The organism is Deltaproteobacteria bacterium, assembly GCA_009692615.1.
Classification (GTDB): domain Bacteria; phylum Desulfobacterota; class Binatia; order UBA9968; family UBA9968; genus DP-20.
Genome location: SHYW01000026.1, coordinates 1 through 53585 on the forward strand (window position 1 = coordinate 1; position 53585 = coordinate 53585).

Sequence of the window (53585 nt, forward strand, 5' to 3'; positions counted from 1 at the left end):
TGGGAGCCAGGACGGGACGGCCCATGCTACATCACGGTCTCCACGGACCGAGGGGCGTACGGCCTGTCCCATCCTGTTTCGTATTAACGAATGTGCATACAGACACTTCAATATGAATATACAAGGGGCGTATGGCATACGCCCTTCTCCGGATTCTCCCGATCCAACGCCCACTGAGCGGGATTGTTCACGATATATTCTCGAACCCGTTGCAGTTCCTCGTCATTACGAAGGACATGATCGTAATAGTTGCGTTGCCAGACCGCGGCTCTTGGCGTCCCACGCATTTCGTTTATCCACTTCGTCGTCGCGGACTTAAATCCGCGCACGACGGCGCCGAGAGTCTGCGACGGTGAGTGGAATTTTTCGGAGGGCGTATGCAATACGCCCCTACGGGAGCTTTCTATTGCTTCCAATGCATGAAAGTGATTTGGCATCACTACGTATTCATCCAACGCTACTTGCGACCGAATAGTGGGCGTCCGGATCCATTCCGAAACAACAATTCTTCCCGTATCGTTCAGAACCATGGCACCGTCAACCACATCGCCAAATATGCATGCTCGGTTGTTAACAGAGAGTGTTATGAAATAGGCCCCGGCATCGCCATAGTCGTAGTGCGGCAAACGAATCGAGCGGCGCTGTCGATTTGAAATGCCATCCACCATCGTCACTGACTCCTCGACCTTGACTCCGCTCTCTCTCCCGTAGGGGCGTATTGCATACGCCCATCCGACTAACCCTTCATCCCAAACAGCCGCATTGCATTACCGCCAAGAATCTTTTCCTTGTCCGCATCCGATATCCCCTTCATCGCCTTGATCGGCGCGATGGTATTCGGCCAGGTGGAGATCGCGTCGCCGTGGTCGAAGTCGCTGCCGATGATGATGTTGTGGTTGGGCCAGACCTCGACGATCTGCGGTAGGTAATCTTCCCAGGCGATGGCGGCGATGTAAAGTTGGTCGAAATAGTCGCTCGGTGCGCGTTTGAGTTTGTCGCGTTTGCGGAAAAAATCATTCACCGAAGTCGTGCCTGGCGATGTGGTCAATGTATGGTGATTGAGCGTCGTCATCAGCCAGGGCACCCAGCCGATGCCGCCTTCGAAAAATGAAATGCGCAGATCGGGAAAGCGGTCGAGCATGCCGCTCATGATCAAGCGCGCGGCGCTAACCATGTAGGTCAAGGGAAATCCGAGAGCGGTGGCGAGCATCTTGAAGCCGTCGTAGCGGTCGCTGCCGACCAGCCAGGGATGGCAATCCTGCGCTTCGAACACGCGGGTGCCGGGATGGACCAGGATCGGCACATCTAATTTGCAAACCTCTTCGTAAAACGGCCAGAGCACTTCGGCGTCGAGATCGCAGTTGGCGTGGCCGCCCATGAGCTTCACGCCTTTGAAGCCAAGCTCATTCACCGCACGGCGCAGTTCGCGGATCGCTTCGTCCACATCAGGCAAGTAAACCCAAGCGATGCCGAGAAAGCGCTCCCGCCCGGCGATGTCTTCGGCCACCGTGTCGTTGTAAGCGCGCGCCATGGCGACGCCGAGGTCGCGTTCGACCTCGTAGATCAACGGCCGGTTGTCGGCAATCACGACTTGGTAGTCGAAACCCTCCTTCACCATGACATCGTGGTGCATGTCGAGATTCCAGCGCGTTTCGCTGAAGCTATGAATTTTCTTGCCGTCGCGAAAGTAGGTCGCGGCGTCGCCGGGAAAATCGACACCGAAGCGCGTCACCGCGCCGCTGCCTTTTTGGAATTCGATATGGCCGCGCCCAGGATGATCGACCTTATCGATAAAACGCACCGGCCAATAATGTGTGTCGCCGTCAATGTACATGGTTACACCTCGTCAATAGTTTCATTCGGGATATCACCGCGGAGACGCAGAGAACGCCGAGTTAAGAGTTCTGGATGAGCAACTATTCCGAACTCTCCCAACTCTGCGTCTCTGCGGTGAAAATCCGATTCTTATTCAGCCGCGATTCTATGGCGCGCGCGGCGCGAGATCAACAACGTTTGACGCTCTTTCGTCGAACCGCTACATTGACGGCACTTTCGAATCCACCGGAGAACAACAACCTAGTGGCCGACTCTTCAGATCATACCGATCAAGCCAACACCATCATCCGCCCCTGGTCATCCCTGCTGATCCGCGACTACCGCTTGATCTTCACGGCGATCCTGTGCGGCAACACCTCGAACCACATGCGCAACGTGGCGACGCTTTACCACGTCTACCAGTTGTCGGGTTCCTCGGTGCAGTTGGGCTTCACCGGCTTTTTTCAAGCCGCGCCGTTTATTTTCTTCGGCCTGTTCGGCGGCGTCCTCGCCGACACGCTCAATCGCAAAAAGCTCATCGCCATCACCCATAGTTTAAACATGCTTCCTGGCCTGGCGCTGGCGCTGCTCACCATGAGCGGCGCGATTCAGGTCTGGCATATCAATGTTCTGATGGTTTTCGCCGGCGCCCTGCAAGTGCTCGGCGGGCCGGCGCGCCAGGCGATCATTCCGAGCTTGATCCCACAGTCACATCTTCTCAACGCCGTGACCTTGGCGACTTTGATGATGCAGGGATCCCAGCTCACCGCGCCGGTGATCGCCGGCTTTATGATCGACTTTTACGGCGTCGGCGCGTCCTACTTGATCGACGCGCTTTTGCCGCTGCCGTCGGTCATCGCCGCGCTGATGATTCACGGTTCGGGGATTCCTCAGGGAGAACGGCGGCAGATCGGCTGGCATAGTCTCATCGAAGGCGTCGAATTTCTTTGGCACACGCGAATTATTTTATCGCTCTTCGTGCTTGATTTCTTCGCCGTGCTGTTCGGTTTCTACCGGCCGATCCTGCCGATCTTCGCCGATGAAATCTATCACGTCGGCGCGCGCGGCTTGGGCATGCTTTACGCGTCTCCAGCCATCGGCGCGCTGATCGGCTCGGGCATCCTGCTCGGCTTCGGCGACGTTAAACGCAAAGGCGCCCTCGCCGTCGTCGTTACGATGCTCTTCGCCGTGAGCTTGGGTCTGTTGGGATTGTCGAAATGTTTTTGGATGGGACTGATCGCCGTCGGCCTACTCGGCATCAGCGATGCCATCAGCGTCGCCATGCGCCGCACCGTCGTGCAGTTGCTCGCCCCCGACGACATGCGCGGCCGCGCGACCAGCTTTCTCACCGTCTTCGCGCAGACAACCAATGCCACCGGCGCGGTCATCGCCGGCGCCGGCGCCGCGCTCATCGGCGCGCCCAACGCCGCGCTGGTCGGCTGCGTCCTCTGCGTCCTGACCGTCTTCGGCACCTGCTGGGCGATCCCGCAATTGTGGAGTTATCGCTCCGAATAGTTTCGCGACGAGAATACAGAATTCACCGCAGAGGCACAGAGTTCGCAGAGATTATTTTTACTTTCCCCCCTCGGCGTCCTCTGCACCTCCGCGGTGAACTATCCGAATCCCTTATTTCCCGACGATCTCTTCGTAGGTCGGCGTCGGCATGCCCGGCTTCCAGGTTGGATCGCACAGCTCCAACATGTTGCCGCTCGGGTCGAGGAAATAGAGCTCGCGTCCAGTAAAGTGGCCCTTCTCGCGATAGACCACCGCCTCGGCGATCTTCACACCTTTTTCGTGCAGCAGTTTAGCGCCGCGATCCCACATGTCCGGACTGACCATGAAGGCGTGATGCAGACGATTGTCTTGCTGCGGCGTGCGCGTCAAAGATTCTTTGCGCTCGCAGAGAAGAATGTCGTGGCTGCCGGCTTTGAAGCAGGACATCTTCGATCCACCCAGCCGCCCCTTCGATTCCAAACCGAGAATCTCGCCGTAAAACTTTTCCGACTCGTCCAAATTGTTCACCGGTATCGACCAGTGCACCACACCCTGAACTTTTAACTCAGCCATCTGCGCCTCCAATTGATTTAAAATTGCCAACGATCAAATTACACGCCGTAGAAACGATCCAAGTTTGCGTTCCATCCGATTCCCCCTTTGAAAAAAGGGGACACAGGGGGATTTTCTTTCCGTCGCATCACTTCTCCAACTGTACCACGGTCTCCACTTCCTCGGTCTGAGGAAACATATCGAAAGGCTGCACATGAGTAACGCGATAGCCGTGCAACGAAAGCTTGTCGAGATCTCGCGCTAGACTCTTCGGTTCGCAGGAAACGTAGATCAGCCGGTGCGCGCCGACTTGCAGCAATTCGCTTAGCGCCGCCGCCTGCACGCCTTTGCGCGGCGGGTTGAGCACGATCAAATCGACCTTCGGCAACGATTGACGCCACTGCGCCAGCGTCGTCGCCACGTCGCCGGCGGTAAAGCGGCAGTTACCGCGGCCGTTGCGCCGGGCGTTTTGTTTCGCCGTGGTGATCGATAGCTCGCTGTCGTCCACCGCCCAAACTTGCCGCGCCGAAGTCGCGAGATAAAGCGAGATCGGTCCGACGCCGCAATAAAGATCGAGCACGGTTTCGCCGCCCTGCAAATCCGCCAGCCCGCGCACATGCTCGTAAAGTTTGCGTGCCATGAACGGATTGGCCTGGGAGAACACGCCGGCGGGAAAAACCAGTTTCAAATCGCCGATCCGCTCCATCAAGGTGTCGCGCCCGCCGAGGCTCCGATAACTATCGCCCCAGATAACGTTGCCGCGCGCCTCATTGATATTTTGAATCACACCGGTGACGAAGGGAAAGCGGTGATGCAGGGCGTCGGCCAACAAGCCGCCTTGCGGCAAAGCGCGATGGCGCGTCACCAATGTCACAGACATCTCCTTGCGCGCAAAGCTGTAACGAAAGTCGAGATAGCGCAGCTCGCCGCTATCGTCGCGCTCGTCGTAGGGCAGGATGCCAAGTTCGAGGATTTTTTTCTTTAAATAAAATAACACTTGATTGACCGGCCGCGGATGCACCGGACAAGCGGAAATGTCGATCACGCTGTGGCTCTGCGGCACGTACAGTCCCGCGGCGATCTCGCCACGGTTGCGCCGGACGACCAATTTTACCCGCGCGCGATAACCCAAGCGCTCGGGCGACGGCGCCACGGCGGGCACTTCCAGCGAGTTTAATGAAGCATATTCGGCAAAGGCACGCTGAACGATCGTGCGCTTGCGCAGCAGCTGCTCGGGATACGGCACCTTGATAAACGGACAGCCGACGCAGTTGGGAAAGTGTGGGCAGTGCGCTTCGTATTCACCGCGTGGCGCGCGATCTTGCCCCGGCGCTGACTTGTTGCGACGCTGCATGGCGGTTTTCGCTCTGGTTACCATTGATGAATCCTACCGTTCACTTAGTCCCGACACAATCGGCCTTGTTTGTCAGCCAAAAGTGCGGCAACCGTTTGCTCTGGAACGGGATAATTTATACAGATATTGAATCCTAAAGACAGACGCCCGGTAATTTGAACGGCCTTTTACGTGGAGGAAGCATGAGCGAGCAAGTTAGATTCATCGATACGACAGTACGCGACGGCAACCAGAGCCTGTGGGCGTTGAACATGAAGATCGGTTCCATGCTGCCAGCGTTGTCGCACATGGATGACGCCGGATTCGAGTCCATGGAATTTTTTCTTAGCGTGATTTTCAAAAAATACGTCCGCGAGCACAAAGAGAATCCTTGGTACTGGCTGAAGGAAGGCACCAAGCGGATCAAGAAAACCCGCCTGCGCTACCATGGCGGCATGCACAGCGCGTTTGAGAAAACGCCGCACTGCATACTCAAACTGTTGGTCGAGCGGCTGGTTTCCTACGGACTCACTTTGACGCGCACGTCGAACTGCTGGAACGACTACGACGCCTTTGGCGAAGAGATCGCCGATCTCAAGAAACATGGCATGGACACGGTGGCAAATCTGATCTACTCGGTGTCGCCGCGCCACACCGACGAATACTTTGCGCGCAAAGCCAAAGAAGCGGCGGCGACCAAGCCGTGGAGAATTTGCTTCAAAGATGTCGGCGGCCTGCTCACGCCCGACCGCGCGCGCTCACTGATTCCCGTCGTGCTCAAAGCCGCCGGCGACATCCCGGTGGAGTTTCACGCCCATTGCAACAGCGGCCAGGCGCCATTGAATTATCTTGAAGGCGTCAAGCTCGGCATGCGCATTCTGCACACCGCAATTCCGCCGCTGGCCAACGGCTCGTCGCAGCCGTCGATTTTCAACATCGCCAACAATTTGAGAGCCCTCGGCTACGATCCGCAAGTCGATCTCAAGCCATTGGAACCGGTGGTGCGACATTTCACCGAAGTGGCTAAGCGCGACGGCCTGCCGATCGGCAAACCGGTGGAATATGACGAATCGATGTACCAACACCAAGTTCCTGGCGGCATGATTTCCAATATGCGCCATCAGTTGAAGATCGTCGGCAAGGAACATCTGATGGCGGCGGCGTTGGAAGAAGCCGGCAAGGTGCGCAAGGACTTCGGCTACCCGATCATGGTCACACCGCTCTCCCAGTTCGTCGGCACCCAAGCGGCGATCAATGTGATCGTCGGCGAACGCTACAAAGAAGTGCCCGATCAAAACATTCAGTATGCGCTTGGCTTCTGGGGCAAAGAAGCCATCGAAGTCATGGACCCCAACGTGAGAGACAAAATTCTCAGCCGGCCGCGCGCCAAAGAATGGACCCACTGGGAACAGGTCGAGCCGACACTAAACGAAGTGCGACAGAAATACGGCGCCCAGTTATCCGACGAAGATCTGATCCTGCACTACTTCGCCGGCGAAGAATACGTCAAAGCGCTCCCCGATCACGGCAAGCCGCGCGAATACATCGACGCGACCCAGCCTTTAGTAAAAATCATCGAGCAGCTGTCGAAGCGCAAAGATTCGAATCAGGTCTATATCAAGCAGCCGGGATTTACGGTGCGGATGGAGAAACGGTCAACGGTTTAAGGGAGAGAAGTTCGTAGGATGTGCTGAGCTTAGCGAAGCGCATCGATCGAAATGACGGTGCGCTTCCTTCGTCAGCACACCCTACGCTTGGTTGACCGTTTCGGGTTACGAGTTTTGTGTTTCGAGTTAACCCGTAACTCGGAATCCGAAACTCGAAACCGCGTTTGCGCGGCAGCTACGGATCGTCCCCTTCAGACGCCGCTCCCGGCGCCAAATGGCTGACATCGCCCCAAGTGAGCAGCATCCAGTTGCCGTCTTCATGGGCGAAGACGTTTATGCCGGCATTGACGAACTCGAAGCGGCGCGGCGCCTCGAGAGAAATTTCCAGCGTGTGGCGAAAGAAACCACTCACAACACCGCCGTGGGTGACGACGACAATCTGCTCGCCCTGATGTTTCGCGGCCAATTCGTTCAGACAGCCGATGTTGCGCTCCACCTGCTGCACCATGCTTTCACCGCCGGGAATCACGTAACCCGGACCTTGGCTGCGCATGAGCCGGCGCTCTTCTGAATACTTCGCCGCGATCTCCTCACCGCTTAGCCCTTGGAAAATCCCCAGATGACGCTCGCGCAAACGCGCGTCGGTGTGGATGTTGTGCCCGGTCACATTGGCGATCTCCTGCGCCGTCTGCATCGCCCGCCCGAGATCGCTGCTATAAAGCGCGGTGAATTTCTCCCGCGCCAATCGCTGCCCCAACGCCTTCGCCTGCGCCAAACCTCTGTCGGTTAGACGGCTGTCGAGGTAACCCTGGCGAATGCCGCGAACATTCCACTCGGTCTGACCATGGCGGACGATGATGATATGCGTGCGGTTCATGAAAATGTTCCTAATCGGTTTTTCGTTAGTCTCATGCTATAAGGATCGTTGTCAAATGATTGGCACGAGATTCCAGTCAGATAACAATCACCGGATGAATTCATAACATAACCACAATCAAGCTGAGGCTTTCATGATCGATGCCGGATATATGGCGAAGAGAAGCTGTGCGAAGCCAGATCTTTTCAATATCGCCGGAGTCGATGACATCTATTCTGTCAGTGGCTGTATATCTGAAGATTTCGCGGACTATATCGATTTCTGGGCACACAATGGATATTGGCTCTTCGATTCGCCGAAGATAATCCTAGACTTGGCTAAGGATCACTCCATCGACCTCCACGGAACACCGTTATTCTTTTATCAAGTCTACGAGTACGAATGGAGCGAACAAGACCACGCATGGCGCAAGGTCAGCCCTGAGCCTTCATTCCCCACGAACGTGACTCAGCCGACAGATGTTCAACTTGAAGGATTCGACGTGGCAACATTTTCGTGCGGCAACAGCGCCGAGTGTTCGCCCCTTTCCTGCAACGGCCTAGGCGCTGAGATCGCCGTGAATTCACATTGCTTGATTCCTTCCTTCGACGATGCGAAACGATTTCTTGAGGAAGGGAAATTTGACAACAGTGAACCCGGCCCCTTCCGTATATTTGCCGTGTATTGCGTCGATTGGCGATAATTCGTCGGGTGCGCTGGCGCACCGTCCCCGATTCGGTGCGCAAGCGCACCCTACTGGGTTGGCAAGCGTTGATTAAATGAACCACAGCAAAATAGTTGGCGCAATTGTTGTCGTCGTCCTGCTTGTCGCGGCTTCCTACTATTATTTTCGCGGCAAAGGGTATGTGATCGAGCTGACAGAGAGCGAGATCCAACAGAAATTATCCGACCGCTTTCCAGTCAACAAATGCGTCCTGATCATGTGCCTCTCTCTCAGCGATCCAGTGGTAAAGTTGGAAGACGGCACGGACCGAATCCGCTTCGCCGCCCAGGCAGCGCTCAATATTAAACTCAACGACAAACAACTTCATGGCCTCGGCGAGTTTGCCGGTCGGATTCGCTATGCCCGGCAGCAGGGTGAGTTTTATCTGGACGATGCGGAAGTAATCTTATTGCGCATCGATGGCATTCCGGAACCGTATTCACAAAAAGCCCATGAGTTGGCCAAGGCCGCGGTCAACGAATATTTAAAAATCCGGCCCATTTATCGCTTGAAACCGACGGAAGCCAAACACGTTCTCGCTCGCTTGGTGTTGAAGGACGTGCGCGTCGCCAAGCGAGTTCTGATCGTGACACTTGGATTGGCAAGCTAGCCTGCCAACTTGTCGTCAGCTCTCCGCTCTGCTATCCAAAGTTCATAGGGTGCGCAAGCGCACCGTACTATTCCTTGAGATTAGGATTTTTCAATGGCCATCGTGAAACGCAACAACGTCGACATCTACTACGAAACTCACGGCCAAGGCACGCCGTTCCTCTTTTTCTGCGAAACCGCCTGCGCCGGCGACATCTGGGACCATTTTCAGGTGCCGGAGTTTTCCCGCGACCACTTGGTCATCACCCATGATTATCGCGGCACGGGGAAGTCGAGCCGGCCCACCGAGCAATATTCCTGCGATGATTTTGTCGACGATGCGGTGGCGATTCTCGATGAGCTCAAAGCCGGGCCTGCCATCGTCCTCGGCCATTCGCTAGGCGGGCGGCTGGCGCTTTTGATGGCGCTCAAGTACCCGGAGCGAGTCAAAAAGATCGTCGCCGCTTCGGTCGGCGCTGGTGCAGCAAACACGCAAGGCATTCCAATCAAGATGTGCAAAGAAATGGTCCACTGGGGCTATGAGAAATATGTCCGCGAGCATACCCTGGAAGTGGGCTGGCCAGCGGAATACATCCAAGCGCACCCCGACCACGTCGAGCGCTTCCTTAAAGTTCGCATGAACAACCTACCGACGCTCGACGACTACCTGAGCCATGTCATCGCGCGCCAGGCCTGCGACGTGAGCCAGCGGCTGGGGGAAATCAAACATCCCACGCTGGTTCTGGTCGGCGACAAAGATCACGGCTCCGCCACCGGCTCGTCCCACCGCGTCGCCTCGGAAGCGATGGCCAAAGCGCTGCCCAACAGCCAGTACGCCGTCATCGCCAATGAAGCGCACAACTATTTCATGACCAACCCGGATGAGGCCCATCGGATCATCCGCAAGTTTTTAGCTTCGTAGGGTGCGCTTGCGCACCGAGGTCGGAATGGCGCGCGAGCGCACCCAACTCGGAGATTGATCGAAATGCGTAAAAGTCTCGCGGCCATTTTATTCGCATCGTTTACGTTCATCGGCGCATCACAGCCCAGCGATGCTGCGGACGCGCAATTGGAAAAACTCCGCGTCGCCATGGCGTCGATCAGCACCAGCCAGGTCAATCTCTGGGTTCCTCTAGACACCGGGCTGTTCAAAAAATACGGCCTCGATGTCGATCTGGTTTTTATCAGCGGCGCGCCGGTGGTCAACGCCGCACTGCTTTCCGGCGAAGTCGCGTTGGCGCAGGGAGGACCGGCGCCGGCGATACAAACCAATCTCAAGGGCGCCGGCACCTATATCATCCTCGGCAACACCAACCGCTTTCCCTATCAATTGGTCGCCGCCGCCAACATCCGGCAGATCTCCGACTTGAAAGGCAAACGCTTCGGCATCGCCCGCATCGGCGCCGCCGATCAGACGGCGACGTTATTAGTTCTGCCCAGATTCGGCATTGCGCCGGAAAAAGATCTGAGCCTGATCGCCGTCGGCGCCGTGCCGAGCCGCTTCGCGGCATTGGTCAGCGGCGCGGTTTCAGCGACGTTGCTGATTCCACCGGAAACCACCAAGGCCAAAGAACTCGGCTTTCACGTCCTGACCAATTTTATGGACATCGACGTCGACTACCAGCAGAACGCTATCTACACGACCAAAAGTTTCATCGACCGGCGCACCGACACCCTGCGCCGTTTCGTCATGGCTTACTCCGAAGGCATTCACTTCATTCATACCAACGCCAAAGCCACGCAGCAGATCATGAAAAAATATTTGAAGGGTGACGACAAATCGATCGAAGAAGCTTACAACGAAGTCGTCGTCAAAGCCGCGCCGAAAATTCCCTATCCGACCAAAGCCGGCTTGCAGACGCTGCTCAATTTCATGATGAAAACCACACCGGAGCTGGCCAATGCCAAGCCCGACGACTTCATCGACACGCGGATTATCAAAGAGCTCGAAGAGCGCGGCTTCTACGCTCGATTGTATCGCTAGAAGAGATTACGTAAGGTGCGTTTAGCGAACCTTAAATAGCCGAGTATTGCGATTTGAGTTCTAAAAAACGGCTTGAAACATTGGACACCAACGGAGTAACGATGAAGCAATTCCAGCTCGGTCTCGCGTTATTGGCGGCGCTTGTTTTCACCAACACTGCCGCAAGCCAAAGCGAAAAAATTCGCATCGCGATCTCTTCTATCAGTACCAGCCAAGTCAACGTCTGGGTGCCGATCGATACCGGCTTCTTCAAGAAACAAGGCTTGGATGTGGAACTCGTCTACATCAGCGGCGCGCCGGTCGGCGCCGCCGCTCTGATGTCTGGGGAAGTCGCGATCAGCCAAGGCGGTGTCGTCGGCTCGATCACCAGCAATCTGCGCGGTTCGGGAACTTACATCATCCTCGGCGGCGCCGACCGCTTCCCCTACCAACTGATCGTCGCGCCGAGCATCAAGCAGCTATCCGACTTGAAAGGTAAACGTTTCGCGGTGTCGCGCATCGGCTCCGCCGATCACACCGCGACGATGTTCGTGCTGCCCAAGCTCGGCATCCAACCGGACAAAGAGTTGAATATCGTCCAAGTGGGTTCGGTGCCGGCGCGCTTCGCCGCCTTGGTGAACGGCGCGGTCCAAGGCGCCCTATTAATCCCGCCGGAAACGGTCAAAGCCAAAGAGCTAGGCTACCGCGTGCTCAGTAACTTTGCCGATATCGAGATCAACTATCAGCAGAACGGCGTCTACACCACGCGCAACTTCATCAACAAGCGCCCCGACATGCTGCGCCGCTTCGCCGTCGCCTACTCGGAAGGCAATCATTTCATTCACAGCAATTCCGAAGGCACGCAGAAGATCATGCGCAAATATTTGCAAGGCGAGGAAAAAGCCATCCGCGAGGCCTACACCGAGGTCGTGCTCAAAGGGACGCCGAAGATTCCCTATCCGAGCAAAGCGGGGATTCAGACGCTGCTCGATTTTCTTGCCAAGACCTCACCCGAAGCAGCCAACGCGAAACCCGACGACTTCATCGACACGCGCTTTGTCAAAGAATTGGAAGACAGCGGCTTTTATGCGAGATTGTATCGTTAGAATTAGCTCATCGGAGGAGACCCATGTTCGGTAAGATTCGCCACATCGCCATGTACACCCATAATCACGCCGCGGTCGATAATTTTTACCAAAAAGTTTTCGGCATGCGGCGCATGACCAGCAACACACTGGATGAAACCGGCAAGCAGAATGCCAATCGCGGCCACATAAGCGACGGCGTCATCGGTTTGGCGATCCTGTCGCGCTACGCCGGCATGCAGTCAGGCATGGACCACTACGGCTTCGAAGTCGAAGACATCAATGAATACCTCCGGCGCATGGAACAGCACTTTCCAAAAACCATGATCGCCAAAGGCTTGGACTACGTTCCCTTCGCGGGCTTACGTAGCTACGATCCCGCCGGCACGCAGTTCGACATCGCCCAGACCCATGTCGCCAACGTGCGCGAAGGTTACAATCAAGCCGGTTGGGAACAGCCGCGCTGGATCAGTCATATCTCGATCCGCGCCAACGATCCCGGCCAGGTGGCGGAGTTCTACGAAAAAATCTTTGAACTCAAGGAAGCTGAGACTTACAAGGACGACGGCTCCATCTGCATGACCGACGGCAAAGTCAAACTCCTTCTGCGCCCGCGCGATCAGAGTCTTTACCGCGGTTTACGTGAAGGACTCGATCACTTCGGTTTCAAAGTCGACAACCTCGAACAAACCAAGAAAGATTTAGATGGCTTGATGGAGAGCGAACCCTACACTGCCAACGGCCGTTTTGTCGGCGGCAATGGCAAAAAAAACGAAGAAGACTTTCACCGTTGCTGTTTGGGCCAGCACTTCATCGCCGATCCGGACGGAGTGATGATCGATTTGGCTGAATCACACCCTAAGGAGTGAAAAATAAGGAGTAGGATGACTAAGACTCGGACTCTTCGCTCCTTACCCCTAACTACTGACTCGTAACTTCCCAGCTAAGGAGCTTTATGCGCGATCTCGGACTGACAAATAAAGTGGTTCTCATCACCGGTGGCGGCGGCGTGCTCGGTTCGGCGTTTGCCCGCGGTTTCGCCGATTCCGGCGCCAAGGTAGCGATCGGCGACTTCGTGCGCGACAAAGCGGAGAAAGTCGCCGCCGATCTAAAAGCGCACGGCGCAGATGCCATCGGTGTCGGCGCCGACGTTACCAAGGAAGATCTGGTGACGAAAATGGTCGCCGATGTCGTCGACCGTTTCGGCACCATCGATATTTTAGTGAATGCCGCCGCCGTGCAAATTTATCCTGGCAAAGAAATCACCGAAATCCTGTCCAACGAGTGGGATTCCGTTCTCGGTATCGGTCTTAAAGGCATCTACATGTGTTCCAAGCAAGTCGTGCCGGTGATGAAAAAAAACGGCCGCGGCAAGATCGTCAACATCGCTTCCATCGCCGGCCATCGCGGCTTGCCGGGAGGCTCAGCCTACAGCGCCGCCAAAGGCGGCGTCGTCAATCTCACTCGACAGATGGGCGTCGAGCTCGGCAAGTATCATATCAATGTGAACTCCATCAGCCCCGGCTTCACGCCCAACCGCTTGACCAGCGTCAATCAGTACGCCGGCAAACCGGACGATAGCAGCCAGACTCTGCCGGCTGGCGTCAATCTCACGGTGCCGCCGTTGGGTAGAAACGGCGACATCGAAGACTACGTCGGACCGGTGCTCTTTCTCGCCTCTACCTGGGCCGACTACATCACCGGCGCGGATATTCCCGTCGAGGGCGGCAGGATGGCAGCGCGATAACGATGGATGCCCATCGTCAAAGATGCGATAGCCGACCTAATCGATATTAATCGTGAGTTAGTTGAGCGTTCGCGGCGCGACTTCCAAATCGCTATCCACCGGGCCGGCGCCGAGACGCAGCAGATCGACGAGCACGGTTTCGCGATCTTTCATCGTTGCCGCTTCAAGCAACGCCTGCTTTTCCGCCGGATGAAATGGCAAAGAGACGCCGAGCAGATTGATCAATTCGAGATCGGAGAATTTATCCGCCTGCTCCGGCCGCACCTGCATGCCGTGGGCTTTACCGTAGAGTTCTAATGCCGCCATCACCGCGACGCGCTGACACTGCCAACCGTCGCTCAACCTGCCGTCGGGAAATTCTTGATAACTCGCTTTGACCCGCCGGTAACCGCGCTGCAAAGTAAACTCTTCGGCGAAACGAAAACGATTGACGCCCTTGAGCTGCACGAAGAAGCGGCCGTCGGCAAGCTTTTCCGACTTCTCGATGTAGCCGGCGCAGCCGACTTTGTACAAGTCGGGAACCGCGTCGGCGACCTCGGGCTGCGGCCCGCGATTGTCGTTATGCGGTGTGAAGGGTTGAATCATGCCAAAAACCTTGTCGCCATCGAGAGCGTCCTCGATCAGATTGCGATAGCGCGGCTCGAAAATATGCAACGGCAGCACCGTCCCCGGCAGCAGCATCACCCCAGTCAATGGAAACACCGGCAAGATTTCCGGCAGCTCGATTTGGGGAATTCTCATCGCCACGCGCGTAACCTCAGCATGATTCGTTTATAAGGCAAGCCAGCCAAACGGTCAAGGCAAGCGCGCCGCTCAGGCCCTTGCTTTTGACCAGGGCGTTATTCTACTTTAGCGCCTGCTCAAGCGGATCGGCGCGGCGCGAAAGGAAAGTCATCCATGGCGGAATTTGTTCCAGTCCAACTCGACAAGGCGAAGGAATTTCTCAAGGCCCATCACTATGGCGTGTTATCGACGCGGCGCAAGAACGGCGATTTGCAGATGTCGCCGGTGACCTGCGGCCTCGATGAAAACAGCCGGGCCATCATCAGTAGCCGCGAGACCGCTTACAAGGTCAATAATCTACGGCGCGACCCGCGCGCCGCCTTGTGCGCCTTCACTCCCAACTTTCACGGCGGCGGCTGGGTGCAGATCAACGGCAGCGCGAAGATTATTTCCCTGCCCGAAGCCCTCGACACCTTGGTCTATCTCCAGCGCCAAACCTACGGCGAGCACAAGAGCTGGCCGGAATTTCACGAAAGAATGGCGCGTGAAAAACGAGTTGTTATTAGCATCGCCATCGAAAGCTTCGGTCCAACCGTACGAGGATGAATCTATGCTTCAGCCAAGCAAAATATTGCCGGCGCTCTGTTTCTGTCTGCTCAGCGCATTGAACGTTATCGGCAACCCGCCCGCGGATGCCATCGCAGGGGACCGAGAAAAATCTCTAATCGGCCAGCTTTTGGTCGCCACCTCGGAGATGAAAGATCCGCGCTTCGCCGAGAGCGTCATTTATCTGGTCAAACATGACAGCACAGGCGCCATGGGGTTGGCGGTCAACAAACCTCTGGCCAAGACCGAACTCAACGACCTGCTCAAAGGCTTCGGTGTGGAAGCCAAAAATATCAAACGCGAAGTCACGATCCATTACGGCGGGCCGGTATCACGGCGCCAAGGCTTTCTGATCCACAGTGACGATTTTTATCTCGCCGCGACCAACAGAATCACCAATGGCATCGCCATGAGCGCCGATAGCCAGATGCTCGAAGCATTGGCGCGCGGCTACGCGCCGCGCCAGTCATTATTCTTGCTCGGATATGCCGGCTGGGCGGCGGGCCAGCTGGAAGCCGAACTAAAAACCAATTCGTGGTATATCATCCCCAGCGACAAGGCTTTGATCTTCAGCGAAGATGCCGAGAGGAAATGGCGCCAAGCGATGGACAAGCGGCAGATCCCGCTGTGAGCGATACGGCAGTCGTACCTTCGACAACATAGGAAGGCATATGAAAATCGTCAGACTCTACAGCGGCAGCGATCAGAAATCCCACTTCGAAGAATTTGAAATGCAGTTCGGCGGTAACCAGCCCATGCTCAGCACCGATGCCCGGGCCGCCACCAGCGCGGTGTTTCGTAGCGCACCGGTGGGTTTATTCCTCGATCGCCATCCGGCGCCGCGCCGCCAATTTCTCGTCACCCTGTCGGGCTCCTGGGAGATCGAAGCGAGCAACGGCGTCAAACGCGTTTTCAAGACTGGCGACGTCATGCTCGCCGACGACACCAGCGGCGAGGGCCACACTTCTCGCGTCCTCGGCAACGAACCTCATGTCTTCATGACCGTGCCGTTGGCGGATTAACAACTCGGCCAAGCCGTTCCAATCGTTCAAGCGTTTCAAACTATCGGTGTGAAGAATTCGGAGCATAAATGTTACGTATCGCCGTGCCGGATCTAGTTTCCAATTCTTATTTTCCCATCATCGCCGCCGTCGAAATGGGCTTTTTCAAAGAAGCAGGCTTCGACGCTTCGGTGGAGTTGCTATTCCCGATTCCGAAAACCTTCGAAGCCTTGCGCGACGGCGAACTGGACTTTGTCGTCGGCTCGGCCCACGCAACACTCTTAGCATTCCCACAGTGGCAAGGCGCGAAGCTGCTCGCCGCTTGCGGCCAGCACACCTATTGGTTTCTGGTCATTCGCAGCGATCTAAATCCTCAGCGCGGTGACTTAAGTGTAGTCAAAGGCTTGCGCATCGGCGCCGCACCCGGCGTGAACCTGAGCCTCCAACGCATGTTGGTCGAAGCCGGCATCGATCCGGAAAAAAACGGCGTGCAAATCATGCCGATCCCCGGCGCCGCCGGGCCCAATGTTTCATTTGGTCTGTCAGCCGCCAAAGCCCTCGAAGAAGGCAAGCTCGACGGCTTCTGGGCCAACGGCATGGGCTGCGAAGTGGCGCTACGCCGCGGCGTTGGGACAATGGTGCTCGACGTGCGCCGGGGCGATGGTCCCGCCGCCGCGCGCCACTATACGTTCTCCGCATTAGTGGCAACCGAAAAGAAGATCAAAGACGACCCAGCCGCTGCGCGCGCGGCGATCCGTGCCCTGATGAAGGCCCACAAAGCGCTCAAGTCCGATGCCAACCTGGCCACCGCGGTGGGCAAGAAAAGATTTCCGCCTTCCGAAGCCGAATTGATCGCCGAACTCGTACGGCGAGATTTGCCCTACTACGACGCCAACATTTCTCCCGAGAAGGTCGCCAGCATGAACCGCTTCGCCCAAGATATCGGCCTGCTAAGCGCGCCGGTAGCATACCACCAAGTAGTCGCCACAGAGTTCAGCCATTTATGGACCGAAGCGGTTTAAATTACTGAAATAACGCAGTTCTCAACGGGCGCGCTGAAATCACTAACGGCCTCACGGCTCAGGTCTGCGAGCTAAATAACGCGCTGAGGCTTTGAATTGGCGCCGTCAAACGTCCAATATGAGTCCGGAGATCGCACCGGCGCCACCGACCGTAGCTCAATTTTATTGAGAAACGTTAACAAAAGCGGGAACCTTTTAGTGAAACCGAAGTCTAAACCACCTGAACCCATGCTGTCAGAAGCGAGCACGGACGCAGAGTGCGTCGAGAGATTGCAGCGCGGCGAGACGGACGCCTTCGAACCGCTGATTCGTCGGCATCAGAAAACGATCTTCAATTTGGTTTACCGAATGCTGGGCGATTACGATGAAGCCGCGGAGGTCTCCCAGGAGGCGTTCCTGTCGGCTTATAAGGCCATCAATACATTTCGTGGCGATGCCAATTTTTCCACCTGGCTCTATAGGATCGCACTTAATCACGCCACCACCCGACGCAAAACTCTCAATCTACGCCAACAACGCTACGTCGCAATTGAAAACAGCGATGCCGCCACCGATCCGCAACTCGGCCCGGCTGAAACTCTGGAAAAAAAGGAAGTGCGCGAGCGCGTGCAGCAAGCCATGAACAGCTTAGATCCGGACGATGCCACGGTGATTTTACTGCGCGACCTGCATGACACGCCCTATGAAGAAGTCGCGCGGGTCTTGGAAATCCCCATCGGCACGGTAAAGTCGCGCTTACACCGGGCCCGTCAGGCTCTCAAGGTCGAGCTCGCCTCCTACTTCAAAGCGAGAAGGAAAGCGGTATGAACTGCGAAGAAGTAAATAATCATCTGGTCGACTATCTCGACAAGAGCCTCGACACCGCGACCACCACGCGGGTAGCGACCCATCTGATCGCTTGCGCCAACTGCGGCGTGGAAGCCGGTGAACTGACCGATTGCATCGAACAAGTCGCGAGTCTTCCCAGACTCGACCCTCCTCTCGGATTCGCCCAGCGCGTTATGGCCCATGTGCGCGAGCTTGAAGAAAAACCGACGCATTGGCAGCGGCTGTTTTTACCATGGGGTAAGATACCGATGTCGGCAACCGCGTTGGTGATGGTCGGCGTCGTCGGCATCGTTATGTACCAGAAAGACGATCGGCTAAAGCAATCCGATCCAAGCAAGATGACACTTTCGGCTGTCACCGGGCCATTGGCAACCGAGAAGAAGACAGAAAATACCGCTAAGCCAGCATTCCCTAGCCAATCCGATCAAAAAGAAAAACTCACAGAACAAGCTCCCGCCCAGGCCAGACTAAAAGAAGCGGCAGCCGCTCCAGCAACATTACCGCCGAACCATCAAATCGCCTCGGCCAGATCCGAAGTTGAAGCGCGCCCGGATGAATTAAAATTCGCCAAACGGGCGCCGATCCAAGTGCAAGAAGTGATTAGTCCGCGCGAGCCAAGCCGATTTTTCCGCGATGGAGCTGGATTCGCTTCGCCCGTCCCCTTCGGCGGACTGCGCCAAGCCGCGCCAAGCTCGGCGCCGATGGCGGCACTGGAAAGATCGCCATCGCCGATCGGCGAGCGTAGCGTTGACATCAAGTTCCTCGTCCGCCGCCACCCGCCGCAGCGACGCGACCAGGTCGAAGGCGCGAGCAACGACTCGCTAAAAAAATCAGCGGAAGCGGATGCGGCCCCGAGCTTAGCCGGCAGACTCGGCGCGACAGCGGCGCCGAAGATCGAGTCCATTGGCGAGATCCGATTTTACAACGTCGCGCCCGAGCACTATGAATTTTTCAAAAAAGAACTCGCCAACGAATCGATCATCGAATCGGAATCAAAAGCCAACGCCAAAGAAAAAGAAATTATGCCCGCCGGCCGCGAGCTGTTGATCGAAGTTACCATTCTGCCGGCCGCTTCTCAGGAACCTTCCACGCCTTCGCGTTAACCTAGCGCGCGCCCCGCGCGAACTTTTTTTCAGCGCCGCCGTCTAACTCGGTCAATGAACCCAGCAAGGGTTCGTGACTTAACCGGAGGTGTTTTGTGAAAAAAGTATTTTTCTATTTTCCGTTGCTCATAGTTGCCATTGCGTTTAGCTTCGCCGCTCGGGCGGCCAACGCGCCCGCCGAAGCTTACAACGTCAGCAGCGGTCTGAACGATCAAGAAAGCGTCGCGGTGACGGTCTACAACAGCGACATCGGCTTGATCAAAGACATTCGCCGTCTGACTTTGCCGAGCGGTCTAACCGAATTACGTTTCGGTGAAGTGGCCGCCAAGATCATGCCGCAAACCGTGCACATCAAGTCGCTCAGTCCGACCAATCCCATCCATGTCCTGGAGCAAAACTACGAATACGACCTACTCACGCCGCGCAAATTGCTCGACAAATTCGTCGGCAAAGAAATCATGGTGCTCAAAGACGGCGCCGAAGTACCGATAACGATCCTCAGCACCAACGACGGGTTGGTCTACAAACTCGGCAACCGGATCTTCACCGGCCAGCCCAACAATCTCATCTTCCCAAGCATCCCAAGCAGTCTGATTGCGCAGCCGACCCTGCTCTGGTCGCTGGAGAATCGCAACGTCAACGCGCAGAAAGTCGAAGCGACTTATCTGACTCGCGGTTTGAATTGGAAAGCCGACTACGTCGCCGTCCTCGATAGTAAAGACAAGCTGCTCGATCTGTCCGGCTGGGTAACCCTCGACAACCAAAGCGGCGCGACCTATCAAAACGCGCGCTTAAAACTAGTCGCCGGCGATTTGAATCGCGTCATAGAAGACTACCGCGCCCGCGACGCGGTCGGCGGTCGGATGGAGCTGGCGTCCAAAGTAGCCTCACCGGCGCCCTTCGCCGAGCAATCTTTCTTTGAATATCATCTCTACAGCTTACAACGGCCGACGACGATCAAGAACCAGCAGACCAAACAAGTGAGCCTTTTGTCGGCGGAGCGGATTGCGGTAAGCAAACGTTACATCTTCACCGGCTCGCCACAATATTTTCATAGCCGCTTCGCCGGCGTCTTGCCGAAGCAAAAGGTCGGCGTCTTCGTCGAACTCGCCAACAAGAAGGAAAATAATCTAGGCATGCCGCTGCCGATGGGCACGCTGCGCATTTACAAAGCCGACAGCGACGGCAGCCTACAGTTCATCGGTGAAGACCGCATTGATCACACACCCAAAGATGAGTTGATTAAAATCAAGATGGGCAACGCCTTCGACGTGGTCGCCGAGCGCAAGCAAACCGACTGGCGCAAAATCGCCGACAACATCTACGAAGCCGCCTTCGAAATCAGCCTGCGCAATCACAAAGACGAGCCGGTGACGGTGAGCGTCATCGAACCCATGTTACGCGACTGGGATCTCCTCACCAGCTCGCATACGCACAAGAAAGTCGAAGCGTTTACGGCGCAGTTCGAAATCCCGGTGGCGAAAGACGGCGAGACGAAGTTAACTTACCGGGTAAGGTACAAGATCTAATTCGTACTCGTGTTCGTGAATTTCAGAACGGACTGGCGCGAAGGAATTGAGATCAAGGGAAAGAAGGTTGACATTGACCCGTTTTTACAAGCGATGAGTACGATGCGTCACGCGGAACGCAAGGGGTTAATACGATTCTGGATACTCATCTAAACTCAGACTTTGGTTCCAACTAGCAGTGGTTAGGGACGCCATTCACATTCTCCTCCAAAGCGCGTTCAATCCAACATGTGAATCGACGGTTCTAGCGCGAAGCCTCGATCGACCGCGCGATAAAATCGCGCGTCACCTTCGTGCGCGGCACTTTGCCGGTAAACCAACTATGCGCATCCTCTTCTAGGCCGATGCCGTGCATGTAGTTGTAGAGCGCTTTGTTGAGCGCGATGCCGAGAGTGTCGTGGTCGACGCCGGTGGGGTCGATGAAGCCGACGTCATTTTTTGCGAATGAGATTTTTGGCAACGGTTTGAGCGTGACGCCGTACTGTTCGGGATTTTTGCCCACTGGCGAGTGCACCGTGCAGGTGAAGCGGTGGAAAAAGCCCGATTGAATACAGCCCGCTTCGAAAAGTTGCCGGACATATTCGAGGGCGTCGACAGTTTCTTGCACGGTTTGAGTTGGGAAGCCGTACATCAAATAGGCGTGGACCAAAATGCCGGCGTCGGAAAACGCGCGTGTTACTTTGGCGACTTGCTCGACGGTGACGCCTTTTTTCATCAGCTTGAGCAGGCGGTCGGATGCGACTTCAAGGCCGCCGGAGATCGCGATGCAGCCGCTTTCGGCGAGATCTTGGCAAAGCTCCGTGGTGAATGATTTCTCGAAACGAATATTGCCCCACCACGAGATCGCGAGCCGGCGTTTCTTTAATTCAGAGGCGAGCGCTTTTAACGCCTTGGGCGGAGCGGCCTCGTCGACGAAATGGAAACCGCTCTGTGCGGTCTCTTGAATAATCGTCTCGATCCGATCCACCAGAGTCGTCGCGGCGACATCGTCGTAACGCGCGATGTAGTCCAAACTCACGTCGCAAAAGCTGCACTTCTTCCAGTAACAACCATGGGCGACGGTTAATTTATTCCAGCGCCCGTCGGACCACAGACGGTGCATTGGATTCAACATATCCAACAACGAAAGATAGCGGTCGAGTGGCAGCCCGTCCCAAGTCGGCGTGCCGACATCGGCGAACGGAATATCCGATTCAATGAAGTTGATGTAACGGACCGTAGACATCTCTCGGATGAAGGTCCGCACCAGGCCGGACTGAGCGCGCTTACCTGCCAAATGTTCAATTAATGCGAGAACCGGCCGCTCGCCGTCATCCAAAGTCACGTAGTCAAAGTAATCGAACACGCGCGGCTCGCTGAGATCGCGCAATTCCGTGTTGGCGAATCCGCCGCCGAGCGCGGTGACGATCGATGGATGCGTCGCCTTGATCGCTTGAGCAATGCGAAAGGCTGCGTACACCGATCCGGGAAACGGCACCGAGATGAGCACCAGATTTGGCGCGTGTCGAAGGATCGATTCAAGAGTTAGATCACGCAAAGTTTGATCGACCAGATTGAGCGGCGCGCTAAGCGCCTCGGCCAAAGGAGCGAAAGTCGGTTGGCTTTGCACCAGCGATTCGGCGTAGCGGACAAACTCGAAACGCGGGTCCACCGACTCGCGAAGCACGTCAGCGATATCGTCGAGATACAGCGTCGCCAAGTGGCGCGCACGGTCTTGTGTGCCCAGCGCGCCGAACGCCCAGGCCAGCGGATCTTCGTCGCCAGCATTGAGAAAAAAATCGATAGGCTTGAAGCGCGGTCCTTCGGGAAGGAACTGCCGGCCGCAAATGCGATGAGCGAGCGTCGAGTCGCGGCCTTGCAAGAAGCCGATGGTCGGATCGATGGTGGCAAAATAGTTCTCGAACTTGCGCAGGAAGCCGCGGGTGATCGGTGAGAGTTTGCGTTTTGGCAGAGCATTCGCAGCTTCGCGCATCGCCGATAGTCCGTCGGCGGAAAACAGTTTTAATACCAACGCCAGCGCCAAATCTTCTTGCACCGCATCGACCCCGCGGGAGCGCAGAAATCCCGTGAGATAGGCCGTCGATGGATATGGCGTATTGAGCTGCGTCATGGGCGGAATGATCGACAGCACGCGGATCGCTTGAGTCGGCATAGAGACTGGCATCATAGCAGCTTTCCCGCGGCAGGTTTAACCCGCGCCGCTCTTCCGCCATCTCCAGACCTATGCTAAAAACTTTTCCATGTCGATTCTCAAAGTCACTCGTCTCGGTCATCCGGTATTGCGCCAGGTCACGAAAAATATCTCCGTCAAAGAACTCAAAAGTCCGGCGATGCAGAAATTCATCGACGACATGGTTGAAACCATGAAGGAATATGACGGTGTCGGATTGGCGGCGGATCAGGTGTTCACCTCCAAACAACTGGCAGTGCTGGAAGTCGCCGACAATCCGCGGTATCCGCGCAAAGCCAAGGTGCCGCTCACAGTGCTGGTCAACCCCAAAGTCACGCCTATGTCGGATGCCATGGAAGATGATTGGGAAGGTTGCCTGAGCATCCCCGATCTGCGCGGTCTAGTGCCGCGTTATAAAACGATTCGCGTCCAGGCGCGGGATCGTCTCGGCAAGAAATTGGACTTCATCGCCAACGGCTTTCACGCCCGGGTGATTCAACACGAGTTCGATCATCTCAACGGCAAGGTTTATCTTGATCGCATGCGTGACTTTACCACGCTTAGCTTCCTGCAGGAGTTTTCGCGTTATTGGATGACGAAGTAACTAACAATTCTAGCATTCAGATTTGCGAGAAAAACATTGAGACCGGAGCGTAGTCCAAACACCACTCATCACAGTAAAAGCGATGTTGCACCTTCCATTCCGTCATTCCCGTGAAAACGGAAATCCAGGCGATCGAGAATAAACCGTTCATATAATCTCTGTGAACTCCGTGTGCTCTGTGGTGAACCCCATCTTCGGACGGGCGAGCGCCGCTCGCCCCTACACCGGATGCGCAACCGCCGGGGAGCCCTGCACAGAGGTCGAGGTCCAGAATCCCACCCGCGCTTAGGATTGTCCTCTCGGCGCCGCGTGCCGACTCAACGCTCATAACTTTCCTCTCCGCGTTTCCTTCGTTCCGTCGTTGAGTTTCCGCCATCGAAAGGCTAAAGTCGCGCCATGAATTTTCCGCATCTAGAATCGTCGCTAGACCGGCTGTTGAGCGCGGTGTCGCACCCCACGGCGCGGACTCTCGATCGCGCGCTTGCGGGTGAAGATATTTCCGTCGACGAAGCCACCGCGCTGTTCGAAGCGGACGGTTCCGATCTCTTGGCGATCCTCGCCGCGGCGGATCATTTGCGCGCCCAGACCATTGGCGACGTGGTCACCTACGTCATCAACCGCAACATCAATTTCACCAACGTGTGCGTGAAACAGTGCGGCTTTTGCGCCTTTAGCCGTGGCCATCTCGCTGAGGAAGGCTACTTTCTGCCGATCGAAGAAATCATTCGCCGCGCCGGCGAAGCCAAGCAACTCGGCGCCAGCGAAGTTTGCGTTCAAGCCGGTCTGGCACCGGGCATGGACGGCTGGCATTATGTAAAACTATGCCGAGCCCTCAAAGAGGCGTTTCCCGATCTGCACGTGCACGGCTTTTCTCCCGAAGAAGTTTTATACGGCTCGACGCTCACCGGCGCGACCATTCGCGATTATCTGATCGCTCTCAAAGAGGCGGGCGTCGGCAGCTTGCCCGGAACTTCCGCCGAAGTGTTCGTCGACGAAGTGCGCCAGCGCATTTCCCCCGGCCGGATCAGCACCGAACAATGGATCGAGGTTATTCAAACCGCTCATGAAGTCGGCATCCCGACGACTTCAACGATCATGTATGGCCACATCGAAACCGCGCGCCACCGGGCGATTCATCTAAATGTTTTGCGCGACGTGCAAAAGCGTACCGGCGGTATTACCGAATTCGTGCCGCTTAGTTTTGTCTACGACGAAGCGCCCATGTCGCATCGCAACAACTTGCCCGAGCTGCGCCACGGCGCCAGCGGCGCGGAAGTGATGAAGATGTACGCCGTGTCGCGTCTCATGCTCAACAACTGGATTCCCAATTTACAAGTGTCGTGGGTCAAGGAAGGGCCGAAGCTGTCGCAAATCGCTCTACTCGCCGGCGCCAACGATTTTGGCGGCACGTTGATCAACGAAAGCATTTCCACCGCCGCCGGTTCCGCCTACGGTCAGCTGATGAAACCCTCTGAGTTCCGCGGTCTGATTCGTGAGATGGGGCGCATCCCGGCGGAGCGCTCGACGACCTATCAAAAAGTTCGCGTCTTCGAAACCGAAAGCCGTCATCGCGACCTGCTCGATGAAGTGAACGATCCGGCGCAGCGTTTCGGCTCCTATCAAAACCTCATCCAGCTCAAGCAATACCGCTTCCGGGATTTTTACCGCGAGCAGAAGAGCGTCAAAGTTTAATTTCGCCAGCACGCGTGTTTCATCAGATGATCGGCAATCCTGACCAATTCGAAGCGCTCGGCAACCGGCTCGGCTTTCGCATCGTCGAAAACACCCCGGACAAAGTGCGCCTGGTCTGGCAAGGCGCGCGTTTTCCAGCGTTTCTTTGCCTCGGCATGGCGCTGTTGCTGCTTGGAGTTTCGATTCCCATCGTTCAAGCTTTGTTGCTGCGCGGCTTTGTCGGCCCCGCCGGTTCACTGTGGTATTTCCCGCTGATGAATATCGTTCTGTTCGGTATCGCAATTTTTCTCATCACCCAACGGCGCAGCATCGAAATCGATTCCAACTCTCGACAACTCGTGGTGCGGCGCCAGAGCCTCTACCGCTCGATTGTTTTCACAGTCAGCTTCAATGAGATCAGCAAAATCACTCTAAGCAACGATCAGATCAACAGCGGCTTTGCCGTCGGCGGTTCGACGGCGGCGCAAACCTTCGCGGTGCCGGCATTGCGCCTGGTGGTTGGCAACGGCGCCAACGTGCTGCTCGACCGCGGCAGTTTCAAAAAGCTCGCGGAGATCGGCAATCTGATCAGCGAACGAATGGCGGCCTTGCTCGAAGTCGACACGCAAATGGCCGAGCCGTTGCTGAAAAGAGAACTGCGCGCGAGTTTGAATTGACTGCCCACTCGACTAATTGCCTTGGGGATTGTGACACCTTCGACGGAAAGTAGACTCGTAGTTCCGTCATACCGGCGCAGGCCGGTATCCAGCTTTTCTCTTACCTTGAATAGCGCAAGCGAAGATGGATGCCGGCCGGCGCCAGCATGACAACGGCTTTCATTATGAAGCCGGACCGCGGGCGATGATCTGGTGTAGCTGGCCAATCGCTTTCTTGACCCCTTCTTGGGCCAACTCATCGGCACTCAACCAACGCACGCCGCGCAGACTGATGTCGCCGAGAGCGAAAATATTTTCACTGAGGAATTTTTGCGTCTCGTCGAATTGCACCGACCAGATGACGTCGCCGCGACGAATATCGACGAGTTCCAAAACAAAGGTCACCGACGCCGGACTCTTGGCGCCCCATTCATCGCCGACCCGCTCGCGAAAACGCTGCACCCGTCCGATCATCACCGCATCGGCATAAACCATTTCGCCAATCTTTCTGAGCCGGCTCACTTCGCCGTCCGCCGGCAGACCTTGGCCCATTTCACGCACTTCATTTTCCGACACGATTTGCCAATTGGGCAACCCGGCCATGGCCGAATGAACTAAGCGCGCCAGGGTCTCCGGCGCCTCGCGCTCGCTGGTACGCGGCTTCGGCGGATTGGTAAAGGGAATTTTTTGCGTCGGCGCGGGTACCATAGCGCTGGGCGGCAGGATCGCGATGCGGCGAATCCGGCGCGCTTCAAGATCGGTGGCATGGCGGCTCTGTAAATTACCCGGACCGATGGCGCAGCCAACCAGGGAAAACACCAACAACAACTGAGAGATTTTCAGCATCGTGTCACCCACCGATGATCATTGTTTGTCGCCACCGCTGACGCGAATGCCCAATTCGCGCAACTGGCGCGGGTCCACTTCCGACGGCGCTTCGGTGAGCATGCAGACGGCGCGCTGGCTTTTGGGAAAAGCGATGACGTCGCGCAAAGATTTCGCGCCGCTCAAAAGCATCGCCAAGCGGTCGATGCCGAAGGCGATGCCGCCATGGGGCGGAGCGCCGAAGCCTAAGGCTTCTAGGAAAAACCCGAACTTGGCGTCGGCTTCGGCACTGTCGATGCCCATAAGGCCGAGAATTTTTCGTTGCAACTCGACCTGGTGAATACGGATGCTGCCGCCGCCGACCTCCGTGCCGTTCAAGGCCAGATCGTACGCCTTGGAGCGCGACTTAGCCGGCTCGCTGTCGAGTAAGTGCATATCTTCGTCCAACGGCGCGGTGAACGGATGATGCAGTGCGACGTAACGTTTTTCCTGGGCGTCATATTCCATCAAGGGAAAGTCGACGACCCAAACCAGGGCGTAAACTTTTTCCGGGATCAAGCCGAGCTTCTCGCCCAAGTGGAGGCGCAGATTGCCGAGCGCGTCGTGGACGATTTTCGCGCTGTCGGCGGAGAACAGCACGACGTCGCCGACTTGGGCCTGGGAAATTTTTTCAACTTCTTTTTGCTCGGCCGGCGATAAAAATTTCGCGATCGGCGACTGCCACCCTTCGGCGGTGATCTTGGTCCAGGCGACGCCTTTAGCGCCGAAGGTAGCGACGAAGGGCGTCATATCGTCCAAGTCCTTGCGCGACATGTCGGCGCCTTTGGGAATGCGCAGGCCTTTGACGACCCCGCCCTTTTGGATCGCCGCGGAAAATACTTTTGCCTGGCAGTTGGCGAGCACGGCGGTGAAGTCGCACAGTTCCAAACCAAAGCGCATGTCGGGTTTGTCCGAACCGAAACGGTTCATCGCCTGCTCGTAGGTCAGACGCGCGAAGGGCCGCTTGATCTCGATACCCTTCAATTCTTTGAACAGCAGCGTGATCATACCCTCGACCACGTTCATGACATCCGCCGAATCGACGAAGGACAATTCCATGTCGAGCTGGGTAAACTCAGGCTGGCGGTCGGCGCGCAGATCTTCGTCGCGAAAGCATTTGACGATTTGAAAATAGCGGTCGAGACCGCCGACCATGAGAATCTGCTTGAACAGCTGCGGCGACTGCGGCAGCGCGTAAAACTTGCCGGGATAAATCCGGCTCGGCACCAAATAATCCCGCGCCCCTTCCGGCGTGCTCTTGGTCAATACAGGGGTTTCCACGTCGATGAAGCCCAAGCCGTCGAGATAGTCGCGAATCAGTTTGGTCATACGATAGCGCAGCAACAGCGGGCCGAGTCCTTGGGGCCGGCGCAGGTCGAGGTAGCGGTATTTGAGTCGAGTGTTCTCGTTGGCATCGGTTTCGTCGTCGATGATAAACGGCGGCACCGCGGAGGCGTTGAGTAATCGTAAGTCGTTGCTCTTCAACTCCACTTCGCCGGTGGCGAGATCGGGATTGATGTTCTCGGGCGAACGCTTGGCGAGCACGCCGCGCACGGCGATGACATCTTCCGAACGTAGCTGCTTGGCCTTCTCGTGGGAAACCGGATCGATCTCGGGATTGAACACCACCTGGCAAATGCCGCTGCGATCGCGCAGATCGACAAAGATCACGCCCCCATGATCGCGCCGGCTATGCACCCAGCCCGCCAGCGTCATCTCCTGGCCCACCGAAACCGCCCGGGCCTCGCCGCAATAACAAGTGCGCTTCCAATCGCCCAACGGGTCGCTAAAAACTCGCTCCGCCATTAATTTGCCTTCCTCGCCGTCAACTCGGTTTCGATCTCAGCCAATGAAATTTCTTTTTGTTGTTTGGTCGTCATGTCGCGCAAGATCACATGGCCTTTCGCCAACTCATTGGCGCCGACGATCAACACCGACGCGGCATTGAACTTGTCGGCCCGGCGCATTTGGCTCTTCATGCTGCGCGCTTCGCCGTCCATCTCGACACTGAGTCCGGCCCGGCGCAAGCGATGCACCAGCGGAAATGCCCAGTCACGCGCTAGCTCGCCGAGCCAAACGATAAACAGCGCCGGCGGTTCCGGCGCTACGGCATCTTGCAAGCGCAGCAGCATGGTCAAGCGCTCGACGCCCATGGCGAAGCCAACGCCGGGGATCGCCGGTCCGCCCAGCTGTTCGACCAAACCGTCATAGCGCCCCCCCGCCGCCACCGCGCTCTGGGAACCCAAGAGTGAAGTCGTCCATTCGAAGGTAGTCCGGCAGTAATAATCGAGCCCGCGCACCATGCGCGGATTGAGGGCAAACTCGACTTCCGTATCACCGAGCAAGCGTTGAACCGTGGCGAAATGATCGAGGCAAGCGGCGCACAAGCTATCGAGAATCGATGGCGCCTCGCGGGTCGCGTGAATGCAGCCTGGCTCTTTGCAATCGAGGGCGCGCAGCGGATTGCGTTCCATGCGCCGTTGACAATTGCCGCACAGCTCGGCTTCGCGCTGGCGCAAAAAAGCCAACAGCGTGGCGCGATATTGCGGCCGGCATTCGGCGCAGCCAAGCGAGTTAAGCTGCAACTTCGGTTCGGGCAATCCCACCGCGGCGAGAAAATCATGGAGCAGGAGCAACACTTCGGCATCGATCAGCGGATCGCCGCGCCCCAAAGCCTCGGCGCCGATCTGATGAAATTGCCGCATGCGCCCCTTCTGTGGCCGCTCGCGGCGAAACATCGGTCCCATGTAATAAAGCTTTCGCACCGGCTCGACTTTATACATTTCCGCTTCGACGTATGCGCGCACGACCCCAGCCGTGCCTTCGGGACGAAGCGTCAATTTAGTACCGTCACCATCGCCGCGGCCGTCGCGATCTTCGAAGGTATACATTTCCTTCTCAACGATATCGGTGCTCTCGCCGATGGAGCGGCTAAACAGCTCGGTCTTCTCCAAGATCGGCATGCGTATCTCGGCAAAATTGTAGGCGCTAAAAACCCGCCGCGCCGCCGCTTCGAGCCGCTGCCAAGATTCCACTTCGCCGGGGAGAATATCGGCGAAACCTTTGATGCTGGTGATCTTCATGGGGAAACTTACCGCGTTTTATCAAGACACCATAAGAACTAGCGGAGATCAAGTTAGCGCCGCCGGCAGGTCCCTGGTGACATGGCTATTAGCGCGTGTTGTAGCGGTACAACCGGCTGCGCCGGGTGGTGCCCTGCAGCTCGGCGAAGAGAAAGCCGCGAAAGGTCATAAAGTAAGTCAGCGCCGCGCCTAAGACAAAGGCATAGAGAAACAATTGCAAGATGACCGGTAGAGCCAAAAGATAGGACTCAAACACATCGAACAGGTAAAAGCCGGCGACGCCGAAGATTAGATTGGGCACCAACCACTCGATCCAGTTGTCAACGATGAATTGATAGCTGGCGCCGATCAGTTCCAATCCGGTCGTGCGGCTTTGATAGATCAGTTCGGGCGCCGCGTTGAGGATGATGTAAACCGCCAGCTTGAAGAGCAAATAGAGCAAGGCGCCGTTGGCCGCCGAAGCGAAACCGACCGCCACCACGCGCATGGGAATCCACAGGATAAAACCGATGGTGATCAGCTCCCAAATATAGACTGTAAATCCGCTCAAAAAATCATTGACGTTGGCGCGGCCGCTGTCGAGCAAGTTTTTGATCAAGAACAACGCCGAACTGGCGCAGGCTTGGCTCGCGAGCGAATACAACATGCCGCCGATGAAACCTAAAGGCGCGACGATGGTGCCGACCACGGTCAAGATGATGCCGTAGGCCAACGGCGCCAAGCTCACCACCCAATTTTTGCTCAGACATTGCCCGGCGCGACTCAAAGCCGCGGCGTACAACCAAAGGGTAACTTGCAACGTTTGCATGGGTTTATTTATAGCAGAAAAATAATCGCGATGCCGAATCGGTGCGGATCAAATTCAATCTTTAGCCATTGGACAAAGTGTCAGCCGCTGGGTTATATCGGCTACAAAGCAAAAACTGGAGGACGCATGCAAAGCGTGGCGTATTTTTTCCTGATACTTCTGATGTTCTTGGCATCGCCGACCAGCGCCGCGGCGCAGGCGCAACCGTTTACGCTCCGCTACGGCCAGATTCCTTCGACGGTCAAGACGGTGTCGGCGCTGCCGTTTCATATCGCCGGGCGCAAAGGATTTTTCAGCCGTGAGGGTGTCGATCTTAAAATTATTCTAATCGAAGGCGGCGCCGCTAACATGGTCATCGCGCTCAGCCAGGGCTCCGTCGACATCACCCGCACGGCGACCCCATACTTGATCCAAGATGTGCTCAAGGGTTCGGACAACGTTGCCATCCTGGGCGAGACCGCGACGCCGATCTATAGTTTGATCGTGCGGCCGGAAATTAAATCTTTCGCGCAACTCAAAGGCAAAACCATCGGCCTTTCCCTAGCCGTCGACACGATTTCTATTTCCACCCGCAAGCTGCTGGCGATGAACGGTATTTATGAGAGCGATTTCAAGGTCAAAGAGTTAGTCGGCACACCGGCGCGCGCCGATTGCTTGAAAAAAGCTGAATGCGACGCCGTGCCGCTCGGCCAGCCTGAGGATTTCCAATTGATCGACCAAGGCTACCATCGCCTCGGCGTTTCCACCGACGCTATGAGCAACTTTCAGTTTATCGTCAGCGCCGTGCGCCGCGCTTGGGCAAGCAAGAACCGCGAGTCGTTGTTAGCGTACGCGCGGGCGTTGGCGGGCGCCTACCGCTACATGCGCGATCCCGCCAAGCGCGATGAAATCGTCGCTCTCGTCAGCGAGACCACCGGCACCTCGCCGGCCATCGCCCGGCAAACGCTGCAGCTTTATTTCGAGCCCGAACGGGGAGTCTTTCCCAAACAGGGAGAAATCGACGTCAAAGGGTTCAATGAAGTCATTCGCGTCATGGGCGAGGCCGGCGAACTTAAAGCGCCCCTGCCGGCGGCCGAACGATTTATCGATTTGCAGTATTTAAAAGCCGCGGGATTGCAGTGAACAACGGACGGAAACGATCGCCACTCAACAGGAGTAAATGTGGACGGCGTCTTCATCGATGCGGTGGCCGCGGGTGATCAACGAGACGATGCTGCGGACGTTGCGCGTGACATCGGCGAGGTTGGCCACCGGAAATCCATCGGCGAGATATCTGCCGATGATTCGATCCTCGCGTAAATTGACGATTTCTAGAAAGTCTTTATTGTTGCCGTCGAAGTAGTGCTGCATTCCGGGCGGCGGACTGTCCAAGTCTGCTTGCAGCGCCTTGGTGATTTTGATTCCAACGAATAACCGACTAGCCGATTCACTCATTACGCCTCCACTGTCTGGGCTAAAAATAACATTTCGGTTCCAAAACTGCCATCGACGTGGCTACGGCTAAGCGAAAACAAGCTTGCCGTCGCGGTCGCGGATCAGACCGCGGCCGTCGCTGGACGACGGCATGTTTGCCGGGCCGATGCGCAGTTCGTTCACAGGAACATGGCCGTGAAAGGTGTCGACTTCGAGCATCTCCTTGGCTTGGCGTTCGACCCCTTTTGGGTCGCGCCCTTCGGCGACGTCCGCCATCGCCTTGTGCCAGATGCGCCGCATCATGATCACGCCGCGATCGGAGCTGGCAAGATGTTCCAGGCGCCGCTCGGGAATTGCGCCTTGGGATTCTTGCAAGACTAAATCTTCGAGTGCCGGAATGCCTTCCCAACCTTTGTATTTGCGTTGATCGTAATTTTTCTCCTCCGCGGTGCCTTTGAGATTGTCCGGCAAGCCGAAGAGCCAGCCGCCGGTAAAATTGCCCCGGCGTATCAGGCTATAGCGAAACAGTTCGAAGTGGTGATCGTCGATGATCCGGATCATGCCGCCGCCTTCTTGCCGTTCGTCGGTGAAGTCGGGCGGAAAGCCCGAGCGGATGCCGGAGAAACGCCAGTGGATCGGCATGGCCATTGACCAAGTGTTGACGAACTTGATCTCCGGATCGCCGGTGTCGAGCACCGAAACGGTTTTCATACCGTAGTCGGTTTCCACCTGCTCCAACGGCAGCGGCGACCAATTCTTTACGCTCCGATCGCTAAACGGTTTGAGTTCGTCCGGCAGATCGCGCACGACCAAGCCGTGGAGAATTGTCGCGTGGCCCATGTCGGCGAAATTTTCCATCCAGTTGAGATAGTTGTAGTTGCGAATATCGCCGCCGACCAGTTTCACCACGCCGTCGGTGCGCGCCAAGACGTCGATCTTCGCCAGCGCCGGCGGAGATTCTTTGTCCGGACCCATGTAGGTCCAGACGACACCGGCCCATTCTTGGACCGGATACCAAAGATGACGAATGGTATTCTTGAGATTGCTGTCGCAGGGCTCCAGCGGCGTATCGATGCAGCGGCCTTGGCTATCGTACTTCCAGCCATGGTAAGAGCACATCAAACCGTCTTCGCGCACCTGGCCATACTCAAGCGACGCCAGACGATGCTGACAACGAATGCCCAACAAACCCGGCCTCCCCTTGCCGTCGCGAAACACGACTAAGTCCTCGCTCAACAGGCGCACCGCGATGGGAATATCCTTTAGGTGCGCCGCCAAACAAACCGGATGCCAATAGCGGCGCAACATCTCGCCGCCTTTAGTCCCCGGCCCAGTGCGCGGCAGATCGTCGAGTAATTGCTGATAGCCACTAGCCGGCGTTTGACCGATATCCAAATTACGTTCCGCCATATGACTGTACCTCCGTCGCTTAGCTGCCAATGTCCCAACGGACGCAACCTGCTGCGTCCCGAGTACATCCGAGATCCGACACGAACACGAACACGCTATCTCTCCGCCACGACACTATACCGCTTCGTCAAGGCGATAAAATTCTCCGCAACGATCTGCGTACCGAAGCGAGAAAAATGGCGATCATCGGTAAAGTAGGGATTTTGCCCTTCGGCGATCATGCGCTGATAAATCCAGCCGCTGATATCTTCGCAGCCAAAACTGGTCGCCTTGCACATTGCCAAAGCGGCGCCGCGGCGCGGATCGAGATCCACCAGCGTGCGCGCGCTGCGGGCGAGATTGGCATAAATTTCCGCGTGATCGGGATGGATGACCATGGCGATGCGCCAGTTGCGATCCTTGGCGCTATCAGCGACGCCATCGAAGAACAACTTGAGCGCTAGCCGTTGCTTATCGTCAAGCGGGCGCCGCGGGTCGAAGTTTTGCGGATCATGGGCGTAGCGAAGCTTTACTTGCTTCACGCCATCGACTGCATACTGCCACGGCTTTAAGGCAGCCTTAACACGCGGCGCATGGAACCAGGCGAAGGTAAACGTTGCGCGGCGCCAACGGTCGAACCGTTCTGTCAAATCGGCGATCGTTGGAAACTTCCCTGCAAGTCCGCGCGCTCTGCGGGTGAAATATTTATTGACGCCGACAAAATCGTTGTAGGCGTAAAGGTAGAACGCCACGAAGGCGCCGGGTGCGATCCGTTGAGAAACATATTTGAGAGTCGCCAAATAATCCGCCGGCGAATTGCCGGTGACTCCGAAGACGCAAGGTTGGATGCCCAACTCGGTGAGCACGGGACCAAAGGTATCGTGATAAACCAGCCCGCTGCCGTAAATCATCGAGTCGCCGATCAGCGCATACTGACAACGGCGCGGATTGCCCCTAGTGCTGATCGGGTCGGCGCGAAAGCCGTCGGCGCCGATAAAAAGTTCATCGAACTTCCAACCTGAAGCGTCAGGATCGGATTGATTGGGCGATTTTACATTGACCCGGGTTCCGGGAACATAGTGAGAACGATCGAGGGCCATGTATTGATCCGCCACCGTGCCGGGACGGCGCGCGGAATAGTAGAATTCGAATCCAATCAGCGCCACCGGTAGGATCAAGATAAAACCGACGAAGCGCATCAATTTCAACGGACCGAACAGGGTCCATGAAATTGCCATCATAATCGGCCAAGAAATAAGCGCGCCGCGCAGCGCGCCGCTGATCATGCCGACCAGCACGGCGTAGAGCGTACCGACGGCAAAGGCCAGTAAGAAAATAGCCAAATGACGCAAAACACTTTTCATGAATATTAATCAAAAGAGGAGACTCTGAATTCCTCTGTGTTCTCGGTGGCCTCGGTGGTGAAAAGATATTCCGGCACTCGTCGCATCAGTCGTGCCGATCGTGCCGCACCGAAGCTCTTCCCTCTTTCTTTTCCGATTGATGGCGTTTGTCGTCGAGCATGCGCGCTTTGGCGCGCCGGGAACGTTTTCTTTTCTGACGGCGAATTTTTTCGATCCTTTGCTCTTCGGCGGCGATGGAGCCGGTAAACTTCGCTTCGATTTTATCGAGCAACAACCTACGCGCCAGAAAACGATTGAGCCCTTGGGAGCGCTCCTGCTGACATTTCACCTGGATGCCGGAAGGCCGGTGCAACAGTACGACACAAGACGAGACTTTGTTGACGTTCTGCCCGCCGGCGCCCGACGAGCGCACGAACTGTTCGTCAATATCGCGTTCGAGCACACCCAGCGCTTGCATGCGCTCGGTGAGTTTTTTCTCTTTGTCGCTGGAGATGGGAAACGAAGCCACGCTTTATACTCTTTTTAGTTGGAAAAATTTCAGATGCCGTAAAGTCGCTTCGGGTTGTCGGAGAGAATCTTCCGCTTAGTCTCGGCGCTTAAATCCGCCATCGCTTTGAAGCGCGCGATGGCGTTGAGTTCGCTGGAGGTATCGCCATGGCCGTAGTCGGTGCCGATGACCAGATTATCTTCACTGGCGTAGGAAATTACATAGGGGAAATCGTCGTCGGTCTGAGTTGAAACGTAAATGTTGTACTCGCGCAGGCAGTCTTTCGAAATCGGCCGGGCGCTGCCAAGGGAACGGCGTATCGCCTCATGAATCACCCAGGGAACCCATTGGCTCGACACTTCGATGAACCCCCAGCGGAGCTTGGGAAAAACCTGCGGAATCTCGCTCATGATCAGAGCGAAACAAGCGGTCACTGTGGGCACGCGGAAAGTCGAAAAGCCGCCGCCAGCGTCGTTGGTCAACAATTTAAATAACTCCGGACTGCCGTTGGCCAAATGCACCGTGACCGGAATATCCAAGCGTTGGGCTTCTTCGTAGATCGGATAGAAAAATGGGTCGGTCATCATTCTTTCGCGCTCGAAGGGGCGCATGCAGACGCCGACCGCGCCATGTTCCTTGGCGAAGCGAATTTGTTCGACGGCTTCGTTGGGCGACAGCGCCGGCACGACGCAGGTCCAGCGCAGGCGATTCTCGCCCATGCGCCAAACATCGGCGAGCCAGCGGTTCCACGCCCAACTGAGCGCCAGCTCGGCGTCAGGGCGGCTGGTGAGCGGCGTGATCCACAGTGAATTGAACAGCACCTGCACGTCGATGCCGAGCTCATCCATGTGGCGCAGCCGTTGGGCGACGTTGGAAACTTCGCGAGCTTCCACCGGTGTAGCAACCTGCCGGCCGAATCTTTTCAAATGGGCTTCGGATTGGGCGTCGTCGGGTGAGGGAAACTTGCTGCCGAGATTTTCACCGTCGAGAACCCAGATCTGGCGTTGGGGATTTTGCGGCGAAGTCGTCAAGGTCGGTCGAAATTTTTGCTCCGACGCTTCCAGGTAATCCCACACCCGCTCGGTCTCAACCACATGGGCGTCGGCATCGATGACATCGGTTTTTATTCCGGCATTCGACATAAATAACTCCTGGCGGCAAAGATAACCTGCCTATCATCGGCTGTCCACCAGGAAGGATGCGCGACGGGAGGATAATTTTCAAATGGCTATCGAATTCCCGCGGCGCACAAGTTATAAGAATCACTGTTCGCCGCAGCGCGCCAACACGATGACTCAAACCGACCAACTCCGCCGCCAGCTACCGAGCATCCTACGTGCCCTCGCCGTCGGCATCCCAGCGGGCTATCTGTTTGCGTGGCTGAAAACTCCGATCCCATGGATGATCGGCCCGATGGTGGCAGTGGCGGCATTGAATCTCAGCGGCGTTTCCATGGATTCGCCGCCCTACGCCCGTCAATTGGGACAAGTGATACTAGGTTCGGCGGTGTCGCTTTACTTTACGCCGCCCGTGGTAACGGCGCTGGCGGGAAATCTGCCCGCGGTGTTGGCCACCACCGTCGCGGTATTTTTAGTCGGCATCTTCGGCGCGCTGACCCTCAGCAAGGCTTCCGGCGTCGATTGGAAGTCGACTTTCTTCGCGTCGATTCCAGGCGGCGCCATGGCGATGGCTGTGCTCGCGGATCGCTACGGCGCGCAAATGTCGCCGGTGGCAGTGGCGCACAGCTTGCGCGTTTCACTGGTCGTCATGATCGTGCCCTTCGCCCTGACATACGGCGGCTTTCCTCTTGAAGCGGCGGCGTACAAACCGAATCTGCCGCTGGTGCCGCTGGTTTTGCTCCTCTGGCTGTTGGCCAGCGCGATCCTCGGCGAGATTTCCGAACGGTTTCATTTTCACAACGGCTGCCTGCTGACGCCGATTTTTTTCGGCGCGGCGCTGACCCTGAGCGGCGTCGAACTTTCCGCCGTGCCCCATGGATTTACCGACTTTGCCCAGCTCATGTTCGGCTTGGTGCTCGGCGCCCGTTATGAGCGCGCCTTCTTCGCGCGCAATAAGCTCTTCATCCCGTTCGCGCTGCTCAATTCGCTCTTCATCCTGGTCGCCTCCGCCATCGCCGGCGCCGGCCTCGCATGGCTGTTTAACTTACCGATGGCCACCATGATCATCGCCACTTCGCCGGGCGGTTTAGCCGAGATGACGCTCACCGCCCAAGCGCTTCATATCAGCGTGCCGTTAGTCGTCGCCTTCCATTTATTTCGCGTCGTGGTGGTGAACATGGGGACACAGCATATTTTCGTCGCGGTATCCGCCCTGATGGGACGCCAGCCGGTGCAAAAAAGCCCAGCGGTAGCGCCAAAACCGATCGATTGAATCGATGGGAAGATGATTCTAACGCTAGAAGAAATATTTTCGCTTGCCGAAAATCATTTCAACGATGTATCATTGGCTATCGCAACAAATTCTTCGGAGTACTTACTATCCTATGACCGTTGAATCATTGCTCGCCCGGGTGCGAGTCGATCCTGAGGTCTGCTCGGGCCGGCCCTACATTCGCGGCACGCGCATCCGCATCGCGATCATTCTCGACGCCTTGACCGAAGGCCTCAGTCCCGCGGCGATACTCGATCATTATGCGGCGTTGGAGTTCGACGACCTGCGCGCGGCCTTGGAATACGCCAGTCAGCTAGCCCAGGCCAACGGCGGCTTTGCCATTGTCAATCATCAGCCCCAACAGTTCTTTCAAACCCGCTGACCGCCGGTTCGCTAAACTCACCAGCCCCGTAGCGATAGATCGATCAGATTGCCGTCGGGATCGGCGACGCGATGTGCCGCTTCGCGATTGGGCAGCTGTTTCTAATTTTCGCCATGCTAACTTCCGAGCGCAATTTCACCGGTTCAACAAAAATTCTTCGCGCAACTGCTGATAAGTCTTGTCGTATTGGATCGCGTCTTCTGGCGTCAACAGCAGCACCTTCACGCCCTTGGCTTCTAAATCCAAATCCGGATAGCGCGGCTTGAGACCGCGCCGACCCGAAGAACGGCCGCCTTCGGAAAAACTCTTCTGCGCCGCTTCGGAAAGAATATAGTCGAGCAGCAATGCCGCGGCGTGGGGACGCGGAGTTTTCTTGACGATACCGATGGGACTGGGCGTCGCCGGGGTCGGATCGGGATAAGCAATCTCCACCGGACAGCCGCGCGAGTATTTAAGATCGGCCAAACGGTAAGCGTAGAGATCGATGGCCGCTTTGAACTCGCCGGCGCATAGAAGCTGCGCCAGCAACGTATGTCCCTTGCGGATGACCACATCGTTTTTGCTGATCCCTTGGAGATATTTTTTGGTCCGTTCCGGCCCCCAGGTTTTGAGCCAGCCCATCAACGATTTGTCCGGGTCCATGTCGAGGGCGAAGTTGCCTTTCCATTTGGCGTCGAGAAAGTCGTCGTACTTCTTGGGCGCGTCGGCGCTAGTCACCATGCGCGTGTTGTAGGCGATCACCGCGACGTTGAAGTCGTACGCGGTCCAATAGCCCTGGCGATCTTTGTGGGTGTCGTAATACGCCGCCCGTTCCGGCGAAAAATATCGTCCGGCGACGCCGGCCTTGATCAGCGCCGGCATATGCTCGTTGCTCGCCGCCATGACATCGGCGTCGAGCTTGCCGCTGCGCGCTTCGGTGAGCAGACGATTGGCGACGCGCTCACCCGACGCTCAATAGCCCTCGATCTTAACGCCGTAGCGCTTGTCGAAATCGACGCGCAGCCGCTCCAGATGATCGCTGCTAACGTTGCCATAGATGATCGCTTTGCCGCCTTCGGCTTTGGCGCCGGCGACCAGCCGCCTCTGCCGCTCATCCGGAGCAAGCTTATTCAATTCCTGCCAAAGTTCTTCAGGTTCTTTGGCGGCAGCGGCGAATCCTTGCGCTGCCGGCGCCAACAACCCGGCGACGAGCAGCATTATGATTACCGTAGTGAATTGTTTCATCGAGTTCCTCTCAAGCGTGAGCCCTTGCAGCAGCGCACGTTCTCTTCAATCGCAAAGAAACAGGCGAGAAACAAGTTGCGGCTATGCTTTGTCAGCACCCTCGATCCTTGCGCACTCCCGCAAAGAAAAGACCGCGATAGATTTCATTTACCGTCGCCGCCCAGCCGTTTGCACAAGCCGAGATCGATCACGTCTTCGACTTTTAGCGCCGCCGCCTTGGGATTGATTCCCAGTTCGACCATGAGTTTTAATATTGAGCGCACGCCGGTGGTGGTCGGACAAATATTCCGCGGCAACTCTTCGACCAGCTGCGCGTAGAACGGCTCGGCGCGCTCGGCACTCGCCATGCGCAATTGCTTGACCATGGTCTGGATAACAGTTTTCTTATTGACTGCGTTGCGAATGAAATGAATGGCATCCACCGTCGCGCGGCCGACGCGTTCGACCATCATCGGATCGTTGCGCAGCAGTTTTCGTGTCGTCACCATGCCGCTGGCCTGAAACGGCAGATTGAGTTGGCCCATGTCGACCAGCACGGCGAAACCTTGGGCGCCGATCTGTTTGGTCATCTCCGGCGCGAGAAGCGTCGCCTGGGCGTTACCGGTCTGAAGTGCCGCGACTCGCACCGGCTCCTCGCCGGTTAGCAATAAAGTGATGTTGTCCCGTTTTGGATTGAGACCGAGATGATCGAGCGCCACATGGGCGCCCAGCGATGCCAAACCGCCGGCGCTGGCGCCGATGGCGACGCGCTTGCCCTTGAGATCATCGGCCCGCTTGATGCTCGGATGAACCACCAATTGATAGCGCACGCTGTTCTGATTACCCATGAACATGACCAGATCGCCGCCGGCGGCCACCGCATTGGCGACATGGGTTGGTCCGATCAGACCGACGTGAACTTCCCCGGCGAGCATCGCCTGGGCCGCCCGCGAGGCGATGATGAATACCGGTTCAAGCTCGACATTATGCTTAGCGAACAAACCCTGCTCGCGCGCCACCCAAATCGATGTCATGTAAGCGTTGATCGCGCCATAGGCAAACACCGCCTTGGACGGCGCCTCCGCAGCGCGGCAATATGAGCCTGACCATCCAACAAACAAGTAAAGTGAAAGAGCTTGGATCAGCTTTGTGCGCATACGCAGCTTCTTTAATTCTCGGCGTCGTGTCTTCCGTGTAGGGGCGACCGGCGGTCGCCCTTCCCTCGATTCAACGCATCGATCACTAAAGATTATACAGCCGCGCGCAATTGTCCCAAAGAATCTTTCGCCGGCTGCCGTCGCTGACATCTTTAATCGAGAAAAATTCATCGAGCGCATGCGGAAAGTGGGCGTCAATATGCGGATAGTCGGTAGAGATGAGAATATTGTCGTCGCCGATGCGCCGGATCACGTCGGTGACCAACTCCTCATCCGGGTCCATGGAGATAAAACACTGCCGCAAAAAATATTCGCTCGGCTGGCGCGATAGCGACACATCGGCCAACGGCCCGTGCAGCTTGGCGCGCTCGTCGAGGCGATAAAGCAGCCAGGGCAGCCAGGCGCAGTTGCCTTCGAGAAAAGCCACGCGCAGCTTGGGGAATTTTTCTAAGACGCCGCCGGCGCAGAAGCATGAGATCGCTTGAATCAGCTCCAGCGGATTACGCAGCGCCAGGGCGACGATATTGGCGTTGGGATGGCCGAAAAATTTATTGGCGACTTGGTCCTGTTTCGGCCTTGCCGGCGGATGAAAACACAGAGCCACGCCGAGCTTCTCGATCTCAGCCCAGAGCGGATCGAAGTAGCGGTCGTGAATCCGCTTGCCGTTGATCGGCTCGGGACAAAGCGACAGCGCGCGGATCCCCAACTGGTTGACGACGCGCCGCACTTCTTCAACCGCCAAGTCGACATCGTGCAACGTGATCAGCGCCGAGCCCTTGAGCCGCTGCGGGTTGACCGCGCAGAAGTCGGCGATCCAACTATTCCACGCGCGACAAAGATCGTTGGCATACTCCGGTTCCAACGTTTCGTCACAATGCAGCGGCGAGGTGCGGAACAGCACCGCTAGATCCAAACCTTCGCGATCCATCGCTTCGACCTGCGACACCGCGTCATAGTCGCGCGCCACGGCGAAATCGTAACGACCGGCCACTTGCTTCTGACCGTGCTCGATCACGTCGGTAATCGCCCGCAGCGTCGTGCCGCCGCCGAGCTTGAACTCGACCCGGCCATGTTTGCCGTTGCGCTCGCCGCGCGGAATCCGTTCGCCCCATTTCGGGTTCATGAACTTGTCGTAAAGATTCGCCGCGTCATAAACATGCATGTCGCTGTCGAAGGTCTTGAATCCTTGTTTCATTTTCTGCACTCCGCAATAATTCTCTAGACCCGAAATGGTTTTGAGCGAGTTGAACCGGAGAATTATTTATTTCTTCGGCAGCAGCACTTCCGCCAACTTGCTCTTCACCGGTCCAGCCAATTTGCTGAAGTTGACCATCGTCTTCGCCAGATCCTCGCCGCTCATGGGATCGACTTCTTGTTGGGCGCTCTTCGCCTCGGCCAGCATCGCCGGATCTTTTAACGTGGCGGCCAGCGCTCGGCGCAAAAGCTGTACGCGATCTTTCGGCGTGGCCGGCGGCGCCGAGAATGCCAGCGTCACGGCATTGACATCGTGAATCCCGGTCTCGATCAATTGCTTGGCCTCCTCGGTCTTGGCGTAACTGATCACCAGCGGCACCTGCGGGATCTCCGCAATCGGCACCTTGTTGGCTTGAACGACCGGTAAGACATCGCCGGCTTCGTACTGGCGCCGCCAAATGCTTTTTAGCCCCGACCAGCTGGTGCATTGCCCCGCCAGTTCACCGGAGTCGGCGGCAAGCGCGATATCCGCCGTACCCTTGTAGCCCTGGACCAACTGGATCGGCAAGCCCAAGGCAATTTTGAGTATCTGCGAGATGTCGTCCTGCCGCGTGCCCGGAATCATGCCGCCGAGCTTCACTGGCTGTTTCGCGGCATACCATCTATCCATGCTGGTGATACCGCTGACCTTGGTCAGTGCGCACACCATGGTCTGCTGCGTCGGCACGCCGATCCATTCGAACTTGAGCGGGTCGAACTCCATCCCTTGGCCGCCCAAATATTTTTGCAGAGCCAGACCGCCAACCCAAACCCCGATGGTGAGTCCATCGGGCTTGACGCGGTTGTAAAGATGATTCGCCGAGATCAACGTGCCAGCACCGGTCATGTTTTGCACGATCACGCTGGGATTACCCGGCAGATAACGGCCGAAATGGCGCGCCACGATACGCGTCAAGGTATCGAAGCCGCCCCCAGGCGGCGCACCGACGATAAACGTGAAGGTCTTGTTCTTGTAAAAATTGTCCTGAGCGCGCACCGCGGGTGAAAAAAGAATTGTTAGCGCAAGCACCGTGAAAAATACGCGTTGCCGCATGGACTCTCCTAAGCAAGTCGATGATAGAAATTTGGAGCGCTGCGAAGATTTAACATGAAAGGACGACCCTCAGTCCAGCCCTATTTCTTGATCCCCAACTCCCGCTGCACGTCGCGAATGATGCCGAACTCCGCGACTTCACTCAGCGCCACGGCGCGCTCGATCTTCATCGCTTCGCGCCCTTGGTCGATAACCAGCTTGAGCCCGCTCTCAGACATGCCGCCGTCTTCGCTGAAAATCTTCCAGGTCGAATCGTAGGTCGCCGCCGCGCTTTCGCGGTCGACCTTGACCCAATCCATCATCGATTGAATCGTCCCCTCGCGATTGGACCGAACATATAAATTAGCCCGCAGCAAAGCCTTGACCATGCGCCGAACTTCGTCGGGTTTTTCCTTGAGTTTTTTTAAGTGGGTGCCGACGCCGGTGAACGGCATCTTAAAGATTTCGTGGAAGCGCGACAGCACACGGTAACCGCTGCGCTGGGCGTCGGTATCGGTCGGCGGCGACAGCACCGCAACGTCGACGATCCCCTCTTTCAACGCCGCGTAGCGGCTGCGCTCCCCGCCCAGCTGAATAATTTTTAATTCTTTTTCCGGATCGACGCCGCCATGTCTCATCATCATGCGCGCCGCCACGTCGGATGCCGCGCCATAAGTGCTGACCGCCAAAGTCTTGCCCTTCAAGTCGCGGATAGTTTTGTACTCCGGGCGAGCGATCAGTAGATGGGTCGAGCTGTCCATGTAGCTGGCGACGACTTTCATCGGCAGGCCGCGCAGCGCGCCGCGCACCACCGAGGAGAACACCAAGGTGTAATCGATATCGCCGGTGGCCAACGCGGTAATCGACACGTTGGCGTTCATCCGGATTAACTCGACGTCCAACCCCTCGTCGCGAAACATCCCGCGCTTGAGCGCCAAACCGGCAGTTAGAAAAGACACATCGACCGCCGAAATCGACATTCGCACTTTGTCCGCCGCCTCGACCGCACCGAGCATCACCGTCAACGATAAAATAATGACAACAGCAATTCTCATCGGAATCTCCTTACCCTTTACCCTTCACCCCTTACGACTATCGAATCAACCTCTGCACCCGCACCGCGACGAATCTTCGTGTCGGATCTTCTACAGATCCAGAGTGTTCGGCGCAAATAGCTCTCCATAGGTCAATTTCTTTTCAGCCAACCCCTGCTCGTACAGATAACCCATCAACGTCTCGACCACGTGGCGGTTTTTTTCAAAACCGTAGGGCCAGGGATCGTCGCCGAGGATTCGTCGCTGCTCGTCCACCGGGCCGCGGAACCACGCTAGGCTAATCTTATACGGCGATAAATCCACCAGACGCGCGTGAGCGTCTTCCTTGGCGCGCTGAAATGCTTTGAACAAACTGCGCGCGATCCACGGGTGCGCTTCCCACACATCTTGGCGCAAGGCGACCGAGTGCATGATCGGAAAGATGCCGGTCTTTTTGAAATATTCGGCTTCGACCTTGGGCGAGTCTTCGAACAAGCGGCGCACATGCGGCGGCGGATTGAACAGCGACGGAAATAAACTCGGAATCATGATTGCATCGAGCTCGCCGTCAAACAGCATCTGATCCGGCTTGCGGCCCGGCGCAATGCGCGTGACTTTGTAGCGCTTGGGCAAGTCCATCTCCATGCGCGAGTGCGACTCCCAGGTGTGCCAGTGGAGGTCATCGAGATTAACGCCATACTCATGCTGCAAAGTGCCGCGAATCCAAACCGTCGCGGTTTGTTGGAACTCGGCAAGGCCGACGCGCTTGCCCATTAAATCCTTTGGCTCGCGGATACCGCTCTTGGTATTGATGAAAATATAGGAATGGCGAAACGCCCGCGCCGGAAACACGGGAATCGCGGTGAGCGGCTTGCCGATGCTGCGTGCGATGATGTACGACGACAAGGAAATCTCCGAGGCGTCGAAGTCGTAGTAGTTGAGCATCCGCGTCCATATTTCCAAATGGGGCAAGACGAGCCAGTTAAGCTCAATCCCCTCCGGCCGAACCGTGCCATCGATCAACGGATGCGTCCGGTCATAATCGCCGCAGGCAATAGTCAGTTGTAATGCCATAGTTGCTCCTCACAAATTTATTCACCACGAAGGACACGAAGGTTTCGGAAAGTATTTCCCCAGCTTCGTGATCTTCGTGTCCTTCGTGGTGAAACGTTTTTTTCAATTACGATAACCGATCGCCCCATTTGCCGATTATCCGTTCGCGCAATTCTCGGCTCGAGCGTGAGACCGCCGGAAATGTTTCTTTCCATTCGTAGGGCCGCGTCGCGTCGATGATGGCGCGCGAGTTGAAACCCTTTTGATCCTTGGGAATGATCGGGTCGAGCGGGCCGCTCCAGCAGCGGCGCAGGATTTCGATATCTTGGGCCGGATCGGAGCGCGTGCACACCGCCCACAGTACTTCGTTCAAGTTGGTCGGATCGATGTCGTCGTCAACGACGATGGTGTAGCGCCCTAAATAGGCCGCGGCGTGACACTCAGTCGCGATCAAACCGGCTTGGCGGGCGTGACCGGGATAGCGTTGCTTGATCGCCACGACCAGAAATAAATATGCCGCGCCGGCTGCCTCGTGGTACCAGACACCGCGCACGTCCGGCACACCGGCCGCTTCGAGATCGTCCCACACCAGCGCGGCTTTGAGCGGCGCGCGCCATTTGCGCGTGTAGCCCAACAGGATCGGATCGTTTCGGTGCATGACATTGTGAATTTTCACGATCGGCTCGGGCCGCGACGAGCTACCGTAGTAACCGGTCCATTCGCCGAACGGCCCTTCGATTTTTTCCGGGCCGAGCACGCATTCGCCTTCCAAAACAATTTCCGCCGTGGCGGGAATCGGCAGGCCGGTGAATTCGCCCTTGATCACATCCACCGGCTCGCCTTGAATGCCGCCGATGAAATCGTACTCGCACACACCGTAGGGCACCTCCAACGCGCCGGCGAGAAAGATCAACGGATCGTGGCCGACGGAAATCGCAACTTTGAACGGCTCGCCGCGGGCGAACGCCTTGTCGCGATGAATCCGCCCATGGCGCCCCGGCGCGATGTAAAAGCCGACGGTGTTCTCGTCGTGGATCATCACCCGCGCGGTGCCGAGGTTGGTCCAGCCCTCTTCGGGATCGTGGGTAATATTCACGCTGCCGGTGCCGATGTAGCGTCCGCCGTCCAGTTCGAACCAGCGCGGCGTCGGGAATTTTAGAATGTTGACATCCTTGCCGCGCTGAATATTTTCCAGCACCGGTCCGTCGCGCACGACACGCGGCGCGATATGCTTCAAAGCTTTCGACCGCGTACGCCACTCGGAGACGAATTCCATCGATGACAAATCCTGCGGCATGCCCAGACTCAATCCGAGCCGCTTGGTCGATCCCAGCGAGTTGACCAGCACGCGATAGCCCTTGGGATAACCTTTGACCGAATCGAACAACACCGCCGGCGAGCTGCCGCGCTCGTTGACGATGTCGGCAACCCCGCCGATTTCCAAATCCCAATCCGCGCCGTCGATGTGGCGGATCTCACCGAGCGCGTCGGCCTGCTTGAGCCAACTCCTCATGCCGTCTTCTTGTTTCATTGCCTCACCTTACAAATCGTTTCAACACTCTTCGTAGGATGGGTTGAGTCCTTCGACGTGGCTCAGGATAGACTCCGCGATACCCATCGTTCTTAAAATCCCTTCTGCACTTCCCGCAGCAGCCGCAGATCCAGCACTTTTGCCAACGGCGTTTCTTCTTTCAAACCCATGCGCTCGGTCTCGCGCTTGAGCGCGTCGCGTATGCCCTTTTCATCCATGCCGCCGTCCTTGGAAAAAGCCGGCAACATCGACTTGTAAAGTTCGTCCGCCGCAGCCGTGTCCACGCTCCACTCTTTAGCGATGAATTGCATCACTTCACCCGGCCGCTGCTGAATGAAACGCAAACTCTTAATCGTCGCGCTGAGCATGCGCCGCACCAACTCCGGCCGCTCGCGAATCATTTTGTCCGACGTACCCAAACCCGAAAGCGACTGCTCGACGTAGTCGCCGAAATACGCCAGCGTGCGAAAGCCCAACTGCTTCGCCATTGCATTGAACGGCGGCGACAACACGCCGGCATCGATTGTACCGGCTTTCATAGCCGTGAGAATATTAGCAGTCGTGCCGGTGCCGAGAAAAGCCACATCGCGATCCGGCGTCAGGCCGTTCTTGCTGACTAAAAATCGCGCCAGCGTATCAGTCGACGAACCGATGGCGGTGATGCCGATGATCTTATTTTTTAGTTCGGCCATCGATTTGATTTCCGGTCGCGCCATCAACCAGAAGGACGGTTTGATCGTCAGGAAGCCGACGACTTTCACCGCCAACCCGCGCGCCGCCCCCGCCATCACCTGCGACTGCGCGCCGGAGAAATCGATATCGCCGGTAGTCAGCGCCGTGACTTGAATCGTCGATGAGACCAGCACCATTTGAAGATCGATGCCTTCAGCCGTAAAGATTCCCTTGTCGCGGCCAAGCGTGATCGGCAGATAATTCAAACTCTTCGCTGGATAAGCGAAGCGGACGCGGTCCGCGGCAAAGCTCACGTCAACGCCAACCGAAAGCGTGAAAAGAAAGATTAAGGCTATCGCCCGTCGCGCGGCTCCCTTCCGAATTCCTCCCCCTCGACGGGGGAGGATAAAGGTGGGGGTGCCGCGCACGCTATTGAAAATGTCGGGCACCCCTTCCTCTATCCTTCCCCGTTGAGGGGAAGGAAGTTCGGATTCGTGCTCAACCGAACCTCGCACTGGATGTGAGATTACGCGCGTCATTCCATCCAACTCTCGCCTCATCGCCCTTTGATCCCCAACTCGCGTTGCGCGTCGCGCAGCGCGCCGAGATCGGCGACTTCGCTGGCGAGTATCGGGCGAGCGATCTTCGCTTCCTTCGCGGCACTCTCGATGACCAGCTGGAGACCGTCCTCCGGGATGCTGCCGTCGGCATTAAAGACCTTCACCACCGAGTCGTACGACAGGGTGGCGTTCTCTTTGGACGTGCGTCCCCAGTCCATCAGTACTTCGATCGCGCCGTCGCGGTTGTTGCGCACAAAGCGGTTGGCTTTGATCAGCGCCTTGATGACTCTTTTAACCTCGTCCGGCTTTTCGTTTAGTTTTTTCAAATTTGCACCCAACCCGACGAAGGGAAACTTAAAGAGCTCGTAGGCACGGGCCAAAACTTGAAAACCCAGCTTTCGTCCTTCGACATCCGCCGGCGGGGAAATCACGATGACGTCGACGATGCCTTCCTTGAGAGCGAAAAATCTCGCCTGGTCGGCGCCTAATGCGACTATCTTCATTTCCTTGTCCGGATCGACACCGGAATATTTGAGCATCATGCGCGCCGAGACATCGGCGGTCGCGCCGAAGGAGCTGACACCGAGAGTTTTACCTTTAAGCTCTCTGACGGATTTGAATTCCGAGCGCGCCACCAGCATCTGCGTCGGGCTATCGAGAAAGCTCGCGACGACGCGGATCGGCAAGCCGCGGATCGCCGCGCGCACCACCGAACCGAAGATCGTCGTGTAGTCTATATCCCCGGTCGCCAACGCGGTGATCGAAACATTGGCATTCATCCGAATGACTTCGGGGTCGATGCCTTCCTCCTTGAAGAACCCTCGCTTGTAGGCAACCGCGGGAGTCAAAAACGCCGCGTCCAAACTCGAAACCGAGAGTCGCACCTTGTCAGCGGCTTCGCTGCCTGCGCAAAAGGGCATTACGCCAACAAACACAACAAGCAACTGTAACCTAACCAACGCCGTTCGGTTCATTTCGTTTTGATTCCTGTGGGTCTAATTCCCCCGCAGCTTGCTGCGGGGAAGTTCATTCCCTGTGCCTCTTGCCTTCCGCCTCACCGAATCACTTTAGTCGCCCGCACCAGCACATTCGGCGGAATCGTCAGGCCGATCGCTTTCGCCGCTTTCAGATTGACGATGAACTCGAACCGCATCGGCTGCTCGACGGGAAGGTCTCGCGGTGTGCGACCTTTCAGAATCTTATCCACGTACACCGCCGCGCGCCGGTCCAGGTCCCTATTGTCCACGCCGTAGGTCATAAGCCCGCCGGCCTCCACGATTGCTGGCGAAGTGTACATCATCGGGAGCCGGTTCTTTACCGCGAAGTCTAAAATCTGTGTGCGGTGAGCACCCGCGATGGGGCCCGCCACCATGAAAAGGACTGCCTGAGCGCGCTCCTTCGTCGCGGCTCGGAATGCAGTCTCAATATCTTTGGGAATTAGTACGTCTAGGTATTGAAGCTTCACGCCGAACGCCTTTGCGGCGAGATTCACGTCTCTTAACAACTGCGCGATGTCCGTTTGGGTCGAAGACGTGAAGACGGCCACGCGGGAGAGGCTGGGAATGATCTCTTTCAAAAGCTCCAATCGTTTTCCGTTTAGCTCCGGGGCAAGGGTTGACAGTCCAGTAATATTCCCGCCCGGATGCGCCAGACTGTCGACGAACCCGCTCCCAACAGGATCGCCAACCTGCGACATGACAATGGGAATCGTGACAGTTGCTTCCTTGGCGGTACGGGTTGCTGGCTCACCACCTGTGACGATGATGTCTACCTTGAGACGCACCAGCTCGTCCGCCAGCGCAGGCAGGCGATCGAATTTCCCCTCTGCGTATCGATACTCAACGATGATATTTTTCCCCTCTACGTACCCAAGCTCGCGCAGACCCTGGCGGAATGCCCCGATGCGGTCCGCTTGAGTGGAAGGGGAGCCAGCATATAGTAATCCTATCCGGGGGATTTTCTTCGATTGCTGCGCCTGGGCTGGAAAGGGATGCGCCAAAAGCATCGAGCAAAAACTTCGCCGAGTGATTTTTTTACTCATGATTTTTTTCTCTCGCTCTTACTGACACGTGATCTCTGATTCTGCTGAAACCATCCGTTCATCCTTCGAGAGCCTCAGGACGAACAGAGGAGCGGTTGAGATCATTGGAGTTTATCCGTTCATGCTGAGCCCGTCGAAGCACTCCTCGGGGTTTTTCAGCAGAATCATCTCTGACTTCTGTCACCTAATCACCTCCATCGCCCGCACCTTACGGTCTTTCCCTTTTCGCCTGACTCTCCTGTGCCGCTTCGAGGATCGATTGCGCGATGGCGCCGTAGGCGCCGCAGCGGCAGATATTGCCGTTTAACCATTCGGCGATTTGCTCGCGCGACGGAGTCGGATTCTCCATCAACAACGCCTTCGCCGCCATGATCTGTCCCGGCGTGCAGTAGCCGCACTGGGCACCGATGTTGCGGATGAAGGCTTCCTGCAACGGGTCGAGTTGCTCACCTTGCGCGACACCTTCAATGGTCAGCACCGATTTGCCGTTGGCTTCGAACGCCAAATAATTGCACGCGCTTACCGCGCGATTATCGACCAACACCGTGCACGCGCCGCACACTTCCGACTCGCACGAGCGTTTCGTACCGATGAGCTGGAGGCGATTGCGAAGAAACTCAAGCAAGGTTTCCTCGATCGGCACTTCGCCGGACCAAGGTTTGCCGTTGACGCTCACCGATAAATTAAATGTACTTTGCGTTTTCATATGATCGACTTCGTCCACTTCGCTGACCTCTCCGATTCTTACCTCCTTCCCCTCGACGGGGAAGGATTGAGGAAGGGGTGATCTTGAAAGGGCGTATTGCCATACGCCCTTACTGCACCCCTATCTTGGCCTAACTCGCCTGCTCCAGCGCATCGCCGAGCATGACTCCGGCCATGTACAATTTATAATCAGCGCCGCCCAGCAAGTCATCCACCGGCTGAAGCAAACCGCGTAAATACTTTTTCTCTTCCGCGACAATTCTCTTGGCCTCACTCAACGTCACGCCTTTAAGTTTGCCTTCGAGTTCAGTCAGCCTCAGCGCCTTCGGGCCAATACAGCCGACCGCAAGTCGCGCCTCGGCAATGATTCCCTCGGCGAATAGTGCCGCCGCCGCGACGCCGAGCGTCGGACGCTGATAGCGATGCAGCCGGAGATACGCACTGCTCATCCCGGCCGGCAGCGATGGGATCGTAACCTCCAACAACAGTTCGCCCGCTTCGAGCGCCGTGGCGTACATGTCAACGAAAAACTCATCGAGCGCGAGCCGCCGTTCGCCTTTCGCATTGCCGATCGTCACTGACGCGTCATGAATCAGCAGCACGGTCCCAGGATCGGAGTGCGGATCGTTGAACGCAAGATTGCCGCCGAGCGTGCCCTGATTTCTGACGCGAATGTTCGCCACTTGAGATTCGGCGTAAGCCAACGACGCCGCGTGCTCGTGCGCAAGCGCGCTGGTCGCCAGCGCATGATGCGTCACGCAGGCGCCAATACGTAGCGAATCTCCGATCAGCTCAACGCGATGAAGTCGTGGAATCTGCTTAACGTCAATCAACACTTCTGCATCGATCAAACCGTTGCGCATCAGCAACAATAATTCGGCGCCGCCAGCGTAGAATGTTGCTTTGTCGCCGTAGTCCGCAAGCGCTTGAGAAGCTTCTTGAACCGTAGTCGGCTGTATTAATTGTAACGGTTGCAGCATGATTTTTTCTTTAGGTGATCGGAGAATCGAATCAAAGCATCAGCATTCCTGCTTCCTCTCCCTCTGAGTGTAGGGGCGACCGGCGGTCGCCCTTCTGCGCGCCCTCACCCTTCCCTCTCCCAAAGGGCGAGGGTAAGATCTGATTCGACTGCGTCACCGGCTCATCTCATTTGTCGAACTCGAAACCCGAAACTCTTATATTTTTTCCATCGCCCGGAGAATCTTTTCCGGTGTTATCGGCAGCGAGCGCACGCGCACGCCGAGAGCGTCGAAGATCGCGTTGCCGATGGCCGGACCGACGGTGACGATGGAGGTCTGCGCCATGCCCTTGGAACCGAACGGTCCCGGGCCGTCGCCCTTTTCCAACATCGACGAATAGAATAGCTCGGGCAAATCTTTCATCACCGGCAGACGATATTGAAAGGGATCGCCATTTTGAAATTGCCCGTCTTGATAAATGGTCTCCTCGAACAGCGCGTGGCCGAAGCCCATCACCGCGCCGCCGTCGACCTGCGCCTTGGCCGAGGGATAGTGAATCGTCTTGCCGGCGTCGGCGATCACCGCGTAGCCCAAAATGCGCAGCTCGCCGGTGTCGCGGTTGACTTCCACTTCCACCGCCGCGCCGCTTGGCGCCCAGTGGTCCATGCCGGCGAAGGCCGAGTCCTTCACCATCGGCGCCACGCTATGATAGCCGACCGCTTTCAAGACCACGCTGTTGCCGACCACGCGGATGATTTCGTTGATCGAGAAACTCGACTCGCCCCAGCACAGCCGGCCGTCGACCATGCGCCAGTCCTTGGCTTCACCGCCTTTGACTTGCGACGCTAAACCGAGCAAATCCGCCTGCAAGGTTTTGCACGCGTTGTGCACCGCGTTGCCCATCTGCATGGTGGTGCGCTGGGCGCTGACGCCAGCGAAGGGCAAATGCACCGCGGTGTCCGGCGTGCGCACGCGGATCTGGCTTTGCGGCAAATTTAAAGTCTGCGAGGCCACAACGCTGAATAAATTATGCGTCCCCTGGCCGATCTCCGGCGCGTTGTGTTGAATGGTGAGAACACCACGAGCGTCCATGGTCACCAGCGCGTAGGCGCGCCCGCCGCCCTGAGAGCCATGGCGCAAGCTCAACGCCATGCCGCGGCCGCGCGCCCAACGTGGACCGCTCGTACTCGATGCGGAATTCGCTTTGCCGTCCCAGCCGATGCCGGCGAGCGCATCGCTCATGAGATCGAGATAGTCGGTGTCCATGCGCGGCGTACCGGTGCAGACGAAATCACCGCGCAGCAAGACATTCTTCTTGCGAAACACGTAGGGATCGATGCCGAGCTGGCGCGCCACGCTGTCCATGGCACACTCGATGCCCCAGGTGGTCTGAATTTTTCCCGTGGCGCGGGTGTGGCCGGCGGGAACTTTGTTGGTGTAAACGCATTTGCCGCGGATGCGCAGGTGCGGGATGCGGTAACAACCCCAAGCCGAGATAACCGAATTGTGCACCGCGGTGAGCCCGCCGGTGGTGTAAGCGCCAGTGTCGACGACTAAATCGACATCGAGGGCAGTGATTGTGCCGTCGGCTTTGACGCCGATCTTGGCTTTGAAGACTTCGGCGTGGCGCGAGTTTTGGCGAAAACTTTCTTCCGCCGACGCGATCAAGCGCACCGGCCGGCCGAGCTTGCGCGAAAGAAACAGCGCGGCGAAATGCGCCGGCGTCGGAATCTTCGAGCCGAATCCGCCGCCGACATAGGGCACACGCACGCGAACTTTGTCCGGCTCTAGCCCAAGAAAATGCGCGAACTCGGCGGCGTCGCGGGTCGGCGAGCTGGTCGGCAACCAGACATTGGCTTCGCCGTTGACATACTGCGCCAGGAAGCCGCCCACCGGTTCCATCGGATGATGGAACATCGACGGCGATGAATAACTCTCTTCGAAAATCCGCTCCGCTTGCTTGAACCCTTCGGCGACATCGCCCCAGACCAGACTATCTTCGGCCAAAAGATTGCTGCCGTGCTCCTCATGCAAGATCGGCGCGCCCGGTTCGAGCGCCGCCACCGCGTCGAACACCGGCGCCAGCGGCTCATAGTCGACTTGAAAAAGTTTCACCGCGCGCTCGGCGGTGCGCCGATCCTCAGCGACAACCAGCGCCACCAGATCGCCGTCGTAACGAACTTTCTTGGTGGCGACAAAATCCTGATCGTCGACGCCCTTGAGATGCTCATGGGGCGCCAGCTTCAGCCGCGGATCGACGCCATCGAGATGATCGCGGTCGACAACCCCCAAGACGCCCGGCAGCTTCAACGCCTCGGAGGCATCGATGCAAAGAATCCGGGCGTGCGAGTACGGACTCATCAACGCCGCGCCAAAAGCCGTGCCCAGCAGATCCGGCAGATCGTCGATATACACCGCCCGCCCCGTGACCTTGTCACGCATGTCGATGCGGGGGGCCAAATCAATTTTCGATTTTAGATTTTCGATTTTGGATTCCATCGATCACCGTTAAGAAGTAAGGAGTTAGTAGTGAGGAGTAAGGGGTT

At 56.9% G+C, this 53585-nt stretch carries 52 protein-coding genes; 22 read left to right on the plus strand and 30 right to left on the minus strand.

Translation table 11 applies throughout. From position 1 onward, the window contains the following. Positions 1–107: 107 nt before the first annotated feature. Together EXR70_08400 and EXR70_08405 are read right to left on the minus strand one after the other, a co-directional pair. Positions 108–668: a transposase gene (locus EXR70_08400; GenBank protein ID MSP38495.1), complete on the minus strand. Its 561-nt coding sequence runs from the start codon at positions 666–668 to the stop codon at positions 108–110. Between the two features lie 68 nt (positions 669–736). Then, entirely contained in the window at positions 737–1834 is a 1098-nt protein-coding gene (locus tag EXR70_08405; GenBank protein ID MSP38496.1) for a hypothetical protein, read from the minus strand. Positions 1835–1908: 74 nt separating this feature from the next. On the opposite strand from EXR70_08405, the gene EXR70_08410 reads away from it, so the two are divergent. Beyond that, positions 1909–3330, plus strand: coding sequence for an MFS transporter (locus EXR70_08410; GenBank protein ID MSP38497.1), 1422 nt, complete (start codon positions 1909–1911; stop codon positions 3328–3330). A 111-nt stretch (positions 3331–3441) separates the two neighbouring features. Here the strand turns inward: EXR70_08410 and EXR70_08415 are convergent, their stop codons facing one another. Together EXR70_08415 and rlmD are read right to left on the minus strand one after the other, a co-directional pair. Then, the gene (locus EXR70_08415; GenBank protein MSP38498.1) at positions 3442–3882 is read right to left on the minus strand and encodes a VOC family protein; all 441 of its coding nucleotides are present in this window, start codon (positions 3880–3882) and stop codon (positions 3442–3444) included. A gap of 127 nt (positions 3883–4009) precedes the next feature. Beyond that, positions 4010–5239 (minus strand): 23S rRNA (uracil(1939)-C(5))-methyltransferase RlmD, encoded by a 1230-nt coding sequence (gene rlmD, locus EXR70_08420; protein MSP38499.1) that lies wholly within the window; start codon positions 5237–5239, stop codon positions 4010–4012. A gap of 158 nt (positions 5240–5397) precedes the next feature. Here rlmD and EXR70_08425 point away from each other — a divergent pair, with 158 nt between their 5' ends. Then, positions 5398–6861: a carboxyltransferase gene (locus tag EXR70_08425; GenBank protein ID MSP38500.1), complete on the plus strand. Its 1464-nt coding sequence runs from the start codon at positions 5398–5400 to the stop codon at positions 6859–6861. Positions 6862–7036: 175 nt separating this feature from the next. Here EXR70_08425 and EXR70_08430 read toward each other — a convergent pair whose 3' ends face one another. Next, positions 7037–7678, minus strand: a complete 642-nt coding sequence (locus EXR70_08430; protein MSP38501.1) for a histidine phosphatase family protein — start codon at positions 7676–7678, stop codon at positions 7037–7039. A 133-nt stretch (positions 7679–7811) separates the two neighbouring features. Between EXR70_08430 and EXR70_08435 the strand changes: the two genes are divergently transcribed. The 7 genes from EXR70_08435 (at position 7812) to EXR70_08465 (ending at position 13764) form a co-directional block, all read left to right on the plus strand. Beyond that, the gene (locus tag EXR70_08435) at positions 7812–8360 is read left to right on the plus strand and encodes a hypothetical protein (protein MSP38502.1); all 549 of its coding nucleotides are present in this window, start codon (positions 7812–7814) and stop codon (positions 8358–8360) included. A 76-nt stretch (positions 8361–8436) separates the two neighbouring features. Further along, a complete protein-coding gene (locus tag EXR70_08440) occupies positions 8437–8991 on the plus strand; it encodes a DUF1439 domain-containing protein (protein MSP38503.1) in 555 nt (184 codons plus the stop codon). Positions 8992–9084: 93 nt separating this feature from the next. Beyond that, a complete protein-coding gene (locus EXR70_08445; protein MSP38504.1) occupies positions 9085–9891 on the plus strand; it encodes an alpha/beta hydrolase in 807 nt (268 codons plus the stop codon). A gap of 63 nt (positions 9892–9954) precedes the next feature. Beyond that, positions 9955–10953: an ABC transporter substrate-binding protein gene (locus tag EXR70_08450; GenBank protein ID MSP38505.1), complete on the plus strand. Its 999-nt coding sequence runs from the start codon at positions 9955–9957 to the stop codon at positions 10951–10953. 101 nt (positions 10954–11054) lie between these two features. After that, positions 11055–12038: an ABC transporter substrate-binding protein gene (locus tag EXR70_08455; protein MSP38506.1), complete on the plus strand. Its 984-nt coding sequence runs from the start codon at positions 11055–11057 to the stop codon at positions 12036–12038. Positions 12039–12061: 23 nt separating this feature from the next. Then, complete coding sequence (locus EXR70_08460) at positions 12062–12886, plus strand: hypothetical protein (protein ID MSP38507.1); 825 nt, start codon at positions 12062–12064, stop codon at positions 12884–12886. A gap of 86 nt (positions 12887–12972) precedes the next feature. After that, entirely contained in the window at positions 12973–13764 is a 792-nt protein-coding gene (locus tag EXR70_08465) for an SDR family oxidoreductase (GenBank protein MSP38508.1), read from the plus strand. Positions 13765–13821: 57 nt separating this feature from the next. On the opposite strand, the gene EXR70_08470 is transcribed toward EXR70_08465, so the two are convergent. Continuing rightward, complete coding sequence (locus EXR70_08470) at positions 13822–14505, minus strand: peptidase S16 (protein ID MSP38509.1); 684 nt, start codon at positions 14503–14505, stop codon at positions 13822–13824. Between the two features lie 156 nt (positions 14506–14661). On the opposite strand from EXR70_08470, the gene EXR70_08475 reads away from it, so the two are divergent. From EXR70_08475 to EXR70_08505, 7 genes are all read left to right on the plus strand, one after another. Further along, positions 14662–15093: a TIGR03618 family F420-dependent PPOX class oxidoreductase gene (locus tag EXR70_08475; protein ID MSP38510.1), complete on the plus strand. Its 432-nt coding sequence runs from the start codon at positions 14662–14664 to the stop codon at positions 15091–15093. A gap of 4 nt (positions 15094–15097) precedes the next feature. Next, positions 15098–15724 (plus strand): DUF179 domain-containing protein, encoded by a 627-nt coding sequence (locus EXR70_08480; GenBank protein MSP38511.1) that lies wholly within the window; start codon positions 15098–15100, stop codon positions 15722–15724. A gap of 40 nt (positions 15725–15764) precedes the next feature. Next, positions 15765–16115 carry a hypothetical protein gene (locus EXR70_08485; protein MSP38512.1) on the plus strand — a complete coding sequence of 117 codons (351 nt, stop codon included), beginning with the start codon at positions 15765–15767 and terminating at the stop codon, positions 16113–16115. Positions 16116–16183: 68 nt separating this feature from the next. Beyond that, positions 16184–17116, plus strand: a complete 933-nt coding sequence (locus EXR70_08490; protein ID MSP38513.1) for an ABC transporter substrate-binding protein — start codon at positions 16184–16186, stop codon at positions 17114–17116. A 96-nt stretch (positions 17117–17212) separates the two neighbouring features. Then, complete coding sequence (locus EXR70_08495; GenBank protein MSP38514.1) at positions 17213–17923, plus strand: sigma-70 family RNA polymerase sigma factor; 711 nt, start codon at positions 17213–17215, stop codon at positions 17921–17923. Next, positions 17920–19047, plus strand: a complete 1128-nt coding sequence (locus EXR70_08500) for a zf-HC2 domain-containing protein (protein MSP38515.1) — start codon at positions 17920–17922, stop codon at positions 19045–19047. Before EXR70_08495 ends, EXR70_08500 begins: the two co-directional genes overlap by 4 nt. A 95-nt stretch (positions 19048–19142) precedes the next feature. After that, a complete protein-coding gene (locus EXR70_08505) occupies positions 19143–20576 on the plus strand; it encodes a DUF4139 domain-containing protein (GenBank protein ID MSP38516.1) in 1434 nt (477 codons plus the stop codon). Between the two features lie 244 nt (positions 20577–20820). Here the strand turns inward: EXR70_08505 and EXR70_08510 are convergent, their stop codons facing one another. Then, positions 20821–22728, minus strand: a complete 1908-nt coding sequence (locus tag EXR70_08510) for a radical SAM protein (protein ID MSP38517.1) — start codon at positions 22726–22728, stop codon at positions 20821–20823. Between the two features lie 88 nt (positions 22729–22816). Here EXR70_08510 and EXR70_08515 point away from each other — a divergent pair, with 88 nt between their 5' ends. The 3 genes from EXR70_08515 (at position 22817) to EXR70_08525 (ending at position 25698) form a co-directional block, all read left to right on the plus strand. Beyond that, positions 22817–23350, plus strand: a complete 534-nt coding sequence (locus EXR70_08515; protein ID MSP38518.1) for a peptide deformylase — start codon at positions 22817–22819, stop codon at positions 23348–23350. A gap of 396 nt (positions 23351–23746) precedes the next feature. Continuing rightward, the gene (cofH, locus tag EXR70_08520) at positions 23747–25042 is read left to right on the plus strand and encodes a 7,8-didemethyl-8-hydroxy-5-deazariboflavin synthase subunit CofH (protein ID MSP38519.1); all 1296 of its coding nucleotides are present in this window, start codon (positions 23747–23749) and stop codon (positions 25040–25042) included. Positions 25043–25068: 26 nt separating this feature from the next. Continuing rightward, complete coding sequence (locus EXR70_08525; GenBank protein ID MSP38520.1) at positions 25069–25698, plus strand: hypothetical protein; 630 nt, start codon at positions 25069–25071, stop codon at positions 25696–25698. A gap of 162 nt (positions 25699–25860) precedes the next feature. Here the strand turns inward: EXR70_08525 and EXR70_08530 are convergent, their stop codons facing one another. The 4 genes from EXR70_08530 to EXR70_08545 form a co-directional block, all read right to left on the minus strand. Further along, positions 25861–26523: a hypothetical protein gene (locus EXR70_08530; GenBank protein ID MSP38521.1), complete on the minus strand. Its 663-nt coding sequence runs from the start codon at positions 26521–26523 to the stop codon at positions 25861–25863. Positions 26524–26541: 18 nt separating this feature from the next. Continuing rightward, entirely contained in the window at positions 26542–28347 is a 1806-nt protein-coding gene (aspS, locus tag EXR70_08535) for an aspartate--tRNA ligase (protein ID MSP38522.1), read from the minus strand. After that, on the minus strand, positions 28347–29624 hold the full coding sequence (locus EXR70_08540) for a histidine--tRNA ligase (GenBank protein MSP38523.1): 1278 nt from the start codon (positions 29622–29624) through the stop codon (positions 28347–28349). The genes aspS and EXR70_08540 overlap by 1 nt, the downstream gene beginning before the upstream one ends. A gap of 88 nt (positions 29625–29712) precedes the next feature. Beyond that, on the minus strand, positions 29713–30432 hold the full coding sequence (locus EXR70_08545) for a hypothetical protein (protein ID MSP38524.1): 720 nt from the start codon (positions 30430–30432) through the stop codon (positions 29713–29715). Between the two features lie 30 nt (positions 30433–30462). Between EXR70_08545 and EXR70_08550 the strand changes: the two genes are divergently transcribed. Next, complete coding sequence (locus EXR70_08550; GenBank protein MSP38525.1) at positions 30463–31554, plus strand: ABC transporter substrate-binding protein; 1092 nt, start codon at positions 30463–30465, stop codon at positions 31552–31554. 24 nt (positions 31555–31578) lie between these two features. Here EXR70_08550 and EXR70_08555 read toward each other — a convergent pair whose 3' ends face one another. From EXR70_08555 to EXR70_08575, 5 genes are all read right to left on the minus strand, one after another. Next, on the minus strand, positions 31579–31866 hold the full coding sequence (locus tag EXR70_08555) for a hypothetical protein (protein MSP38526.1): 288 nt from the start codon (positions 31864–31866) through the stop codon (positions 31579–31581). Between the two features lie 66 nt (positions 31867–31932). Further along, positions 31933–33255, minus strand: a complete 1323-nt coding sequence (locus tag EXR70_08560; protein MSP38527.1) for a hypothetical protein — start codon at positions 33253–33255, stop codon at positions 31933–31935. A 95-nt stretch (positions 33256–33350) separates the two neighbouring features. Continuing rightward, positions 33351–34598, minus strand: a complete 1248-nt coding sequence (locus EXR70_08565) for a hypothetical protein (protein ID MSP38528.1) — start codon at positions 34596–34598, stop codon at positions 33351–33353. An 85-nt stretch (positions 34599–34683) separates the two neighbouring features. After that, positions 34684–35055: a peptide chain release factor-like protein gene (locus EXR70_08570; GenBank protein ID MSP38529.1), complete on the minus strand. Its 372-nt coding sequence runs from the start codon at positions 35053–35055 to the stop codon at positions 34684–34686. A gap of 80 nt (positions 35056–35135) precedes the next feature. Then, complete coding sequence (locus EXR70_08575; GenBank protein ID MSP38530.1) at positions 35136–36227, minus strand: hypothetical protein; 1092 nt, start codon at positions 36225–36227, stop codon at positions 35136–35138. A gap of 82 nt (positions 36228–36309) precedes the next feature. Between EXR70_08575 and EXR70_08580 the strand changes: the two genes are divergently transcribed. Both EXR70_08580 and EXR70_08585 read left to right on the plus strand, forming a co-directional pair. Beyond that, positions 36310–37476: an AbrB family transcriptional regulator gene (locus tag EXR70_08580; protein ID MSP38531.1), complete on the plus strand. Its 1167-nt coding sequence runs from the start codon at positions 36310–36312 to the stop codon at positions 37474–37476. 112 nt (positions 37477–37588) lie between these two features. After that, a complete protein-coding gene (locus EXR70_08585) occupies positions 37589–37858 on the plus strand; it encodes a DUF433 domain-containing protein (GenBank protein ID MSP38532.1) in 270 nt (89 codons plus the stop codon). A gap of 135 nt (positions 37859–37993) precedes the next feature. Here the strand turns inward: EXR70_08585 and EXR70_08590 are convergent, their stop codons facing one another. The 14 genes from EXR70_08590 to EXR70_08655 form a co-directional block, all read right to left on the minus strand. Then, a complete protein-coding gene (locus EXR70_08590) occupies positions 37994–38782 on the minus strand; it encodes an extracellular solute-binding protein (GenBank protein MSP38533.1) in 789 nt (262 codons plus the stop codon). Positions 38783–38809: 27 nt separating this feature from the next. After that, positions 38810–39082 (minus strand): hypothetical protein, encoded by a 273-nt coding sequence (locus EXR70_08595; protein MSP38534.1) that lies wholly within the window; start codon positions 39080–39082, stop codon positions 38810–38812. A 143-nt stretch (positions 39083–39225) separates the two neighbouring features. After that, positions 39226–40398, minus strand: a complete 1173-nt coding sequence (locus EXR70_08600) for a hypothetical protein (GenBank protein ID MSP38535.1) — start codon at positions 40396–40398, stop codon at positions 39226–39228. Beyond that, on the minus strand, positions 40304–41413 hold the full coding sequence (locus EXR70_08605) for an amidohydrolase (GenBank protein ID MSP38536.1): 1110 nt from the start codon (positions 41411–41413) through the stop codon (positions 40304–40306). Before EXR70_08605 ends, EXR70_08600 begins: the two co-directional genes overlap by 95 nt. Positions 41414–41479: 66 nt before the next feature. Beyond that, positions 41480–42505: a hypothetical protein gene (locus EXR70_08610; GenBank protein MSP38537.1), complete on the minus strand. Its 1026-nt coding sequence runs from the start codon at positions 42503–42505 to the stop codon at positions 41480–41482. An 80-nt stretch (positions 42506–42585) separates the two neighbouring features. Then, positions 42586–43539, minus strand: a complete 954-nt coding sequence (locus tag EXR70_08615; GenBank protein MSP38538.1) for an ABC transporter substrate-binding protein — start codon at positions 43537–43539, stop codon at positions 42586–42588. A 90-nt stretch (positions 43540–43629) separates the two neighbouring features. Beyond that, complete coding sequence (locus EXR70_08620) at positions 43630–44592, minus strand: ABC transporter substrate-binding protein (protein ID MSP38539.1); 963 nt, start codon at positions 44590–44592, stop codon at positions 43630–43632. Between the two features lie 106 nt (positions 44593–44698). Next, entirely contained in the window at positions 44699–46102 is a 1404-nt protein-coding gene (locus EXR70_08625) for a UbiD family decarboxylase (protein MSP38540.1), read from the minus strand. A 92-nt stretch (positions 46103–46194) separates the two neighbouring features. Further along, the gene (locus tag EXR70_08630) at positions 46195–47334 is read right to left on the minus strand and encodes an ABC transporter substrate-binding protein (protein MSP38541.1); all 1140 of its coding nucleotides are present in this window, start codon (positions 47332–47334) and stop codon (positions 46195–46197) included. Beyond that, positions 47331–48308: an ABC transporter substrate-binding protein gene (locus EXR70_08635; protein ID MSP38542.1), complete on the minus strand. Its 978-nt coding sequence runs from the start codon at positions 48306–48308 to the stop codon at positions 47331–47333. The genes EXR70_08630 and EXR70_08635 overlap by 4 nt, the downstream gene beginning before the upstream one ends. 80 nt (positions 48309–48388) lie before the next feature. Continuing rightward, entirely contained in the window at positions 48389–49375 is a 987-nt protein-coding gene (locus EXR70_08640) for an ABC transporter substrate-binding protein (protein ID MSP38543.1), read from the minus strand. 208 nt (positions 49376–49583) lie between these two features. After that, complete coding sequence (locus EXR70_08645) at positions 49584–50081, minus strand: (2Fe-2S)-binding protein (GenBank protein MSP38544.1); 498 nt, start codon at positions 50079–50081, stop codon at positions 49584–49586. Positions 50082–50211: 130 nt separating this feature from the next. Continuing rightward, positions 50212–51060: a xanthine dehydrogenase family protein subunit M gene (locus EXR70_08650; protein MSP38545.1), complete on the minus strand. Its 849-nt coding sequence runs from the start codon at positions 51058–51060 to the stop codon at positions 50212–50214. Positions 51061–51255: 195 nt separating this feature from the next. After that, entirely contained in the window at positions 51256–53538 is a 2283-nt protein-coding gene (locus EXR70_08655; GenBank protein ID MSP38546.1) for a xanthine dehydrogenase family protein molybdopterin-binding subunit, read from the minus strand. Positions 53539–53585 lie beyond the last annotated feature (47 nt).

Bases quoted from the DNA above. Each gene is read 5' to 3' on its own strand.
- EXR70_08550 (MSP38525.1), top strand. From the start codon at position 30,463: ATGCCGAATCGGTGCGGATCAAATTCAATCTTTAGCCATTGGACAAAG.
- EXR70_08480 (MSP38511.1), top strand. From the start codon at position 15,098: ATGCTTCAGCCAAGCAAAATATTGCCGGCGCTCTGTTTCTGTCTGCTC.
- EXR70_08440 (MSP38503.1), top strand. From the start codon at position 8,437: ATGAACCACAGCAAAATAGTTGGCGCAATTGTTGTCGTCGTCCTGCTT.
- EXR70_08435 (MSP38502.1), top strand. From the start codon at position 7,812: ATGATCGATGCCGGATATATGGCGAAGAGAAGCTGTGCGAAGCCAGAT.
- EXR70_08555 (MSP38526.1), bottom strand. From the start codon at position 31,866: ATGAGTGAATCGGCTAGTCGGTTATTCGTTGGAATCAAAATCACCAAG.
- EXR70_08410 (MSP38497.1), top strand. From the start codon at position 1,909: ATGAGCAACTATTCCGAACTCTCCCAACTCTGCGTCTCTGCGGTGAAA.
- EXR70_08640 (MSP38543.1), bottom strand. From the start codon at position 49,375: ATGAGTAAAAAAATCACTCGGCGAAGTTTTTGCTCGATGCTTTTGGCG.
- EXR70_08600 (MSP38535.1), bottom strand. From the start codon at position 40,398: ATGCGCTCGATGAATTTTTCTCGATTAAAGATGTCAGCGACGGCAGCC.
- EXR70_08655 (MSP38546.1), bottom strand. From the start codon at position 53,538: ATGGAATCCAAAATCGAAAATCTAAAATCGAAAATTGATTTGGCCCCC.
- EXR70_08545 (MSP38524.1), bottom strand. From the start codon at position 30,432: ATGCAAACGTTGCAAGTTACCCTTTGGTTGTACGCCGCGGCTTTGAGT.
- EXR70_08570 (MSP38529.1), bottom strand. From the start codon at position 35,055: ATGCAAGCGCTGGGTGTGCTCGAACGCGATATTGACGAACAGTTCGTG.
- EXR70_08525 (MSP38520.1), top strand. From the start codon at position 25,069: ATGATCGGCAATCCTGACCAATTCGAAGCGCTCGGCAACCGGCTCGGC.
- EXR70_08405 (MSP38496.1), bottom strand. From the start codon at position 1,834: ATGTACATTGACGGCGACACACATTATTGGCCGGTGCGTTTTATCGAT.
- EXR70_08485 (MSP38512.1), top strand. From the start codon at position 15,765: ATGAAAATCGTCAGACTCTACAGCGGCAGCGATCAGAAATCCCACTTC.
- EXR70_08540 (MSP38523.1), bottom strand. From the start codon at position 29,624: ATGAAGATCACCAGCATCAAAGGTTTCGCCGATATTCTCCCCGGCGAA.
- EXR70_08500 (MSP38515.1), top strand. From the start codon at position 17,920: ATGAACTGCGAAGAAGTAAATAATCATCTGGTCGACTATCTCGACAAG.
- EXR70_08450 (MSP38505.1), top strand. From the start codon at position 9,955: ATGCGTAAAAGTCTCGCGGCCATTTTATTCGCATCGTTTACGTTCATC.
- EXR70_08415 (MSP38498.1), bottom strand. From the start codon at position 3,882: ATGGCTGAGTTAAAAGTTCAGGGTGTGGTGCACTGGTCGATACCGGTG.
- EXR70_08585 (MSP38532.1), top strand. From the start codon at position 37,589: ATGACCGTTGAATCATTGCTCGCCCGGGTGCGAGTCGATCCTGAGGTC.
- EXR70_08645 (MSP38544.1), bottom strand. From the start codon at position 50,081: ATGAAAACGCAAAGTACATTTAATTTATCGGTGAGCGTCAACGGCAAA.
- EXR70_08460 (MSP38507.1), top strand. From the start codon at position 12,062: ATGTTCGGTAAGATTCGCCACATCGCCATGTACACCCATAATCACGCC.
- EXR70_08490 (MSP38513.1), top strand. From the start codon at position 16,184: ATGTTACGTATCGCCGTGCCGGATCTAGTTTCCAATTCTTATTTTCCC.
- EXR70_08635 (MSP38542.1), bottom strand. From the start codon at position 48,308: ATGAACCGAACGGCGTTGGTTAGGTTACAGTTGCTTGTTGTGTTTGTT.
- EXR70_08615 (MSP38538.1), bottom strand. From the start codon at position 43,539: ATGAGAATTGCTGTTGTCATTATTTTATCGTTGACGGTGATGCTCGGT.
- EXR70_08455 (MSP38506.1), top strand. From the start codon at position 11,055: ATGAAGCAATTCCAGCTCGGTCTCGCGTTATTGGCGGCGCTTGTTTTC.
- EXR70_08425 (MSP38500.1), top strand. From the start codon at position 5,398: ATGAGCGAGCAAGTTAGATTCATCGATACGACAGTACGCGACGGCAAC.
- EXR70_08595 (MSP38534.1), bottom strand. From the start codon at position 39,082: ATGAAACAATTCACTACGGTAATCATAATGCTGCTCGTCGCCGGGTTG.
- EXR70_08580 (MSP38531.1), top strand. From the start codon at position 36,310: ATGGCTATCGAATTCCCGCGGCGCACAAGTTATAAGAATCACTGTTCG.
- EXR70_08610 (MSP38537.1), bottom strand. From the start codon at position 42,505: ATGCGGCAACGCGTATTTTTCACGGTGCTTGCGCTAACAATTCTTTTT.
- EXR70_08430 (MSP38501.1), bottom strand. From the start codon at position 7,678: ATGAACCGCACGCATATCATCATCGTCCGCCATGGTCAGACCGAGTGG.
- EXR70_08465 (MSP38508.1), top strand. From the start codon at position 12,973: ATGCGCGATCTCGGACTGACAAATAAAGTGGTTCTCATCACCGGTGGC.
- rlmD (MSP38499.1), bottom strand. From the start codon at position 5,239: ATGGTAACCAGAGCGAAAACCGCCATGCAGCGTCGCAACAAGTCAGCG.
- EXR70_08530 (MSP38521.1), bottom strand. From the start codon at position 26,523: ATGCTGAAAATCTCTCAGTTGTTGTTGGTGTTTTCCCTGGTTGGCTGC.
- EXR70_08650 (MSP38545.1), bottom strand. From the start codon at position 51,060: ATGCTGCAACCGTTACAATTAATACAGCCGACTACGGTTCAAGAAGCT.
- cofH (MSP38519.1), top strand. From the start codon at position 23,747: ATGAATTTTCCGCATCTAGAATCGTCGCTAGACCGGCTGTTGAGCGCG.
- EXR70_08575 (MSP38530.1), bottom strand. From the start codon at position 36,227: ATGTCGAATGCCGGAATAAAAACCGATGTCATCGATGCCGACGCCCAT.
- EXR70_08510 (MSP38517.1), bottom strand. From the start codon at position 22,728: ATGCCGACTCAAGCGATCCGCGTGCTGTCGATCATTCCGCCCATGACG.
- EXR70_08475 (MSP38510.1), top strand. From the start codon at position 14,662: ATGGCGGAATTTGTTCCAGTCCAACTCGACAAGGCGAAGGAATTTCTC.
- EXR70_08560 (MSP38527.1), bottom strand. From the start codon at position 33,255: ATGGCGGAACGTAATTTGGATATCGGTCAAACGCCGGCTAGTGGCTAT.
- EXR70_08630 (MSP38541.1), bottom strand. From the start codon at position 47,334: ATGAGGCGAGAGTTGGATGGAATGACGCGCGTAATCTCACATCCAGTG.
- EXR70_08625 (MSP38540.1), bottom strand. From the start codon at position 46,102: ATGAAACAAGAAGACGGCATGAGGAGTTGGCTCAAGCAGGCCGACGCG.
- EXR70_08400 (MSP38495.1), bottom strand. From the start codon at position 668: ATGGTGGATGGCATTTCAAATCGACAGCGCCGCTCGATTCGTTTGCCG.
- aspS (MSP38522.1), bottom strand. From the start codon at position 28,347: ATGGCGGAGCGAGTTTTTAGCGACCCGTTGGGCGATTGGAAGCGCACT.
- EXR70_08445 (MSP38504.1), top strand. From the start codon at position 9,085: ATGGCCATCGTGAAACGCAACAACGTCGACATCTACTACGAAACTCAC.
- EXR70_08620 (MSP38539.1), bottom strand. From the start codon at position 44,592: ATGGCATTACAACTGACTATTGCCTGCGGCGATTATGACCGGACGCAT.
- EXR70_08515 (MSP38518.1), top strand. From the start codon at position 22,817: ATGTCGATTCTCAAAGTCACTCGTCTCGGTCATCCGGTATTGCGCCAG.
- EXR70_08470 (MSP38509.1), bottom strand. From the start codon at position 14,505: ATGAGAATTCCCCAAATCGAGCTGCCGGAAATCTTGCCGGTGTTTCCA.
- EXR70_08605 (MSP38536.1), bottom strand. From the start codon at position 41,413: ATGAAACAAGGATTCAAGACCTTCGACAGCGACATGCATGTTTATGAC.
- EXR70_08565 (MSP38528.1), bottom strand. From the start codon at position 34,598: ATGAAAAGTGTTTTGCGTCATTTGGCTATTTTCTTACTGGCCTTTGCC.